The sequence below is a fragment of the Aeromonas sp. 602658 genome, from assembly GCF_049173005.1.
In the GTDB taxonomy this organism is placed as follows: domain Bacteria; phylum Pseudomonadota; class Gammaproteobacteria; order Enterobacterales; family Aeromonadaceae; genus Aeromonas; species Aeromonas veronii_A.
This window is the reverse complement of record NZ_JAAKRF010000009.1, coordinates 1-55,988: the sequence shown is the minus strand read 5'-3', so window position 1 is coordinate 55,988 and position 55,988 is coordinate 1. Positions and strand designations below refer to the sequence as shown.

Genomic DNA, 55,988 nt, shown 5'->3' with positions numbered 1-55,988 from the left:
GTTGTTGCAGATGCATCAGGCCGAGGCCGAGATGGCCGAGCTCAAGGGGCTGGAGCGGGGGGAAGTGCGGATCGGGATCCCCTATATGATGGGCTCCTACTATTTCCCCCCTCGTCTGATGGCCTTCAAGCATCGCTATCCCGGCCTCAAGATCCGGGTCGAAGAGGCCGGCACCCGTGAGCTGCTCAGCCGGATGGTGGATGGCTCCCTCGATCTGGCCATTCTCATTACCAGTGATCTCCCCCCCGCCATCGAGGGGGCACATCTGCTGAGTGAAGAGATGTTGATGGTGGTGGGGGACGATCACCCCTTGCGTGGCGCATCGGCCGTCACCCTCTCTCAGTTTTTCGCTCAGGAGCTGGCGCTGTTTCGCCGTGGTTTCTACCACCGGGAGCATATGGAGGCGCTGGCCCAGAGCCTGGGCGTCGAACCCGATATCGCCTTCGAGAGCAATCTTATCCCTCTGCTCAAGGCGGTGGTGCGGCAAGGCTTTGCGGTGACCACCTTCTTGCGGATGGTGCTGGAAGAGGAGCCGGATCTGAGTGGCGTGCCCTTCGACCCGCCTATCTATCTCGATCTCTGCGTGGCGTGGCGGCGTGGCGATCCGCTCTCCATGGCCAACCGTGCCTTGCGCGATTTTCTACTCAAGGATCGCCCGGCCTGATGGCGGCGGGCCATTGCTGAAAGTTTGTTACTATTAACGGTGGGTTCGCTTGAGGGCTACACCATGAAATTGCAGCAATTGCGCTATATCGTCGAGGTGGCCAACCACAGGCTGAATTTGTCGGCCACCGCCGAGAGCCTCTTTACCTCCCAGCCCGGGATCAGCAAACAGGTGCGGATGCTGGAGGATGAGCTGGGGATCCAGATCTTCGAGCGTAGCGGCAAACACCTGACCCAGATCACCCCCATCGGTCGGGATGTGATCAAAGTGGCCGCGGAGGTGCTGGACAAGGTGGCCACCATCAAGGTGATGGCCAGGCAGCATGTGCATCCGGAGCAGGGAACCCTCACCATTGCCGCTACTCATCTGCAAGCCCGTTATATTCTGCCCGCCATCCTCAAGGGATTCATGGCCCGCTTCCCCAAAGTTGCCGTAACTGTGATGCAAGGGAGTGCGGCGCAGTGCCGCGCAGCCGTGCATGATGGCGCTGCCGATCTGCTGCTGGCGGATGAACCGGAGGAGGGGAGCGATCTGCTCATGCTCCCCTCTTTTCAGTGGCAACGGGGCTTGGTGCTACCCAAGGAGCATCCGTTGGCCAGAGCACCATCGCTGACCCCGGCTGAGCTGGTGGAGTTTGCATTGGTGACCGATGGAAGGGCTCTCTCCACAGCTCATGGCACTGATTGCGCTCATGCCGAGAGCCGGATCTCCTGCTGTGCAAGCGACAGCGATGTGCTCAAGACCTATGTCAGACAAGGAATGGGCATCGGGGTGATGGCAACTTTTGCTTGGGAGCCCCAGCGCGATGGCGATCTGGTGCTCAAAACGGCGCCCTGGCTACCAGGCGGTGTAGCCGCTATCGGGTTGCGCAGAGGGGCATTTTTATGCGGCTATCTCTACGACCTGATTGAACGTCTCGCGCCGCAATTGACCCGGGAACTGGTCAACCAATGCTGCGCAGCCCGCACTGGCGAGGAGCTTGAAGCACTGCTTGCCAATCTGACCGTGTCAGTACGATAGCCTAGGTTGGTGTGTGACTGTGTCAAGAAAAACGCCTCCCAATGGGAGGCGTTTGACTATCTGACATTCGTCAATGCAGGCTCACTTCTTCAGCATGTGATCCAGCTTGTTGGCCTTGGTCGACAGATAGAACTCGTTGTGGGGATTACGCCCTTCCTGCAAAGGTACCCGTTCGGCCACCGGAATACCGAAGGATTCCATCGCTTTCATCTTGCGCGGGTTGTTGGTCATCAGTTTGAGAGACTTGACCTCAAGCTGCTTGAGCATGTCGGCGCAGATGGTGTAGTCGCGCATATCGGCGGCGAAACCAAGGGCCACGTTGGCCTCCACGGTATCGGCCCCCTGATCCTGCAGGTGATAGGCGCGGATCTTGTTGAGCAAGCCGATGCCACGGCCCTCTTGACGCACATACAGCAACACGCCACGACCGGCTTTGGCGATATTCTCCATGGCCGCCTGCAACTGGAAACCGCAGTCACAACGCAGGCTGAACAGGGCGTCGCCGGTCAGGCACTCTGAGTGGATCCGGCCCAGCACGGGCTCGTCACCGGTAATGTCGCCCATCACCAGTGCGGCGTGGTCTTTGCCTGTGCCGGTTTCCTGAAAACCTACCAGCGTGAAGGTGCCCCAAGGGGTTGGCAATTTGGATTTGGCCACGAGGGTAACGCTGCTCATAGGTTGCTCCTTACTACTAACGGCTCAAAAAAGGGGGCCAGTTTAGCGCGCCTTGTCAGGAACGACCATAAGAACAAGTCCCTGCATTGCTTAATGAAATCTCCAAATGAGATACAAGCACAGCTGTCCGTCGGGGTTTTGGCCCTTTGTGCGGATTGATGACTGCCAGGCTCACCACATTCGGGTATAATCGGCGCCCATTAACCCACCCCTTCGGGATGGGAGCAACACAGTGCAGGAGAGAAGTTATGCCTCAGATGGCCCCCGTAATGACAATTGATGGCCCCAGTGGTGCAGGTAAAGGCACCTTGTGTCAGCTGCTTGCTGAGAAGCTGGGTTGGCACTTGCTGGACTCGGGCGCCATCTATCGGGTGTTGTCCCTGGCCGCCCTGCATCACGATGTAGAGCTGGACAGTGAAGCCTCACTGGTACCGCTGGCCGCCAATCTGGATGTGCAATTTCAGGTTGAGGGCGATCTGGTCAAGGTGATCCTGGAAGGGGAAGATGTCTCCCGCACCATCCGCACCGAAGAAGTGGGTAATGCTGCCAGTAAAATCGCCGCCTTCCCTCGGGTGCGCGAAGCATTGTTGCGCCGTCAGCGTGCTTTTCGTCAGGCCCCGGGTCTGATTGCCGATGGTCGTGATATGGGCACAGTTGTTTTCCCCGAGGCCGAGGTGAAGATTTTCCTCGACGCCAGTGCCGAAGAACGGGCCCAGCGTCGCTATAAGCAGTTGCAAGATAAGGGCTTTGATGTTAACTTTGAGCGTCTTTTAACCGAGATTCGGGAACGTGACGATCGCGACAGAAATCGCGCTACTGCACCCCTGAAACCGGCAGAAGATGCTCTGGTGGTAGACTCTACCGCTATGACCATAGATGAAGTGCTGGCAACAGTACTCGCCTATGCAGAGCAACAACTTGGTGATGCCAGCGCAAGCTGACATCCGGTCGTCTGCACCAAGGATGGCGCAGATTATTTAAAACAGCCCCGCTTGTGCCGGATTGCAAGTGGATGTTTCATTTGTGACATAAACAATGATCGAATCTTTTGCTCAACTCTTTGAAGAGTCCCTGAACGCCGTTGAAACCCGTCAAGGTTCCATCGTCAAGGGTACTGTCGTTGCTATCGAGAACGGTTTCGTACTGGTTGACGCCGGTCTGAAATCCGAGTCCGCTATCCCGGCTGAAGAATTCAAGAACGCCATGGGCGAGCTGGAAATCAACGTCGGCGACACCGTTGACGTGGCTCTGGACTCTATCGAAGATGGTTTCGGCGAAACCAAGCTGTCCCGCGAAAAAGCCAAGCGCCACGAAGCCTGGCTGCAGCTTGAGAAGGCTTACGAAGAGCAAGCTACCGTTATCGGTATCATCAACGGCAAGGTCAAGGGTGGTTTCACCGTTGAACTGAACGGCATCCGTGCCTTCCTGCCGGGTTCTCTGGTTGACGTGCGTCCGATCCGTGACACCGCTCACCTGGAAAACAAAGAACTCGAGTTCAAAGTCATCAAGCTGGACCAGAAGCGCAACAACGTTGTTGTTTCCCGTCGTGCCGTGATCGAGACCGAGAACACCTCCGAGCGCGAAAGCCTGCTGGCTAACCTGCAAGAAGGTCAAGAAGTTAAGGGTATCGTCAAGAACCTGACCGACTACGGTGCATTCGTAGATCTGGGCGGTGTTGACGGCCTGCTGCACATCACCGACATGGCGTGGAAGCGCGTTAAGCATCCTTCCGAAATCGTCAACGTTGGCGACGAGATCGCTGTCAAGGTTCTGAAGTTCGACCGCGAGCGTACCCGCGTATCCCTGGGTCTGAAGCAGCTGGGCGAAGATCCTTGGGTTGCTATCGCCAAGCGTTACCCGGAGACCACCCGTCTGTCTGGCCGCGTGACCAACCTGACCGACTACGGCTGCTTCGTTGAAATCGAAGAAGGCGTTGAAGGCCTGGTACACGTATCCGAGATGGATTGGACCAACAAGAACATCCACCCGTCCAAAGTTGTTAACGTTGGCGACGTGGTTGACGTGATGGTTCTGGACATCGACGAAGAGCGTCGTCGTATCTCCCTGGGTCTGAAGCAGTGCAAATCCAACCCGTGGCAGCTGTTTGCCGAAACTCACGCCAAAGGCGACCGTGTTTCCGGCAAGATCAAGTCCATCACTGACTTCGGTATCTTCATCGGTCTGGATGGCGGCATCGACGGCCTGGTTCACCTGTCTGACATCTCCTGGAACAACCAGGGCGAAGAAGCCGTGCGTGAATTCAAGAAAGGCGACGAGATCGAAGCCGTTGTTCTGCAAGTGGATCCGGAGCGTGAGCGCATCTCCCTGGGTGTCAAGCAGATCGAAGAAGACCCGTTCAACAAGTACCTGGCTGACAACAAGAAAGGTGCTATCGTGAAGGGTAAGGTTACCGAGGTTGATGCCAAAGGTGCCGTTATCGAACTGGCTGATGGCGTAGAAGGCTACCTGCGTGCCTCCGACGCTGCTCGTGACCGTGTAGAAGACGCCACTCTGGTGCTGTCTGTTGGTGACGAAGTTGAAGCTAAATTCATGGGCGTTGATCGTAAGAACCGCACCGTAAGCCTGTCTGTCCGTGCCAAGGACGAGGCTGATGAGCGTGTTGCTATCGATAACCTGAACCAACAAGAAGAAGTTGTGTTCAGCAATGCTATGATGGAAGCGTTCAAAGCCGCCAAGGGTGAGTAATCCTTGATGCAAGAAAAGGGCGGCATTGCGCCGCCCTTTTTTATCCTGGCAAAATGAATATTGCATGTGATCGGGGAAGGAGATTTAACGTTATGACCAAATCAGATCTCATCGAACAACTGGCAGCCAGCCGCATGCATATGCCGGCCAAGGATGTCGAAGCCGCCATCAAGGAGATCCTTGAGCAGATGGCGTCGACCTTGCAAAACGGCGACCGGATTGAAATCCGCGGATTTGGCAGTTTTTCACTGCACTATCGTGCGCCCCGTGTGGGCCGCAACCCCAAGACTGGGGACAAGGTTGAACTGACCGGGAAATATGTCCCGCACTTCAAACCTGGTAAAGAGTTGCGCGAGCGCGTCAACATCATTGAATAATGCAGAAATGGGCATACCTCGGGTATGCCTTTTTTCTTTTTGGCACCGATTCCTGTGCCAATCATCTTGTTTCTTAAACTCTTTTCCCATTCACTCTAGAGTCTGCCTGCGATTTTAAGGATAATCAGCCTCTCATTAGATACTGACAGGGAGCTCTTATGAAGCGTATTTTGGCCCTCATTCCGCTGGTGTTGGTGTTTGTTCTGACCCTGGCGCTGGGCTCACAAAATGGCCAGCTGGTTCAGTTCAATTACCTGATCGCTCAGGGTGAGTTTTCGCTTGCCATGCTGTTGGGCTTCTTTTTCGCTGGCGGTTTTTTACTGGGCTGGCTGGTATTCGGCCTGCTGTTCCTGCGCCTGAAAATGCAAAACCGCACTCTCAACCGTACCATGCGTCGTCAATCCCGCGAGTTGGAGCTGGCCCGGTCACCGGGTAAGGAATAATGTTCCTCAATGCTTGAACTGCTTTTCCTGCTGTTGCCCATCGCCGCCGGTTATGGCTGGTACATGGGTCGCAGGAGTGTTCGCCAGGACACCCAAAAACAGAGTAACCAGTTTTCCCGCCAGTATGTGGCGGGCCTCAACTATTTGCTGTCCGATGAATCCGACAAGGCGGTGGATCTCTTTATCCAACTGCTTGAGGTGGACAGTGAAACCATCGAAACACACCTCTCCCTCGGCAACCTGTTTCGCCAGCGTGGGGAGGTAGATCGTGCCATCAAGATCCACCAGAACCTGGTAACCCGCCAACTGACCCGGGAGCAGCGCCAGCTTGCTCTGCAGGAGCTTGCGCGCGACTTTTTGGCTGCTGGTCTGCTGGACCGAGCGGAAGCGCTCTGGAATGAGCTGTGTGATGACAGCGACTATGAAGAGACGGCGCTGGCACAGCTGTTGATCATCCATCAGCAGTTGCGGGATTGGGATAAGGCCATCGATGTGGCGGTTCGTCTGCAAAAATTCCAGGGCAAGAAGCTGGCCGACCCCATCTCCCATTTCTATTGCGAGCAAGCCGAGATCGCGCTGCGTGAGGGCAATAAAGGGGAGGGGCTAGCCAAGCTCAAACGGGCGCTCAGTATCAATCCGGCATGTGCCCGAGCCAGTTTGCGCCTCGCTGAGCTCGCCATGGCAGAGGGGGAGTATGAGCAGGCCAGCAAGGAGCTGCTGCGGGTGTTCGAGCAGGATATCGACTTTGCCTCCGAGGCAATGCCCAAATTGCTCGAGTGCTATCAGCAGTTGGGCCGCACGCCTGCGTTGATCCCGCTGCTTGAGAAGGCAGTGGAAGATCACGCCGGTGTCAGCGTGACCCTGGCTCTTGCCAAGCTGGTTGAAGAGCGTGATGGCCTGAGCCAGGCCCGTTCGCTGGTGTTGCGTCAGCTGCGTCGTCATCCGTCGATGAAAGGTTTTTACCAGCTGGTGGGTTTTCAGCTGGCCAGTGCGGAAGAGGGGCCTGCCAAGGAGAGCCTCGAACTGCTGCAACAGCTGGTCGGCGAGCAGATAAAAATCAAGTCAACCCACAAGTGTCGGCAGTGCGGCTTTGCCACTCACTCGTTGTTCTGGCAGTGCCCGTCTTGTCGCCAGTGGGGTTCCATCAAGCCGATCCGCGGTCTGGACGGTGAATAACAAAGCAATAGGATGTGAGATGCAAGATCCCAAAGTACTGGTAGCGCTGGATTATCAGCACGAGGCAGATGCCTTAGCGTTCGTTGAACGTATCTCTCCGGCCCAGTGCCGTCTCAAGGTAGGCAAGGAGATGTTTACCCTGTTTGGCCCGCAGTTTGTACGTCAGCTGGTGGCCAAGGGATTCGATGTCTTTCTGGATCTGAAGTTTCACGATATTCCCAATACTGTTGCCAAAGCCGTGGCAGCCAGTGCCGAGCTCGGTGTCTGGATGGTTAACGTGCATGCCAGTGGTGGTGAGCGGATGATGCGTGCCGCCAAAGAGGCGCTGCTGCCTTATGGCGACAAGGCCCCCCTGCTTATCGGCGTGACCGTGCTGACCAGCATGGAGCAGTCCGACATGATCCCCCTCGGGTTGGATGTGAGCCCGGCCGAGCAGGTGATCCGGCTGGCTACCTTGACCAAAGCATCTGGGCTGGATGGGGTGGTCTGCTCCGCCAACGAGGCCCATGAGCTGAAAGCCTTGCTGGGCACCGATTTCAAGCTGGTGACCCCGGGGATTCGCCCGACCGGTTCTGAGGTGGGGGATCAGCGCCGGGTGATGACACCCAAAGCGGCGGTCGAGGCGGGTTCCGATTATCTGGTTATCGGTCGCCCCATTACGCAGGCTGCCGATCCGGCCGCCATGCTGGCCAGCATCAATGCCGAGCTGGCTGGTGCGTAACGGGCTCACTCAGTGATACGCGGTGCAGGCCGAGCAACAGGCCTGCACTGGCCCCGATAAGATGAGAGCCGATGTGTACCCTGGCATTGATCAGGGTGGATATCGGGCTCTCTCCTGCATTGTAGAAGTCCATCGCCAGCTTGAGCCCCATCCCTGCCAATAGTAGCCAGCCCGACGTGCGGCGTCCGTGGCGGATATCCTGCATTGCCCCCCAGACAAACAGACCATGCAGCGAGCCGGATAGCCCCATGTACCACTGGGTCTGCGGGCACCACCACCAGATCCCCAAGCCCACTGCCAACCAGAGCAGCAACATCAGCAGCGGCAGGCGAGCCCCACTCAGATAGTCGCGAAACAGGCTATAGAGGATGGCGAGGCCGCCCAGATTGAGCAGCAGGTGCCACAGATTGGTATGAGCCAGATTGCCTGTTATGATCCGCCACCCTTCGCCCCCGGCGATCAAGGGCCGATCGAAGGAGAGCTGAAGATTGGGAACGGTAAAGAAGAGTAGCAAGCTGGTGAGAGAGAGCGTGATAACCCAGAGCAATCCAGATTTGTCTGACAACATGAAACAGTCCAACGACAAGAAAAGTCGATACTGTACACGTTGCACCCGAGCCCTCAAAGCCTGCCTGTGCGATTATATTGTGCCGGTTGACAATCACACGCCCCTCTACATCTTGCAGCACCCCAACGAGGTGGCACATCCCAAGGGGACTGCGGCGCTGTTGGCAGCCTCTTTGCAACAGTGCGAGATCCATGTGGGGGAGGACTTTTCCCGCGATGAGTGGCTCAATGTGCTGCTGGCTGACCAATCCCGTCGTTATTATTTGCTTTGGCCGAATGAGGATGCCATTTCGCTGACCGATCTTCGCCAACAGTGGGAGAGTGAATCCTCTGGCTCCGCATCCATCGCCTTTATCTTGCTCGACGGCACCTGGCGCAAAGCCTATCGCATGTTGCAGAGCAACCCGGCACTGGCCCGCTTGCACCGCATCGGCATTGGTGCCATTGCCGGTCAATATGCCATTCGCAAGAAACCCTTTCCCGATGCCCTCTCTACCATAGAGGCGGGCTATCACCTCTTGTCCCGGTGGGAGGGGAGGCCGGAGCACTATGCGCCCTTGCTGACCCTGTTTAACCGGTTGAATACCCAGTGGCAGGACTTTGCCGAAGGCCGCCGCGCGTGACATTTGAAGGAGTTATCAATATGAAAAAAGCAGTCGTGGTTTTCAGTGGCGGTCAGGACAGCACCACCTGTCTGGTACAGGCATTGGCTCAGTATGATGAAGTGCACGCCATCACCTTCGACTATGGCCAGCGCCATCGGGAAGAGATCGACACCGCGCGTCGTCTGGGCAGTGCTCTGGGGATCGCCGCCCACAAGGTGATGGATATGACGCTGCTCAATGAGCTGGCGGTCTCTGCCCTGACTCGTGACGACATCCCGGTCAGCTGCGAGCTGCAGGATAATGGCCTGCCCAACACCTTCGTGCCGGGTCGCAATATCCTGTTCCTGACCCTGGCTTCCATCTATGCCTATCAGGTGGGCGCCGAAGCTGTGATCACCGGTGTCTGCGAGACCGACTTCTCCGGCTATCCCGATTGCCGTGACGAGTTCGTCAAGGCTCTCAATCAGGCGGTGTCGCTGGGGTTGGATCGCGGCATCCGTTTTGAAACTCCCTTGATGTGGCTCGACAAGGCCGAGACCTGGGCTCTGGCGGATCACTATGGTCACCTCGACACGGTGCGCCAGCAGACCCTGACCTGCTACAACGGCATTGCCGGTGACGGTTGCGGCACGTGTCCTGCGTGTGAACTGCGCAGTCGCGGCCTGAACAACTATCTGGCCGACAAGGCGGGCATCATGGCCAGACTGTTTGAGAAAACCGGGCTGGGCGAGAAAAGCGCAGAGTGAGCCTGCGTCTTGCCGTAGCTTGGGGTATAATCCGCGACTTTTGCAACAAGCCGTGATCGAGATGCACTACCCAATCAACGAGATTTTCCAGACCATCCAGGGGGAGGGCATCTTTACCGGCCTGCCCGCCATCTTTGTTCGCCTGCAGGGTTGCCCGGTGGGCTGCCCCTGGTGCGATACCCGTCATACCTGGGTTGTTGATCCGGCTCGCGAAGTGGGTAAGGAGGCGGTGCTGGATCGCTCCAACGAATCCGATTGCTGGAGCCAACTCAGCACCGCGCAGATTATTAAGAGCTTTACCGACCTGGGTTATCAGGCGCGCCATGTGGTGATCACCGGTGGCGAGCCCTGCCTCTACGATCTGCACGAACTCTCGTCAGCCCTGCTGGCGGCGGGTTATCAGGTGCAGATTGAAACCAGTGGCACCAGCGAGATCAAGACTCATGAGCAGACCTGGGTAACAGTCTCCCCCAAGATCGGTATGAAAGGGGGGCTGCCTGTGCTGGTCTCGGCGCTGGAACGGGCCAACGAGATCAAGCATCCGGTGGCCACCGAGCACCATATTGAAGAGCTGGATACGCTGCTCGCTACTGCTACCCTGCGCCCGGACGTGGTCATTGCCTTGCAGCCGATCAGCCAGAAACCAAGGGCCACCCAATTGGCGATGGATATCTGTATCGCGCGTAACTGGCGACTCTCAATCCAGACTCATAAATATCTGGATATTGATTAATATGGATTGGCTATCCGACGAGCAGGTGCTGCTGACCCTGACCAACAAGATGCCTTACGGTAAATATCAGGGGCGGCGTATCATCGATATTCCCGAGCCCTATCTGGTGTGGATGGCGCGCAGCGGTTTTCCTGCGGGTAAATTGGGTCAGACGCTGGCGTTGGCTTACGAAATCAAACTCAATGGACTCGAGTCCATGATTATTCCCATTATTAACAGGATGTCGGTATGAGAATATATACGAGGCAGGGCGACAAGGGCATGACCCGGCTGGCCGATGGTATCCAGTTGCCAAAGGATCATTTGCGGGTCGAGACCTACGGTTATATCGATGAGCTCAACTCCCATATTGGCTTGCTGATTTGTGACGTCCCATCGCAAGAAGTCAGCTTATTGGCTGATTTACAGCTGTTGCAACAGGAGTTGTTTGATCTGGGGGGGGAGTTGTCATTCTCCAGCGACGCCCAGAATGAATCAATTTGGCAAGTTAATGCCGCCTGGACCACTCGCCTTGAACAGCAGATAGATCGTTATAGTGAGCCATTGCCGCCGCTGCGCCAATTTATATTGCCCGGTGGTTCCCGTGCCGCGGCGCAAGCGCATGTGGTGCGTACTCTGGTGCGTCATTGCGAGCGCTTGCTGCTGACATTGAGCCGGGAAGAGCGGGTCAATCCCGAGGTGCTGCCCTATCTGAACCGGATGAGTGACTGGTTCTTTACCGTTGCCCGCTATCTCATCTGCGTGGCAGGGGATCGTGAAGTGCTGTGGGTCAAGGCAGCAGATCGCCCGCAATCAGCTATCTGATATTTCACGTTTAAGCAGCAATAAAAAACCTCGCCTTGGCGAGGTTTTTTATTAGCAACGAGATTGAGATCAAATAGCAAAGTCTTCCAGTGATTTGCCTGCTGCCACTGCGCTGGCAATAGCCGAAGGCATACGGCCCTGGCCAGTCCAGGTTTTCTCTACGCCATTATCCTGATAGCGATATTTGGCTGGCCGTGGTGCCCGCTTTGTTTTTTCGGTCTTGCCAGATGTTGTTGCAACGGCATTGACCAGCTCGGCCGGGTCAATACCGGCGGCTTTGAGCATTTCGCTATATTCGTTAATTTTCCGCAGATGCTCTTCACGGGCCTGACGCTCGGCAGCTTCATCCTGCTGACGTTCAGCAACGATAGTAGAGAGTTTTTCCAGTGCCTCTTCCAGTTGTTCCAGAGAAAGCTCGCGGCAGGTCGCACGCAGACTGCGGATATTAAGCAGTACCTTTAAAAATTCATTCATAGGAGTTACCACGTCGAGTCAGAGAAAAATATTATGTTCCAGATGATTCTTGCTTGGTGATTTAAATAAGTCAAGCCGGGTTAAATATTATATCCGTGGGGAACATCAATACAGATATTTAATATGGCCTGCAATAGGCTTGATGATTGGATGCCAATGAGGCCGTAGTAGGTGAAAATAGCGTCAAAGCTGGCGTTGTTGCATCATTTGACTACCATTTTCCGACCTTGATTTGTTTATTATGATTATTTAATCAAAAAACTTGCTATAAGCTGCCATCTCGATAAAATGTGCGGCGAATACCTTTAAGTAGAGGCGCGCTGCCTATGAGTATTTGTGCGGAGGGTGATGCCTGTGATGCACAAGGAAAGGAGTCAGCGCCGAAGTGGCCAGGCCATCATACCGGGCTGCTGGTTCTGCATCTAATAGGTGCAGGACTGCCATAGTCATCCACTATGGAGCGCTACCTGAAGGGGCTGAGGAGTATGACCTCCCCATAGGTTTTGTTTCTTTAGATCCTCTCGGTAGATCTCCACCTGTAATCTTTAGGTGCAAAGAGATCATGGACATTAGTCATTTCGCCGACTCCGGTTGGTCCGTTCTTCCCCCCCTGTTGGCTGTCGCGCTGGCGATCATGACCCGCCGCGTGCTGCTGTCCCTTGGTGTGGGCATCGTCACCGGCAGTTTGCTGCTCAATCAGTTTTCACCCCTCGAATCCCTGCATTACATGTTGAATACCGTGCTCAAGATCTTCTGGGTCGATGGCGCGCTCAATCGTGACAATGTCAACATGATCCTGTTTATGCTGCTGCTGGGTGGCCTCATCAGCCTGATGAGCGTCTCCGGGGCGACCCGTGCCTTTGCCGAGTGGGCCGAGCGTCGTGCCAAGACCCGCAAGGGCGCCAAAGCCCTGACTGGCATGATGGTGTTTGCCTTCTTTATCGATGACTTCTTCCACAGCCTGTCGGTGGGGGCAATCTGCCGTCCGGTGACCGACCGCTTCCAGATCTCCCGTGCCAAACTGGCCTATCTGCTGGACTCCACCGCGGCGCCGGTCTGCGTGCTGATGCCCATCTCCTCTTGGGGCGCCTATATCATCGCTCTGGTTGGCGGCATCATGGCGGCACACGGTCTAACTGAACAGAGCCCCATCGCGGCATTTGTCGAGATGATCCCGATGAACCTCTACGCCGTCTTCACCCTGATCATGGTGCTGGTGGTGATTGCATTCCAACTCGACATCGGCCCGATGCGTCAACACGAAGCGTGGGCGCTGGAAGGCAAGCTGTGGGATGAGTCCAAGGGCCGCCCCATCGGTCTGGATATGGAGAGCCCGGAAGAGAGCAACGGCGGCATGATCGACATGGTACTGCCGATCCTGACCCTGACCGCCGCCACCATCTATTTCATGATTGATTCCGGTGCTGCGGTGCTGAACGAGAAGGGGCTGCCGTTCAGCGTGCTCGGCTCGTTCGAAAATACCAACGTCGGCTCCTCGCTGGTTTACGGTGCCCTGTGCAGTCTGGTGGTCTCCATCGGTCTGGCCATGCGCCTGAAGCTGGGTGCCAAAAACTGGATCAAGGCCGCGCCGCAAGGTGTCATGGCCATGCTGCCAGCCATCAACATCCTGCTGTTTGCCTGGACCATAGGTGCCGTGGTGCGCGACGTGGAGACCGGCAAGTACCTGGCTTCGTTGGCTAACGGTAACCTGCCGATCGAAGTGCTACCTGCCGTGGTCTTTATCCTCTCCTGTGCCATGGCGTTTGCTACCGGTACCAGCTGGGGTACCTTCGGCATCATGCTGCCGCTGGCCGGTGACATGGCCGCCGCCAGCGACATCAGCCTGATGTTGCCGATGCTGGCGGCGGTACTGGCTGGCTCGGTGTTCGGGGATCACAGCTCACCCATCTCCAGCACCAGCATCCTCTCTGCCACCGGTGCCGGTTGCCATCACATCGATCACGTGATGACCCAGCTGCCCTATGCACTGGCCATCGCCTTCGGTGCGGCCATCGGTTACCTGGCAATGGGCTTGATGCACTCCAGCCTGGCCGGTTTCAGCGTCAGCGCCCTCTGGTTCGTGCTCTTTACCAGCTATCACCTGAAAAAGGCCAAAGCGCGGCCAGAGCTGGCCACCGCGTAACATTTATAGAGCAAGGGGCCCGCGGGCCCCTTGGTTTTGTCAGGGGCTTTGGTTAGCATGCGCCCCATAAATTCAGTTTCGGAACAGTATCATGGCTTCACTGCACTACAAATTTGCCACCATGAATTCAGGCAAATCCACCCAGCTCATTCAGGCGCACTTCAACTATCTGGAGCGGGGCATGCATCCTCTGGCGATGACGCCAGCCATCGATGACCGTTTCGGGGTCGGGGTGATCAGTGCCCGGGTTGGCCTTGAACTGAAGGTGGACGTGTTCAGCGACAGCTGCGATCTGTTTGAAATGGTGAAAGAGCGCCATGCGAAGAAACATATCGATGTTTTCATCGTGGACGAGGCCCAGTTCCTGACCCGTGAGCAGGTCTACCAGCTGGCCCGCATCGTCGATGAGCAGGATATTCCGGTGATGGCCTATGGCCTCAAGACCGATTTTCGCGGCGAGCTGTTCCCCGGTTCCTACCATCTGCTCTGTCTTGCCGACAAGTTTGAAGAGCTGAAGAGCATCTGCTGGTGTGGCAACAAGGCTCACATGAACTCCCGGGTCAATGAAGCGGGGCAGGTGATGCGTGATGGCGAACAGGTGGAGATCGGCGGCAACGATCGCTATGTGTCACTCTGTCGCAAACACTATCTGGAAGGTCGGGCCTACAAGTAATTCGGCTGCGATATCTGAATAGTCGAGAAGGGCGCCAATCTGGCGCCCTTTTTATTTTCCCCAACTTGTATCGCTGTGGTTCAGTCGATCTCGATATCCACCGGCGCAATGATGGGGTCGGCCACCGGCAGGCGTTGAAACAGCTGGCGAAAATGGTGCTGTACCCGGCCTATATCGACCAGTGACATGCCGGAGGCAAAACCGAACCAGACATAGAGGCCGGTGAGATCGCGAAACATCGGCGGCAAATAGCGGGGGGCGGCAATCAGCCCCTCCAGATAGTGCTGATAGAGCACCGGAATGTCATCCAGTGTCACCTTGCCGACAAACAGCATCGGCAGGATCTCGGGCACCCCTTCCAGCACGGCGCTGCGGATAAAGTTGACCGTCTCCACATAGCCACGCACGTAGGAGAGATCCTTGGTAAAGCAGGCGCCGCCGTCCACCATGCCGCCACGAAAGACCCGCTGGGTGATCTTGTAGGCGTCGTGCTCGCTGGTGCCCTGCTGCACGAAGTGCTGAAACACCTCGATAAAATCGGCGCCGCGCTCGGCCATGTCGATGGCCATCACCCGATCGGAGATGCGCTTGGCCCGATCCGGAAAGGAGCTGAAGGTGAGGGTCTCTATCAGGACGGCCAGCCCCTCCTGACAGGCGGTGATCCGCGGTGAACCGGCGCTCAGCCAGGTGGCATAGGGCTGCTGGCGACCGTTGAGGGTGGTGCCGACATGGACCCACCCCTCGTGCACCTCCAGTACCTGCAAGTCCAGCTCGGAGAAACGGGCGTGGGAGTTGAGCTTGATGTAGTCACCACCGGCCGCTGCGTCGGAGACGATGCCATCGCTCAGCTTCACCTGCACTGTGCCGTCACTGAAGTAGCTCGACAGCTTGCCCTGCAGTTTGGCGACTGCCGCTTCTCCTTCGAACTCCTTGGGGTAGGGGCGCACTAGATGGCGCGCACCGGGCAGGGAGAAGATATCGCACAGGCGGGCGCCTAGCTCCTTGAGGGTCTTGCGATCCCCGCGCAGGTGATCGCTGGCAGAGCCATAAAGCAGCTGGCTGTAACGCTGAAAATCGGGTTGGCCGCGTTGGCGCAGCATCTCGATCACCACCATGTACTGATCGACCGTCTCTTGCAGGATCCGGCCAAGATCGTCCTGTGGCCCCAGTTTTCTGCGGATCCGGTCCCGCAGCTCCCTGAGCTCCAGATACTTGTTGCGCGGATCGAAGCCGAGGGGGAGGGCATCATAGAAGTGCCTGTCGATAGCGGGCAGCTCCCTGCCACCGCTTGCCAGAAAGCGATCCTGCAGATGGCGTGGCCATTTGATGGCATCCAGAATGCGGATGGGTTTTTGCAGGGTGAGTAGCTCATCCGAGAGTGATTTCAGATGAAGGCGATACTTTTCTTGGATAGTCATGGGGCCCCCTGTGGGGCAAGCGTCATCGTGGATTTGGCTGAGTATATGCATAGCGCTTGCCAAAAAGAAGCGAGGCGCAGGGTTATCGGGTTGGCGTGCTTTTTGTTGATAGCAAATTGGTTTAGACTGCGCCCCTTGATCCCAATCTTGTCGTGGAAATGATGAATATCCCCAGCTCCGAAATGATAATGCGTTGGTTGCAACAGGCTCGTATCGAGCATTATGTCTGCGACCAGTGTCACGGTATCCACATTGTCTCTTTGCAGTCGGTCGATGGTATTCAGGAGAGCCGGATCTTCGTGGAAGAGGAAGGCCTGCTGTTCTCCTCCGAGCTGGAAGTGCGCCCCTCCGCAATGCTGCCGCTGGTTGCCGAACTGGGCCGACTCAATATGCAGTACCCCTCCCTCAAGGTGTTCCTCGATATCATCGATGACAACCTGCCGCGGCTGGTTGTCGGCCACACCGTCTTTACCAAGGCCGGACTCAGCGTCGAGCAGTTCCTGCTGTTCGTGCAAAGTACCATCGCTGCCACCCACGAACTGGTTGCCGAATGCGAACGTTCCGGTTTCCTCAACCTGCCGGAAATCCAGGTCGCACCGGAATCTGTGCATTAAGTGTTCGAACGGTTCGCCAGGTGAAAAAAGCCGTTGACGCGGGCGGGGCTTTCCCCTAAATTACGCCCCGTTCCAGCGCAACAGCGCAGCGAACACCGTGTTGGCTGAACACGTTAAACCACAGACAAAAATTTGGTGAGGTGTCCGAGTGGCTGAAGGAGCACGCCTGGAAAGTGTGTATACGGCAACGTATCGAGGGTTCGAATCCCTCCCTCACCGCCAAATTGCAAAGCCCTGATGGAAACATCAGGGCTTTCGTTTTATGGCGCAATCCCCAGCGTGGTTGCTGGCATAGGAATGCGAATCTTCGTTCTTGATGGCGCATCAGGCTGAACCGCTTGGGCAATCGCAGTGAAATGCCTCGGTGACTTTGACGCCACGGCCAAGCCATTGGTCGATCCTTTTAAAGTTTCCACCCGATTCAGTACAAGGGCCTCTCGCAAGAGAGGCCCTTTTCATTGTTCGCTGATTTGCCCTGCTCGGTACTTAAAAGGCATTCCGTGATGATACCGGTTAATGCTCCACAGACTACGGATCCGGGGACAGGTTCAGATGCGTGGTGATGGCCTGATAGAGCTGGGGGTAGTTATCGTCAAAATGGTGTCCTCCCGACAGGGTGACGGTGGTGACGTTGGGCTGGTTGAGACGGGGGCAGAGGTGGTCGTCGTCATCGTCATCGGCACCTTGCAGGCAGAGCATCGGTAGATCGCGGATGGTCTTCACCTGCGGTTCGGTCGGGTAGCTACGTGTCTTGTGGGTCAGCATATCGCTGACGTGGATCTCGAAATCCGAGCTGGTGGAGGGGGAGAGCATCACGGCCCCGACCAGTTCCTGACGATAGTGCTCCGGCAACCGGTTGATGACGAAGGGGACAATCTCGGCACCAAACGAGAAGCCGACCAGCAGCCAGTGAGGGCGCTGCCAACGAGTCTGGTAATCATCGAGGATCCGCTCCAGATCGGCGGTCACCTGCTCCGGGGTTTTCTTCTTCCAGTAGTAGGTGAGGGAGCTCCAGCCCACGACCGGCATGCCGTGCAGCTGAAACTGGGCGCTCAACCCCTTGTCGAGGGCTGCCCAGCCACCATCGCCGCTGAGAAAGATCACCATGGGGGCCTCGGATGGCTGCTTGACCGGCAGCTCAATCAGGCTCAGGTCATCCTTGACCGGGGCGGCGTGCGCCGCAAAAGACGAAACGGGCAGTACGAGACTGAGTAACAGCAAAATCAAGGCTCTCATTGGCCATGCTCCTATTTCTTGATCAGCCCCAGCGGGCCGCGGCTAATCAGGGTGATCAGGTGAGTCAGGGTTCTGGGCAGTACCAGCTTGCTGCTGCAGAGCAGGTAGCGGGGTTCCCAGCGGGGCGAAAATTTCTCCTTGTAGCGTCTGAGCCCCTGAAAGTTGTAAAAACGGCTGCCACGCACAAACAGGGTATTGCCAAGTCGGGCCCAGTAGCTGTTGAGCGGGTGATCGTTGAAGCCGGACATGGGAGCCATCCCCAGATTGAAGCTGGCGTACCCTTGCGCCTTGCCCCACAGCAGCAGCTCGACAAAGAGAAAATCCATGATGGGGGCGGTGCCGGTATCCAGGCTGTAACGCATCAGATCGATGGAGAGCATCTCCTTGTTATCGCTCACCCAGAGGTTGGCAAAGCCGACAATCTGCCCCTCGTGCCAGACCAGTGCAGCCGGGCTTAAGGTCAGGTAGTCAGGCTCGAAGCGGCCGACCGAGAAGCCCTTCTCCTTGCCCATCTTGCTCTGCAGCCAGGTATCGGAGACGGTCTGCAATCTGGGCAGCAGGGGAGCCACGGCGCTCGCCTCGACCACCTCGAAGGTCAACCCTTCCCGTTTGCCCTTGGCGTGGCTCTGGCGCAGGTTGCGCAGCCGGCTGCCCGCCAGATCGAAGGTAGCCAGATCGACCATCGCCTCTTCACCGAGCTTGAAGGGGATCAGCCCCAGCTCCAGATAGAGTGGCAGATAGCGGGCCGAGACCTGATAAAAGACCGGATTGGCGTCGTGCTCATCGCACCGCTCGCGAAATTGCCAGAGCAGCTCTTCGATCTGCTCGGGGCGACCGACCGGATCCCCCATCACAATCCAGCTGTTGCCCTCGATGCCATACATCAGGAAGGCGTCGCCGGCGGAGTGGAACAGCAGGGACTTGTCCTGCAACTGGGCCAGATAGCCGTGGATCCCCCCTTCGCGTACCACCAGCTCGTGGGCGTGCGCCAGCGTCTCTTTGTCCGGCTTTTCACCGACTACGCGCAGCGGCGCAAGCAGCTGGGCAACCCCGGCCACGGCCAGCACGGCCACCACGCTCCCCATGGCGCGCAGGCCGCGGGCAGCCCCGCCGTGGGGCGAGAAGTGGAACCAGAGGGCGTGGTCATACTCCACCTGACGGTAGGAGAAGAGCAGCAGCCACAGGGCTCCCAGCAGCACGGCGCCGACCGAAATGAGCCAGCCCGAGGTGTACTGGGGATAGAGCAGCGACCCCTTGCGATAGAAGAGGGCGCGGCAGGGGGTCATGATGAGCAGGAAGCTGCCGAGCAGCAGGGCTGACTCCCAGTCCCCCCCTTTGAGCAGGGAGAAGGCGATCCCCAGTGCCAGCAGCAGCTGGGTGATGCGAAACGCGGCGTCGTGACGGCGGTAGAGGCTGCGCGCCAGCAGGATCAGGAGGATACCGCTCACGCTGCCGAGCACGTGGGAGAGCTCCAGCAGATGGAGCGGCAACACCTGCAGCCACACTTCAATGTGGCTGCGCATGGTCGGGATCATGCCCGAGCAGAGCAGCAGGCTGCCGGCGGCAAAGGTGCCCATGCTGATAAGGGCAGGCAGAAATTCGCGCACCGCGCTCATCAGCCCCTGTAGCCGCTGCCAGCGCGCTTTTTGTTGCAGCATCTCCTGACTCGCAAAGAGCAGCAGGGCGCAGAGAAAAGGCAGCAGGTAATAGATGAAGCGATAGAGCAGCAGCGAGGCGAGCAGCTTGTCGGCTGGCAGGTAGTGAGCCAGCAGCAGGCTCATGCTCGCTTCGAACACGCCGATCCCACCCGGCACGTGGGCCAGTACCCCGAGGAAGCTGGCCAGCACGAAGGCACTGAGCAGCACAGGGTAGGGGACGCTATCTGCAGGCAACAGCACAAACAGCACGGCGGCGGCGGCCATCCAGTCGGCCAGCGCGACCAGCAGTTGCAACAGACGTATCCGAAAGCCCGGGAGGGTCAGGGTGTGTTTCCGCCAGGAGAGACGGTGTGTAGGCCAGCAGAGGTAGCTGGCCACCAACAGCAGAGCCATGCCGCCCGCCAGCCTGAGCAGGGTATCTGCCCATTGCGGCCAGTCAGGCAGCAACTGTGATACATCGCAGGTCAGTAGGGCGCCACCTCCCCACGCCAGCAGGCCGAGGAAAAAGGTGATGGAGCAGAACAGCACCACGCGGGCCACTTCCCCGGTGGCGAGCCCCAATGCTGAGTAGAGGCGATAGCGTACCGAGGTGCCGGTCAGCAGGGAAAATCCCAGGGTGTTGGAGAAGGTGTAGGCGATAAAGGAGGTGATGCTGACCTGTTGCCAGGGAAGGCGCTTGCCCAGCGCATGGAGCGCCAGCATGTCATAGCTGCAGAGGCAACCATAACTGAGCAGGGTCAGCAGCAGGGCGCCCGCCAGTCGCGGCAGGGGTTGGGACCAGATGGCCACACGAATATCGTGCCAGTGCCATGCCTGAGTCAGGTGATACAGCACGGTCAGTGCGGTGCCGAGCAGCAGCAAGCTGCACAAGGGGCCTAGCCATTTAAGCAGATGACGCCACATGCCATGTTCCTGTGGTCATTGACCGTTTCCCGCAAAAGGGGAGCCGGGTCGTGGATCCGGTTTGGACGAGGGAGGCGCTCGTCAGGAAATTTCGGGAAGAGATGGAAAGGGAGGCGTCAGCCTCCCTCTGTGATATCCAGTGACCGGTTGGATCACTTGGTTTTCGGCGCGACTTTGACGGCAGGGGTCTTGGCGTGGGTGGCTTTATGGTGTTTTTTCACCACCTTGGTCTGGGTAGCCTGCGGTGTGGCTGTCTTGGTCGGGGTGGCCGCCATGGTGAAACCGGAAGTGAGGGCGAAGACGGCTGCCAGGGTCAGGGGAATGATCTTTTTCATGTTCAATTTCCTTATTCGGGTTGATGTTATGGAGCGTTCTCCATGACAGTCATCCTATGACGGTTGCGACGGCCCTTCAGTGAGCGGTTGGTGACGGTTTGTATCCAAATGTACAGGCAGGGTGAGGCAGAAGCGGGCGCCGTGGTCACTGGCCAGCAACGCCACATCCCCCCCGTGATGACGGGCAATGCTGCGCACGATGGCCAGCCCCAACCCGGTGCCGCCGGTGCGACGATCCCGGCTCTGGTCAAGGCGCACGAACGGTTCGAAGATCTGGGGCGCCAGCGCCGGATCGATCCCCGGTCCATCGTCGCTCACCTCCAGCAGATAGTTCTCCTGCAGCCGCGAGATGGAGAGGGTAACCTCGCTCTCGGCGTAGCGCAGAGCATTGCCGATGAGGTTCTCCACCGCGCGGGTCAGCAGACGCTGATCGCCGCACCAGGGCATGTGGCGTGGCGGCAGATCGAGGGTGAGCCTCTTTTCGGGTGCCAGCGCTTGCCAGTCGCCGAGATGCGCTTGTGCCCAGTGGCTGAGTTCAAGCTCGTCCTGCTGCAGCGGCAGTTCGGGTCTATCCAGCTTGGCGTAGGTGAGCATCTCTTCGATCAGAGCGTCCAGCGCTCCCAGATCTCGCTCCAGCGCCTGCTGCTCTTCTGCGGCAGGGGTAGGATCGAGCATGGCAAGCCGATAGCGCAACCGGATCAGCGGGGTGCGCAACTCGTGGGCGATGGCATCGGTCAGTTGCTTGCGGCTGGCAATCATGGCCTGCAATTGGGTCGCCATTTGATCGAAGGTGCGTCCCACACGGGCCAGACTGCTGCCCGGTGGCAGATTGGTTCGGCAGGAGAGATCCCCATCGCCGACGCGACGTGCGGTCTGCTCCAACTGCTGCAAGCCGCGCCAGTGGGGACGCAACCAGAGCAGAATGGGCAGGCCGAGAGAGAGGCCGATCACTAGCAACAGCCCCACATCGACCCAGTGCAGCTCGTGCAGGTAGGAGAGGTAGGGTACAGGGCCGACAATCAGCACCCGATCGGTATCGGGGATGCGCTGCAGGAAGGTGTCATCCTCCTCGACGATGACAATGTTTCCAGCGGCCAGAAAGGCCTGATCCTCGCTGGCCAGGGGCTGGCGCACCAGCTCGCCGATCTTGAGGGGGAGGGTAAACTGACTGCTCTGCTCGGCCAGCCGATCGGGCCAGCGCTCTGGCGGGGTTCTTGCCAACTCGCCGGTCAACAGGCCAAGAGAGCCCTGCATCATGCGTTCGAGATAGCGATCTCCCGCCCGTTCGGCGGTCACCTGATAGACCACACCCACCAGCAGGATGGCCAGGGTGAAGCAGCCGATCAGCAACAGATAGAATTGGATAAAGAGACGGCGCATGGCGGTGCTCCCGAAAGAGGGTTATTCCCAGGCGTGGGGGACGAAGAGGTAGCCTTTCTGGCGCACTGTCTTGATCCGGGTCGGGTTGTCGGGGTTATCACCCAGTTTGCGGCGCAGGCGGGAGATGGCCACATCCATGCTGCGATCCTGACCGTCGTACTCCCGGCCGCGCAAGCTGCGAAAGAGGGCTTCCCGACTCAAGATTTGGCCCGCGTGGCAGGCGAGCTCCCACAGCAGATCAAAGTCAGCGGTCGAGAGAGCAATGCTCTCGCCATCGAGGCGCACATCCCGCCCCGGGCCATCCACCCGCAGCCGACCAAATTGCAGCTGCTGGGGAACGCTGCTGGTGGCTGCCGGTTGGGTTGATGCTTGTTGGTGCTGGCGAAACTGCACCCTCAGTCTGGCCAGTAGCACGGGTGGCGGGGTGGTTTTAAGGATGTAGTCGTTGGCACCCAGCTCCAGACTCAGGATCTGGTTCATGTCGCTGTCCAGCGAGGTGAGCATTACGATGGGGCCGTCGAAGCGCGGCCGCAGATCCCGACAGAGGGACATGCCATCTTGCCCCGGCAACATGATATCGAGCAGCACCAGATCGGGCTGCTCGGCTTCTACCCGGGCCAGTGCCATGTCCCCTCTGGGCTCGAGGATCACGTCCATATCGTGGCGACCGAGCCAACTGCTGATGAGCTGGCCAATCTCGGGATCATCTTCGACAAAAAGAATGCGTTGCATAGAAAAGCTCCAACGGGAAGCAGGAGAGAAGAAGAGCGATCAGCATATCAATGGCGCTTGGGAAATACAGAAAAAGAACCGGGCAGGCTGATGTGCGGGGGAGTGTGGCTGTGTCATCGATGGGGAGGCGCACATCATGGCAAATGGGCAGAGCCGCGTTTATCGATCTGGAGGATGATGGCCGTGTAGACAAGGCAAGGCGCTGTCGGGCGTAAAAACAAAAAAACCGGCCCAGGCCGGTTTTTTGTGGAGCAGACTAGAAGGTCACTGCTCCAAGTCGATGGACATCACCTTGCGGCGATTATCGACAGAATAATGGGGTGGCTGATGGGGCTCGAACCCACGACAACCGGAATCACAATCCGGGACTCTACCAACTGAGCTACAGCCACCACTGAAATTTTCATCAACGCTCGCCAATCCAGAAGGATTGGGGAACATCAATGGCGCGCCCTGCAGGATTCGAACCTGCGACCCACGGCTTAGAAGGCCGTTGCTCTATCCAACTGAGCTAAGGGCGCTTTATATCAACCCGTTTTGAGGACGAGTCGATGAACATGGTCGGTGATAAAGGATTCGAACCTTTGACCCTCTGGTCCCAAACCAGATGCGCTACCGGACTGCGCTAATCACCGAAAACCCCTGACCAGCATATCGACACGAGTCGTACTGGGCAACGGGCGGGCATCATAGCCAAGCGCAAGGGCTAGCGTCAACGACTTTTTCCTCCAGTAAATTCAAGTGCCTACTTATTGCCCGCTACAGGTCTGGCGTGCGTCTGCCGCTAACATCCCGGCTAAAAAAATGCGACAATGCGCGGCAGTTGAACACATGGTGAGTGGAGAACGATGTCTGCCAAAATCATAGATGGAAAACAGGTTGCGCAAACGATTCGCAGCCAGGTCGCGGCGCAAGTCCAACAGCGGTTGGCGGCAGGGAAACGGGCTCCAGGGCTGGCAGTCATTCTGGTGGGGGCGGATCCCGCCTCTCAGGTCTATGTCGGCAGCAAACGTCGGGCGTGCGAGGAGGTGGGTTTTCTCTCCCGCTCCTATGATCTGAGTGCAACCGCCAGTCAGGAAGAGTTGCTGGCGCTGATTGACCAGCTGAATGCGGATAGCCACGTAGATGGCATTCTGGTTCAGTTGCCCTTGCCGGATCACTTTGATACCACTCAGGTGCTGGAGCGGATCCAGCCTGACAAGGATGTAGATGGATTCCACCCGTATAACGTCGGCCGTCTGGCCCAACGTATTCCGGCGCTGCGCCCCTGCACTCCGAAAGGGATCATGACGCTGATCGAGACCACCGGCGTGAAGACGCACGGTCTGCATGCGGTCGTGGTGGGAGCGTCCAACATAGTGGGGCGTCCCATGACCCTCGAATTGTTGCTGGCGGGCTGCACAACCACGACCTGTCACCGTTTTACGCGGGATCTGGAAGAGCAGGTTCGCCGTGCCGATCTGCTGGTTGTTGCTGTCGGCAAGCCCAACTTCATTCCTGGCGAGTGGATCAAACCGGGGGCACTGGTAATCGATGTGGGCATCAATCGCTTGGCTGATGGCTCGTTGGTCGGGGATGTGGAGTTTGAGACGGCGCGCAGCCATGCCGCCTTCATTACCCCGGTACCCGGTGGCGTCGGCCCGATGACGGTCGCCAGCCTGATGGAAAATACCCTGATCGCCTGTAGTGAATATCACGACTGATCATGGCTGGTGATAACCCTGTGATCCCGTGAGGAGGCAGGATTCGCCAGAAATCTGACAATAAAAAACCGGTTGCTCAGAGAGGAACCGGTTTTTTATTTATCCAACGGGCGTTATTTACATATTTTGTGCTTCGTTTGGCACAATCACAGAGGCGTGATTTCCTTTCGGCCCCTGTTGCAGTTCAAAATTGACAGCCTGACCCGCTTTCAGGGTCTTGTAGCCCTCCATTTGAATCGTGGAGTAGTGAGCGAAGATATCCTCACCGCCCCCTTCCGGACAGATAAACCCAAATCCTTTTGCGTTGTTAAACCACTTAACTGTGCCGGTTGCCATACTTCTACATCCTTTTATTGATTACCCAGAAGTCGTTGAGTAACCTGCGCCAGCCCTTTATAACTAGGGACATGGGCCCATAGCAGACGGGCACAGATTAGCAAGTAACCAATCTAGTCTAACTTTTGAGCGAGTCAAGAAGTTGTTAACAGCTGATGTGATCTGGTTAACAAGTCTATTGACAACCTTGTGTTAGACGGTAGTAATCTAGAGGTACCAAAGCGCGATTATGAGCAAGCAGAAAGAACTCTTTGCTAATGAAGAGATTGCAGAAGCAGAGAAAACAAAGCTGCAGCCGCCACCCATGTATAAAGTTGTGTTGAACAACGATGACTACACACCCATGGAGTTTGTGGTGGAGGTGCTGCAAAAGTTCTTTGGTATGGATTTGGACAAGGCGACTCAGGTCATGCTGAGTGTGCATTATAGTGGTAAGGGTGTCTGCGGCATGTTTACCGCAGAGATCGCCGAAACCAAGGTTGTCCAGGTCAACACCTATGCACGTAACAACGAACATCCACTGCTCTGTACTATGGAAAAGGCTTGAATCTGATGACTTGATGGCGAGTGTGACACCACATTGTAGCTGTACTAGGGGAGGTGCCTATGTTGAATAAAGATCTAGAAAAGACGCTGAACGAGGCTTTCAAACTGGCCCGTGACGAGCGCCACGAATTCATGACCGTCGAGCACCTGTTGTTAGCCCTTCTGGATAACAGTTCAGCCCATGAGGCGCTGAGCTCTTGTGGTGCCGATGTTGAGCAGATGCGCAAGGAGATCCGCGCATTCATCACGCAAACTACTCCGCTCATACCGCGCGATGATGAAGATCGTGAAACCCAGCCGACACTGGGCTTCCAGCGCGTGTTGCAGCGTGCCGTCTTCCATGTGCAATCCTCCGGCAATACCGAAGTCAGCGGCGCCAACGTGCTAGTCGCTATCTTCAGTGAGCAGGAGTCACAAGCTGCCTATTTCCTGAAAAAAGCCGAGATCAGCCGTCTCGACGTCGTCAATTTCCTCTCCCACGGGGTGCGCAAGGACAGCAAGCCTGATCTCGGCAGCAATAACAATCCCGAGTCTGATGATGATGTCTCGGCCGCACAGATCGAGAGCTTTGCCACCAACCTGAACCAGCTGGTGCTGGAAGGGCGCATCGATCCGCTGATTGGCCGTGATCAGGAGCTCAATCGTACCATTCAGGTGCTCTGCCGTCGTCGCAAGAACAACCCGCTGCTGGTGGGTGAAGCGGGTGTGGGCAAAACCGCTATTGCCGAAGGTTTGGCTTATCGCATCGTCAAGGGGGATGTCCCCGAGGTGATTGCGGGCAGTACCATCTATTCGCTGGATATGGGTTCTCTGCTGGCGGGCACCAAGTACCGTGGTGATTTCGAGAAGCGCCTCAAGGTACTGCTCAAGCAGATTGAGCGTCAGGAAGGGGCCATCCTCTTTATCGACGAGATCCATACCATCATTGGTGCCGGTGCTGCTTCCGGTGGTCAGCTGGATGCGGCCAACCTGATCAAGCCACTGCTCTCAAATGGTTTGCTCCGCTGTGTGGGCTCCACCACTTATCAGGAGTACGCCCAGATCTTCGAGAAAGACCGTGCGCTGGCCCGTCGCTTCCAGAAGATCGATATTGTCGAGCCTACTATCGATGACACCACGCGCATCCTGATGGGGCTCAAGAGTCGCTATGAAGCTCACCACGGCGTGCGCTATACCGCCAAGGCGATCCGTGCAGCTGCCGAGCTCTCTGCCAAGTACATCAATGATCGTCACTTGCCCGACAAGGCGATCGACGTGATCGACGAAGCGGGTGCCGGTCAGCGGTTGCTGCCGGCGAGCAAGCGCAAGAAAGTGATCAATGTGCAGGAAATTGAGTCCATCGTAGCCAAGATCGCCCGCATTCCGGAGAAATCAGTTTCTTCCTCGGATAAAGAGGTGCTGAAGAACTTGGAGCGCAATCTGAAGATGGTGGTCTTTGGTCAGGATAAAGCCATCGAGGTACTGACCGATGCGATTCGCCTCTCTCGTTCAGGACTTGGCAACGAGCGTCGCCCGGTTGGTTGCTTCCTGTTTGCCGGTCCTACCGGTGTTGGTAAAACAGAGGTGACCCAGCAGTTGGGCAAGGCATTGGGTGTCGAGATGCTGCGCTTTGATATGTCCGAGTACATGGAACGTCACACCGTCTCACGTCTGATTGGCGCGCCTCCCGGCTATGTTGGTTTTGAGCAGGGTGGGTTGCTGACTGATGCGGTGATCAAGCATCCTCATTCCGTTGTGTTGCTTGACGAAATTGAGAAGGCGCATCCGGATGTGTTTAACCTGCTGTTACAGGTGATGGACAACGGCACCTTGACCGATAACAACGGGCGCAAGGCGGATTTCCGTAACGTGATTTTGGTCATGACTACCAACGCCGGTGTGCAGGAGACCCAGCGCAAATCGATTGGCTTCCAGCAACAGGATTTGAGCCACGATGCCATGGCGGTGATCAACAAGACCTTCAGTCCGGAGTTTCGTAACCGGCTTGATCACACCATCTGGTTCAACCATCTCGATATGACGGTGATCCATCAGGTGGTCGACAAGTTCATTGTCGAATTGCAGGTTCAACTGGATGCGAAGGGAGTTTCTCTCGAGGTGTCCGAGCGTGCCCGCCACTGGTTGGCAGAGAAGGGATATGACAGAGCCATGGGCGCCAGACCGATGGGGCGGGTGATCCAGGAGCACCTCAAGAAACCCCTGGCCAACGAGATCCTGTTCGGTTCACTGGTTGACGGGGGAATTGTGAAGGTTGAGTTGGTAAATGACAGCCTCAGCTTTGATTTTCAGGTCAATGTTGAAGCTGTTTCCCACTAAGCGTCAGTGATCAGAAAACGACAAAAAACCCCAACCGAAAGGTTGGGGTTTTTTGCTGAATTCCTGGCTTAGCGAGAGCGGAAAACAATACGTCCCTTGGAGAGATCGTAGGGAGTCAGTGCTACCGTTACTTTGTCTCCAGTCAGGATACGAATGTAGTTTTTGCGCATCTTGCCTGAAATATGAGCGATAACCACGTGACCATTCTCCAGTTCCACACGGAACATGGTATTGGGCAGGGTTTCGAGAATAGTGCCCTGCATCTCAATACTGTCTTCTTTAGCCATTGAATCCTCTTGATAAGCCACAACAAAAAACCGCTGGATCATGCCGGATTTAAGGCTATGTGTAAAGTTTACTCGGGCTTGGTGTCGATATTTTTCCATTCCCCCTGAATTAACAGCTCGTGAGGGAGGTAATTGCGTTTGTAATTCATCTTGCGACACGCCTCTACCAGATAGCCAAGATAGAGCCAGCTTCGCCCGGTTCTCCTGGCCAGATCGAGCTGGCAGAGGATGGCAAAGGTGCCCAGGGAGCGATCGGCATAATCCGGATCGAAGAAGGTGTACATGGCACTCAAGGAGTGGGGCAGCAGGTCTGTGGTGGCGACACCGATCAGGTGGCCATCTTTGCGCATCTCCAGGTAGAGCGGCGGCATCCAGTCACAATGGAGAAACCCGCGATACTGGCTGCGGTTGGGGGGATACATGCTGCCATCGTGATGGCGTTCGCGGATATAGCGTTCGTAGAGCAGGTAATACTCGGGCTTGTCATCGTAGCTCAGGACGATCTCGATATCCCTGTTGAGCTGGCGGATCCGCTTCTGGCCGCGGCTGGGACGAAAGCGTTCGCTGTGAATACGAAGGGACTGGCAGGCATGGCACGCCGGGCAGTGGGGGCGATAGATGTCGTTGCCACTGCGGCGAAAACCGGCAGTCAACAATCGCTCGTAACCGTTGGCGTTGAGCAGATTGTGATCCATGAGCACCAGCAACTGCTCCTGTTCATGATCCAGATAACTGCAGGGATGCTTGGGAGTCAGCCCTACTTTGAGGATCACTTCTTCAGTCATAAGCTGATCTCCCCCTCTTGCCAGCAGGAAGCCAACAGTGGTTGATGGCCAAGGCGCGCCAGCTCTGCCAGAAAACGGGCCCTTGGCCACTCCTCGATACCCAGGGTCGCCAGAAACGGGTTCTGCATCTGGCAATCGATGAGGGCGCCGTGATGGCGGGCGAAGTGGCGACAGAGTGCCACCATGGCAAGTTTGGCGCCGTTATCAATCCGGCTGAACATGGATTCACCGCAAAACAGTCGGCCGATAGAGAGGCCATACAGTCCCGCTTGCAGCTCTCCCTCCTGCCAGATCTCGATAGAGTGGGCATGACCCAGCCGGTGCAACTGCTGGTAGGCCTCGATCATGGGTTGGCTGATCCAGGTGCCATCGGCAGTGCGACGAGGGGCGGCGCAGGCGGTAATGACTTCATTAAAGGCGCGATTGACGGAAATATCGAATGGGGTACGGCGGATAATCTTCTGCAGTGTCCGTCCCACATGGAGTTGGTCTGGGCGGATCACTCCGCGGGGGTCCGGTGACCACCACAGGGTCGGCTGGTGGGGTTCATTCCACGGGAAGATCCCCTTGTGGTAAGCTGCCAGCAATCTGGCAGGGGAGAGATCTCCGCCGATCGCCAGCAAGCCGTTGGGCTCTTCCAGCGCATGGCTGGGGTCGGGAAACCAGCAAAGCTCATCATCCAGTTGGGTAAGATAGCGAGACATAAGGCAACGAGGTTCATAGATGAAGGCCATTATCCTGATAGTATCCAGCTTGCTCTGCTTTGTCACGGCGCCCGCCGGGGCGGAGGTCTACCAGCGCAATACCGCGCGGCCGGTCAATCTGGTGGTGTTTGGTCAGGTCGAAACGGTGCGCAATATTACCCAGCGCCAGATCCTGGAGTCAGAGCACTCTGGCTGGAAGACGCTGGGGGGGGCTGTGTTGGGCGGCCTGCTGGGGAACCAGTTTGGTGGCGGTCATGGCCGTGAAATCGCCACTGCCGTCGGTGCGCTCGCGGGGGCTGCGGCTGCGCAGCAATACCAGTCCGGGGGAACCGTGGTGGAAAACAAGTTGGTGGAGCTGCTGATCCGCAACGAGCAAAATGCCCTTATCAACGTGATCCAGGATTATGATCCCGCCATGGTCTTTGCCAATGGGGACAAGGTGCGCATTCTCTACTTCGATGATGGGGTGCGGGTCGACAAGACTTACTGACTTTCGATAGTCATGGTGATGGGGAGACTGTGGCAGGAATGGAACCCGCAGACTCTCCTGCCGGAAAGTCTGTCGGGCGGTAATACACGGGACTGATGCCCTGAGGATTCAGATAGTTATCTCTTGAGAGACTATCTTGTCGCGACCGGTGTTCTTTGCTTGATAGAGCAGCCGATCCGCTACGCTCAGCGCCTCGTCCATGGATATCCGCCCGACGCTGATCACGCCGTAACTGGCGCGAACAAAGAGCGGGGTTTCCGGTGACAAAGGTTGCTGGCGCAGCTGCTGACGCAGCCCTTCAAGACGCTTGATCAACACGGGGACGGTACAGTGAGGCACCATCATGGCAAACTCCTCTCCGCCAAAGCGGGCGATCATGGCATCGGGGAAGAACTGGGTCAGTAGCCGGGTCAGATGGCAGAGCAGTTGATCGCCGATGGCATGGCCCCAGTGATCGTTGACCTGCTTGAAGTGATCCACATCGAGCACACAGAGTGCAAGAGGCGTCTGTTGGCGCTGATGCTCTTCAAACCATTTTTGCCCTTCGTTGAACCAGTAGCGCCGGTTGTAGAGACCGGTCAGGTAATCACGATTGGCTGACTCCTGAATGCTGTTGAACTGCTCGAGCGCTTCCAGATTGTGGCTGACCCGACACTGCAGCTCTTCCGGCTCGAACGGCTGGTTGAGAAAGTCGTTGGCGCCTTGCTTGAGGTAGCGAGCAGAGAGACCGCGCTTGTCCGAGACCGAGATCCCGATAATCGCGAGCTGCTGCTTGCTGTAACGCTCTCTCAGCATCCGCACCAGACTGATGCCATCGATATCCGGCATATAGTAGTCGACCAGTGCCAGCCGGATGTCCGGGTGTTGCTCCAGCATCGCCATCGCTTCACGGGCATGACTGGCCTCATGCACCTGCAACAACTGCTTGCGCAACTGGGCCATGGTGCGGTGACGGGAGGTGCGTGAGTCGTCGACTACCAGCACTTCGATCGACTGGTTGAGATAGAGGCGGTGCACCAGACTAACGGCATATTGCAGCGAGTGGCGGGAATCCTTCATCACATAGTCCAACACGCCGGTTTCCAGCCAGGCGGCACGTTTATCCTCGCTGATGTCGGCAGTGAGGATCACCACCGGCAAACCTCGAGCCAGCAGCTCGTTGACCGCTTCGCCACGGGGCGCATCCGGCAAGGTTAAGTCCACCAGCGCGACCACATACTCCTCGCCCCGACAGTGACGGGCGCCTTCGAGGGTATCGAAGGCGTCAATCTCGAGGCCTGTCTGCTGGGCAATGGCCTGAGTCAGCATACGGCGGATGGTCAGGCTATCTTCGACAATCAATATCTTCTGTTTCATTAGACTCCTTTAAATAAAAAAGGCATACCGACTGGTATGCCTTATATCACAACTGCGCTTGTTTATTGCGCGTCGAGGTAGCGTTCGGCATCGAGGGCTGCCATGCAGCCGGTACCGGCAGAGGTGATCGCCTGACGGTAGTTGTGATCGGCCACATCGCCAGCAGCGAAGACTCCTTCAATGCTGGTCTGGGTGGCAAAACCGTCGAGGCCGCCACGTACCTTCAGATAGCCGTTTTGCATCTCAAGCTGGCCATCGAAGATCTGGGTGTTGGGCTGGTGACCGATGGCGATGAAGACGCCCATCAGTGGCAGGTCGGTGGTGGTGTCGTTCTGGGTGTTGCGCAGGCGCACACCGGTGACCCCCATCTGATCACCCAGCACTTCGTCCAGGGTCTGGTGGGTGTGCAGCACGATGTTGCCGCTCGCAACCTTGTCGTGCAGACGCTTGATCAGGATCTTCTCGGCACGGAATTCGTCGCGGCGGTGGATCAGGTGCACCTTCTTGGCGATGTTGGCCAGATACAAGGCTTCTTCAACTGCGGTGTTGCCACCGCCGATCACCGCCACTTCCTGATTGCGGTAGAAGAAACCGTCACAGGTGGCACAGGCAGAGACGCCGCGCCCTTTGAAGGCCTCTTCGGAGGGCAGGCCCAGATACTTGGCGGAGGCGCCGGTCGCAATGATCAGGGCATCGCAGGTGTATTCGCCGTTGTCCCCTTTGAGGCGGAACGGGCGCTGAGTCAGTTCGACACTGTTGATGTGATCAAACAGGATGCGGGTATCGAACTTCTCCGCATGCTCTTTCATGCGTTCCATCAGGGCCGGGCCGGTCAGGCCTTCCGGATCACCTGGCCAGTTCTCTACCTCTGTGGTGGTGGTCAGCTGACCCCCTTGCTGCATGCCGGTGATGAGCAGGGGATTGAGGTTGGCACGGGCGGCGTAGACGGCGGCAGTGTAACCGGCCGGGCCTGACCCCAGGATCAGCAATTTGCTGTGAGTGACTTGGCTCATGATGTGATTTCCGAGACGTGATGAGTTTGCGCGATTGTAGGTAATTCGTGATCCGGGGTCAAAGGCCAGTGAGTTGATTGTTTCAATCGGCTTCCTGCATCACTGCGCAGTCCGGTCGGGCATGAAAAAGAGATAAAAAAACCGCCCATCGCGGGCGGATTTTCACTTATCGTTGACTGGCTCAGGCCAGCGCAGATCAGTTCAGCAGGGTCAGGGGATCCGTGTAGGCAAGGCCATGAGCCACGGCGACTTCTTTGCAGGTGAGCTTGCCCTCCATCACGTTGAGGCCATGACGCAGGTGCACGTCTGACGACAGGGCGTCGCGGTAACCTTGTTGAGCCAGCTTGATGATAAAGGGGAGGGTAGCGTTGTTGAGTGCCACGGTCGAGGTACGGGCTACCGCACCCGGCATGTTGGCGACGCAGTAGTGCACCACCTCATCGACGATAAAGGTGGGATCCTCGTGAGTAGTGGGGCGAGAGGTCGCCACACAGCCACCCTGATCGATCGCCACATCGACGATGGCCGAACCCGGCTTCATGCGTGCAATGTGGTCACGGCTGACAAGTTTTGGCGCAGTAGCGCCCGGTACCAGCACGCCGCCGATGACCAGATCAGCCGCCAGCAGATGGCGCTCCAGCGTCTCGCTGTTGGAGTAGACCACCTTGGCGGCCCCCTGGAATTCGTTATCGAGACGACGCAGGGTATCGACGTTGTTGTCGAGGATGGTCACATCCGCGCGCATGCCGATTGCCATACGGGCAGCATTGGAGCCAACTACACCGCCGCCGATGATCACCACCTTGGCCGGTTCGACACCTGGCACCCCGCCGAGCAGCATGCCGCTACCGCCGCGAGACTTCTCCAGCGCCTGGGCGCCAGCCTGAATGGACATGCGACCTGCGACTTCCGACATGGGGGCCAGCAGAGGCAGACCACCACGGCCGTCGGTGACAGTCTCATAGGCGATGCAGATAGCGCCGCTCTTCAGCAGGGCTTCGGTCTGGGGCAAGTCTGGCGCCAGATGCAGATAGGTGAACAGGGTTTGACCCGGACGCAGCATGGCACATTCAACAGGCTGAGGTTCCTTGACCTTGATGATCATCTCGGCTTTGGCGAAAACCTCTGCTGCAGAGGCCAAAATTTCAGCGCCGGCAGCGGTATAATCTGCATCGCTAAAGCCAATGCCGTTTCCGGCACCGCTTTGGACGAAAACAGTATGGTTTCGTGCTGTCAGTTCACGTACACTGGCCGGAACCATGCCTACGCGATACTCATGGTTTTTTATCTCTTTAGGTACACCGATAATCATGCTATCCCTCGTCTATCGATTGGTGGTTTATGTTGCCAAAATGTTAACCAACATTTGCGCCTAGTATATTCAGGTATTGACAGGATTTGTGACCATAATTATAAAATGAATGGTGATTCTTACCAAAAAATAGCCAAAGGATGGAATTAAATGATGGAAGCTAAGAGTCGGCTAAAGGATTTGGACAGGATTGACCGCAACATTCTCAATGAACTGCAAAAGGATGGCAGGATCTCGAATGTTGAGTTGTCCAAACGAGTTGGCCTGAGTCCCACACCGTGTCTGGAACGGGTTCGTCGCCTCGAGCGACAAGGGTATATCGAAGGATATGCTGCGATTCTGAACCCTCATTATCTGGATGCGTCGCTGCTGGTTTTTGTAGAGATAACCCTCAACCGCGGTGCTCCCGATGTGTTTGAACAGTTCAACAAGGCTGTTCAGGTGCTTGAAGAGATCCAGGAGTGCCATCTGGTCTCGGGTGATTTTGACTATCTGCTCAAGACCCGGGTAAGCGATATGTCCGCTTATCGTCGCTTGCTGGGGGAGACCCTGCTGCGTCTTCCCGGGGTGAATGACACCCGCACCTACGTGGTGATGGAAGAGGTCAAGCAGAGCAGCCGTCTGGTGATCAGTACCCGATAACGCAGATTATGCCGTGGTATCTTTTCCATACGAGACACCATGACAGTCAGAAACGAGCGGCCAGTCCGCTCGTTTCTTCTTGTAAAGAAGAGTGCAAATTTGATCCCGCCTCATCAGACACAGGCTGACAATCGATGGGCTTTTCGGGGATACTGGGCCCCCTTATTTTCCTGCATTACATGTTTTCAGAAAGGAGCCGGAGTTTGGCCGATAAAAAGCTGTTTACTCCTTTATCAGGTACACAACGGATCTTCGAAGCCGTCTTGATCGCCATCACCCTGATGGCTGCTTATCTTCTGCTCGCCCTGTTGTCCTATCATCCCGCCGATCCCGGCTGGTCACAGACCTCCTGGCAAGGGGAGGTCAAGAACCTCGCCGGCAGCGCAGGCGCCTGGCTTGCCGACATCACCATGTTTACCTTTGGTGCCTTCTCCTATCTGGTGCCCCCGCTGGTGGTACTGCTGGGCTGGAGCCTCTTCTGGCGGCCGAGCCGCCTGCTCGATGTGGATTACCTCACTCTGGGGGTACGGATCATCGGTTTTATCCTGACCGTGCTCGGCATGTCGGCCATTGCCAGCATGAACTTCAACGATCTGCAAAACTTCTCTGCCGGTGGTCTGGTGGGAGATGTGATCGCCTCCGCCGTGGTACCGCTGTTTGGCGGCGTCGGGGCCAACCTGATGCTGCTCTGCTTCGTGGCAACCGGCATCACCCTGTTTACCGGCTGGTCCTGGCTCACCATCGTCGAGCAGATCGGCGCGGCCTGTACCGGTTCGGTCAGCGCTGTTTACCACTTCCCGACCAACCTTGGTCGCTGGTTGACCGGTGGCTGGCGTCAACCCCGCAACGAGGGGCCGGATCCCTTGCTGGAAGGCGGGGTAGGGGCCATCGCGTTTGATGACGAGGATGAAGACGATCCTCACAATAACTGGGGGCGCCGCGCCAAAGGCAAAAACCAGAAAGGCTCCAAGGAGGAGTGGTTGCCTGAACTGGACGACGACACCTTCGAGTTTGATCCCAAGTTTGATGATGAGGACGACGAGCCGGCTCCTGTGGTGAAGGCCAAGCGGACTGCACCTGCCAGCACTCGTCGCCAGAGCGCCCTTGCCGTCGCCGATGATGAGGACGACGAAGATCTGGACCTGCCGTGGGCCGAGGGCGAGGATGCACCGGTTGCCCCTGTCGTTGCCATGCCGACCAAGCCCAAGCGCCGCGTGCAAGCCAACCTGCCGCCGCTGCCGAGTCTCGAGCTGCTGGATCGTCCGCCTGCCAAGACCCAGATGATGAGCAAGGACGAGCTGGATCGAATGGGCCGTCTGGTGGAGGCCAAGCTTGCCGATTACAACGTGCAGGCCAAGGTGGTCGGTGTCTATCCGGGCCCGGTCATTACCCGTTTTGAACTGGATCTGGCGCCTGGCATGAAGGCGAGCAAGATCACCAACCTGTCCCGCGATCTGGCCCGCTCTCTGTCGGCCAGCAGCGTCCGGGTGGTGGAAGTGATCCCGGGTAAAACCTATGTCGGTATCGAGCTGCCAAACCGGGTGCGTCAGACCGTCTACCTGCGCGAGACCCTCGACTGCGATGCTTTCCGCGATAGCCGCAACCCGCTCACCATGGGCCTGGGTCAGGACATCGCAGGGGAGCCGGTGGTGGTGAACCTGGCCAAGATGCCTCACCTGCTGGTGGCCGGTACCACGGGTTCCGGTAAGTCGGTAGGGGTCAACACCATGATCATCTCCATGCTCTACAAATCTTCGCCGGACGATCTGCGCTTTATCATGATCGACCCCAAGATGCTGGAATTGTCGGTCTACGAAGGGATCCCGCACCTGCTGACCGAGGTGGTGACTGACATGAAGGACGCCGCCAACGCGCTGCGCTGGTGCGTGGGCGAGATGGAGCGTCGCTACAAGCTGATGTCGGCGGTCGGGGTGCGCAACCTCAAGGGCTACAACGACAAGGTGCTGGCTGCCATCGAGGAGGGTGACCCTCTGCTGGATCCGCTGTGGCGTCCGGGCGACTCCATGGATCAGACGCCGCCGGAGCTGGAGAAGCTGCCCCACATCGTGGTGGTGGTGGACGAGTTTGCCGACATGATGATGATCGTCGGCAAGAAGGTGGAAGAGCTGATCGCCCGTATCGCCCAGAAGGCACGGGCCGCCGGTATTCACCTCATTCTGGCGACCCAGCGTCCGTCGGTGGATGTCATTACCGGTCTTATCAAGGCCAATATCCCGACTCGCATCTCGTTTCAGGTGTCGAGCAAGATCGACTCCCGTACCATCATTGATCAGGGCGGCGCCGAATCCCTGCTCGGCATGGGCGACATGCTCTACATGCCGGCCGGTACTTCCAACCCGACCCGGGTGCACGGCGCCTTTGTCGATGACCACGAGGTACACAAGGTGGTTGCGGACTGGAAACTGCGCGGTGAACCGAACTACATCGACGAGATCCTCTCCGGCGAATCTGGCGGTGAAGGTGGCAGCGGCGAATATGGCGGTAGTGACGATGAAGAGCTCGACCCCCTGTTTGACGAAGCAGTTGCCTTCGTGGTGGAGTCCCGCCGTGGTTCGACCTCCAGCGTCCAGCGCAAGTTCAAGATTGGTTACAACCGGGCTGCTCGTCTTATCGAGCAAATGGAGAATCAGGGCATCGTCAGCGCCCCGGGGGGCAACGGTCAGCGCGATGTGCTGGCTCCGCCGCCGGTGCGCGACTAAGAGTCATCCTTTTACTGTTATCCTGGCCATGCCCCTCACGGGCATGGCCTTTTATCGAGATGGTCGTTATGAAAAGCATGATGAAAAAACAGCTGTTGATCGGATCCATGCTGCTGGTTGCCAGCAGCCAGGTGTGGGCCGACGCGGCCAGCGATCTCAAGCAGAAGCTGGCCAGTGTCAGCCTCTTCTCCGCCAAGTTCTCCCAGACTGTCTACGACAGCAAGGGCAAGGAGCTGCAGCGCGCCAGCGGCGATCTGGTGGTGCAGCGGCCAAACCGTTTCAACTGGCACACCACCTCGCCTGACGAGAGTCTGATCGTGGCTGATGGCAAGGATGTCTGGGTGTATGATCCCTTCGTCGAGCAGGTCACCGCCCTTAAAATGAAGGATGCGGTGCTCAATACCCCCTTCGTGCTTATCACCGGCAATGACGAAAAACTGTGGAAGCAGTACGACGTGACTCAGCAGGGTGATGTCTACACAGTCACCAGCCGTGATCCGAGCGAGCTTATCGCCTCCTTCCGTGTCACCTTCGATCGCGACAACAACATCAGCCGCTTCGATGTGAAAGAGGCGCAGGGGCAGTGGACCGAATTTACCCTCAATAACTTCAACCGCAAGCCGGTGCTCAAGGGTAACGAATTTGTCTTCAAGATCCCGAAGGGGGTCGAGCTGGATGATCAGCGCTGATGAGCAATCTGTCGCTGGATTTTTCGTCGGACTTTCGTCCGCTGGCGGCCCGGATGCGGCCGCAAAACCTCGACCAGTATATCGGTCAGCAACATATCCTGGGGGCTGACAAGCCCCTGCGCAAAGCCATTCTGGCGGGTCACTGCCACTCGATGATCCTGTGGGGGCCGCCCGGTACCGGCAAGACCACGCTGGCGGAGTTGATGGCTCACAACTGCCAGGCGGAAGTGGAGCGACTCTCTGCGGTCACCTCCGGTATCAAGGAGATCCGCGCCGCCATCGACAAGGCGAAGGAGAACAGCTGGCGCGGAGTGCGCACCATCCTGTTTGTGGATGAGGTGCACCGCTTCAACAAGAGTCAGCAGGATGTGTTCCTGCCTCACATCGAGGATGGCACCATCACCTTTATCGGTGCCACCACCGAAAACCCCTCGTTCGAACTCAACAACGCACTGCTCTCACGAGCCCGGGTCTATCTGCTCAAGCGACTGGAGGAGAGCGATATTCTCGCCATGCTCGATCAGGCGATGACCGATCCCCGTGGTCTCAATGATCCGGCACTCACCTTCGCCCCCGGCGTCAAAGAGGCGCTGGCCAAGGCGGTGGATGGGGACGGGCGTAAATCCCTCAACTATCTGGAGCTGTTGGCCGACATGGCCGAAACCGACAGCACAGGGGCGCGGGTGATCGACAGTGCCCTGCTCGCCGCCGTGGTGGGGGAGCACGTGGCCCGCTTCGACAAGGGGGGCGATCACTTCTACGACCTCATCTCGGCGGTGCACAAATCCATTCGCGGCTCGGCGCCGGATGCGGCGCTCTATTGGTACGCCCGTATGGTGAGCGCCGGTTGCGATCCCCTCTATATTGCCCGCCGCTTGCTGGCGATTGCCTCGGAAGATGTGGGCAATGCCGATCCGCGCGCCATGCAGGTCGCCCTGTCGGCCTGGGATTGCTTCCATCGGATCGGTCCGGCGGAAGGGGAGCGGGCCATCGCCCAGGCGATCGTCTATCTCGCCTGTGCGCCCAAGAGCAATGCGGTCTACACCGCCTGGAAGGCTGCGCTCAATGATGCCAAAAACCTGCCTGACTTCGAGGTGCCGGTGCACCTGCGCAATGCGCCGACCCGGCTGATGAGCGATCTGGGCTATGGCGCCGAGTATCGTTACGCCCACGACGAACCGGGTGCTTATGCCGCAGGCGAGGAGTATTTCCCGCCCGAGCTTGCCGGCAAGCAGTACTATCAGCCGACCGATCGTGGCCTTGAAAAGCAGATCGGCCAGAAGCTCGATTATCTGCACGAGCTGGATCGACAGAGCCCGCAAAAACGGGGCCGATAGTCCCCCCATTTGGGCCAGCAGAATGAAAATTGGTCAGACACCGGAATAATTGGGGTGTTTGACCCCACAAGTTGGCAAAAACGACCCAAATAGTCCCTGTTCGGGCAGGGGGGCGGTCTGCTACACTGCCCCTCTGACCCCGTTGGTTTCGGCCTGATACCATCTTCTTGATTTCGAAGGCCTGACTCTCAAAACGACGGGGGCGCCAACCGATGTTAACTTCCGGATCTGTTTTCCCGCCCGTCATGATGACTCAGGCCCAGATCCCTTTTACAAAAAGTAGGTAACCCATGCTGGATCCCAAATATCTGCGCAGCGACATCGACGAAGCTGCCGCTCGTCTGGCGACACGTGGCTACGCTCTTGACGTAGCGGCTGTCAATGCTCTGGAAGAGAAGCGCAAGGATCTGCAGTCCCGTACTCAGGAGCTGCAGGCCGAGCGCAACGCCCGCTCCAAATCCATCGGTGAAGCTGCCCGTCGTGGTGAAGATGTTGCCCCGCTCAAGGCCGAAGTGACCAAGATCAACGACGAGCTGGAAACCAGAAAGGTCGAGCTGGATGCCCTGCTGGCCCAGCTGAAAGCCATTGCCGACGCCATCCCCAACCTGCCGAGCGAGACCACGCCGGTGGGCCGTGACGAGAATGACAACGTGGAAGTGCGCCGCTGGGGGACCCCGCGCGAGTTCAGCTTCCCGGTACGCGATCACATCGATCTGGGCGAAGCGGCCAAGGGCGTTGACTTCAAGAATGGCGTCAAACTCTCCGGTACCCGTTTTGTGGTGATGAAGGGTCAGATTGCCCGTCTGCACCGTGCCCTGGCTCAGTTCATGCTGGATCTGCACACCCAGCAGCACGGTTACACCGAGTGCTACGTGCCCTATCTGGTGAACCCGGACAGCCTCTATGGCACCGGTCAGTTGCCGAAATTTGCCCAGGACCTGTTCAATACCGGTATCGAAGGTGAAGGGGAAGAAGAGGGCAAGCTGCGCAAGTTCTCCCTGATCCCGACCTCCGAAGTGCCGCTCACCAACATGGCCCGTGACGAGATCTTTGACGCCCAAGAGCTGCCAATCAAGATGACCGCCCACAGCCCCTGCTTCCGCTCCGAAGCCGGTTCCTACGGTCGTGATACCCGTGGCCTCATCCGTATGCACCAGTTCGACAAGGTTGAAATGGTACAGCTGGTTCACCCGGAGAAATCCTGGGATGCGCTGGAAGAGATGGTGGGTCACGCCGAGAAGGTGCTGCAACTGCTGGAGCTGCCGTATCGCGTGATGGCGCTCTCTACCGGTGACATGGGCTTCTGCGCTTCCAAGACCTACGATCTGGAAGTGTGGCTGCCGGCCCAGAACACCTATCGCGAGATCTCCTCTGTCTCCAACTGCACCGACTTCCAAGCGCGCCGCATGCAGGCTCGCGTGCGCATCGATGGCAAGCCGCAACTGCTGCACACCCTGAACGGCTCCGGTCTGGCAGTGGGTCGTACCCTGGTTGCCGTGATGGAGAACTACCAGCAGGAAGATGGCCGCATCGCCATCCCGGCTGCGCTGCAATCCTACATGGGTGGCCTGACCCACATCGGGTAAGTTCACGCCGCAGACCACAACGCCATGGCATTGCCATGGCGTTGTGCATTCTGGCGCCGATCAACCGTTTTAGTGCTGAAAAAATGCGGCTTTTCGGCGTCGCTTTGAACAGTTAACACATTTTTATCAAGCAATGCGCAATCGTTTTTGTTAGACTGCGCCGCAATTTCGCAGGACATCTTTTTCTATGGTCTGGATTGATTACGCCATCATCGGCATCGTCGGTTTCTCTGCTCTCATCAGCCTGGTACGCGGCTTCGTCAAGGAGGCCATGTCTCTTGTCACCTGGTTCGTCGCCTTCTTTATTGCCAGCCATTTCTATCCCGATCTCGCCGTCTATTTCACCTCCTTCTCCGACGCGCTGGTTCGTAACGGTCTGGCCATCGCGGCGCTGTTTGTGGCGACTTTGATCCTCGGCAGCGTGGTCAACTATGTGGTGGGCCTGTTGGTGGACAAGACGGGTCTCTCCGGTACCGATCGGGTGCTGGGGGTCTGCTTCGGTGCAATTCGCGGGGTGCTGATCGTCAGTGCCCTGCTTTTTTTTATGGATACCTTCACCAGCCTCTCCCAGAGCGACTGGTGGGTGGCGTCCAAGCTGGTGCCGGAGTTCAAGCCGGTGATCCAGTGGTTTTTCGGGTTCATGTTGAACTCATCCAGTTTTCTTAAACAGGTATAGTGACTTCGAGGTAGCAAAGACATGTGTGGTATTGTCGGTATAGTTGGCACCACCCCCGTCAATCAGGCCCTCTACGACGCCTTGACGGTGTTGCAGCACAGGGGACAGGATGCCGCCGGGATCGTGACCATTGATAGTGGAAACTTCCGGCAACGCAAGGCCAATGGCCTGGTGAAGGACGTGTTTGAAGTGCGCCACATGCAGCGTTTGCAAGGGAACATCGGCATAGGTCATGTCAGATATCCCACCGCAGGCAGCTCAAGTGCCGCTGAAGCCCAACCTTTTTATGTGAACTCGCCCTACGGCATGGTGCTGGCCCATAACGGCAACCTCACCAACGCCAAGGAGCTTAAGGAGCAGCAGTTCAAGGTCGCCCGCCGTCACATCAACACCACCTCCGACTCGGAAGTGTTGCTGAACGTGCTGGCCCACGAGCTGGATCGTTGTGACAAGATGGCCCTGCGCCCCGAAGATATCTTCGCCGCGGTGCGCAGAACCCATCAGCAGATCCGCGGCGCTTATGCGGTGGTCTCGCTGGTGATTGGTCATGGTCTCATCGGTTTTCGCGATCCCAACGGCATTCGCCCGCTGATCCTCGGTCGTCGTCAGGACGAGCAGGGCCAGGTGGAGTACATGCTCGCCTCCGAGAGCGTGGCACTCGACGCCATCGGTTTCGAGACGGTGCGGGATATTGCGCCGGGTGAAGCCATCTACATCACCGAGCAGGGCCAGCTCTTCTCCGAGCAGTGTGCGGAGAACCCGCAGATGAGCTCCTGCATCTTCGAGTACGTCTACTTCGCTCGTCCCGATTCGTGCATCGACAAGGTCTCGGTCTACGCCGCCCGCCTCAACATGGGTCGCAAGCTGGGTCAGAAGATTGCCCGCGAGTGGGAAGATCTCGATGTCGATGTGGTTATCCCCATCCCCGAGACCTCCTGTGATGTGGCGCTGGAGATCGCCCATACCCTGGATCTGCCGTACCGTCAGGGCTTCGTGAAGAACCGCTACATCGGCCGTACCTTCATCATGCCGGGCCAGACCCAGCGCAAGAAGTCGGTGCGTCGTAAGCTCAACGCCATCAGCTCTGAATTCAAGGGCAAGAAGGTGTTGCTGGTGGATGATTCCATCGTGCGTGGTACCACGTCCGAGCAGATCATCCAGATGGCCCGTGAAGCGGGGGCAGCCAAGGTCTACTTCGCCTCGGCGGCGCCGGAAATTCGTTTCCCCAACGTTTATGGCATCGATATGCCCACCGCCAACGAGCTGATCGCCCACGGCCGTGAAGTAGAAGAGGTGTGCAAGCTGATTGGCGCTGACGGTCTGATTTTCCAGGATCTGGAAGATCTGGAAGCCGCCGTACGGGAGATCAACCCGGATCTGCGTCACTTCGAGACCTCGGTGTTCAATGGCCATTATGTCACCTCCGACGTGGACCAGTCCTATCTGGATCACCTCAACGCCCTGCGCAACGATGACACCAAAGCGGTGCGTGAATGGCAGGAAGGTACCAGCAATCTGGAAATTTTTAACGAAGGCAGTTAAACGTTTGCGGTTTTGCCGGATGGGATAGCGAAATGGGGGCCAGTGGCCCCCATTGTCGTTTCTATCTCGCACCGCCAGAAGGGGTAGGGGGTATCTGTTTGAAAAACATCCGTTTATCTTGCCGGATATGGGCATGGCCAGCGGGATCCGCTAGCATAGGCGACAACATATATGACCGATACGCTTTTAAGAGACGAGAGTTTAGATGGATGATCTGCTAGCCCCAGTGCGCCAGTTTTTGCAGTGCGAGACCCCGGATGAGTGGGTGGAGATGGCTCGGGATCCGGCCCGTTTACCGACCCTGCTTATCGATCACGCCAACTGCGAGACCAAGGCCGCACTCACTGCCCACAGTCTGGTGCGCCGCTACTGCCTGCCCAAGGGCAAGCGCCATCTGCTGCCCAAGCTGGAGTTCTATCGCGAGCTGGATGCCATTCCGGAGAAGGCCGAGATCTTGGGCAAACGTAGCATGGGGGAGTCTGATCGCACCGTCTTTGCCGAGCTGGAACGCAATCCGCTGCTGTTTCCCATGGTGAGACTCATTCAGGAGGAGCTGCACCACTTCGAGCAGGTGCTGGAGATCATGCAGGCCCGCGGCATCGGATACGGGCCGGTGACGGCCTCCCGCTATGCCCGCCAATTGATGCAGCATGTACGCACCCATGAGCCGGCCACCATAGTCGACAAGATGATCATCGGCGCCTATATCGAGGCCCGCTCCTGCGAGCGGTTTGCCAAGCTGGCGCCCCATCTGGACGAAGAGCTGAGCCGCTTCTACGTCTCTTTGCTGCGCTCCGAAGCGCGTCACTATCAGGATTACCTGAGCTTGGCCGAACAGTATGCGGGGGAGGATATCAGCGAGCGGGTTGCCTTCTTTGGCAAGCTGGAAGCAGAGCTAATCTGCTCGCCGGATCCCCAGTTCCGGTTTCATAGCGGCCTGCCTGTCACATCTGACAGTTGTTGACGCACAGGGGGCAAACTACTATTGCCCTGTTCCTACTACGAGCGACAAGTAGTTACTTTTGAGCGCAATTCCCGGCCCTGAGCCGGGATCTTTTTTTCTGTCGTACCTCCTTCCTGCTTTTGGCGCTCTATGCTGAATCCCTGGCTATTTTTGCGTCTTCCCCTTGCGATGAAATCCTGTTCGATCAGCCGGTTATTGTGGTGATAAAGTGCTCATTCAAGTGGCTCACCCTTGTAGAAACGGGCGAAACCGTGTACTTTTTTGCCTTCGCAAGATTTGAATAACCAATCAATAGGAGCGTGTATGCGCATTGTTCTGTTGGGGGCTCCGGGCGCCGGCAAAGGTACCCAGGCTCAGTTCATCATGGAAAAACACGGTATTCCCCAGATCTCCACCGGCGACATGCTGCGTGCGGCGATCAAAGCGGGCACCGAGCTCGGTCTGAAAGCCAAAGCTGTGATGGACGCAGGTCAGCTGGTCTCTGACGACATCATCATCGGTCTGGTCAAGGAGCGCATCGCTCAGCCGGACTGCGCCAAAGGCTTCCTGTTGGACGGTTTCCCGCGCACCATTCCCCAGGCGCAAGCCATGAAGGACGCCGGTGTCGTGGTTGATTTCGTGCTGGAGTTCGATGTGCCGGACGAAGAGATCGTCAAGCGCATGAGCGGCCGTCGCGTTCACTCCGGCTCCGGCCGTACCTACCACGTGGTGTTCAACCCGCCGAAAGTGGAAGGCAAGGATGACGTGACCGGTGAAGATCTGGTGATCCGCGCCGACGACGAAGAGACCACAGTACGCAAGCGTCTGGATGTATATCATCAGCAGACCGCGCCGTTGATCGGTTTCTACGGCAAAGAGGCGGAAGCGGGCCACACCCGTTACGTCAAGATCGACGGCACCCAGCCGGTTGATCTGGTCAGCAAGCAGCTTGCCACCATTCTGGGCTGATCTTTGCTGCCGGCACTGTTTCCCGTGCCATCAGATAAATAAAGAGAAGGGCCCTGTCGGGCCCTTTTTGCATAATGACAGATAGACAGGAAGCCAACGTGACCACGAAAACCGGAATATTGCTGGTCAATCTGGGTACCCCAGCCGCACCGACCACCGCTGCCGTCAAAGCGTTCCTCAGCCAGTTCCTGCACGATCCCCGTGTGGTGGATCTGCCCCGTTACCTCTGGTGCCCGCTGCTCCATTTCATCATCTTGCCGACGCGCTCGCCCAAAGTGGCCAAGCTCTATCAGCAGGTGTGGACCGAGCAGGGCTCGCCGCTGATGGTGATAAGCAAGCAGCAGCGTGCTGCGCTGGAGCAGGAGCTCAAGCGGGAGGGGGTTGAGGTGCCGGTGGAGCTGGCGATGACCTATGGTTCCCCGTCAGTGAATGATGGCTGGCAGGCGCTCAAGGCCAAAGGGGTCAACCGGGTGATCCTGTTGCCGCTCTATCCGCAATATTCGGTCAGTACCACCGCCTCGGTCTTCGATGCCTGGGGCAAGGCGATGAAGAGAGAACGCAATCTGCCGGTGGTACGGCTCATTCGTGATTATCACGCCCACCCCGAATACATTCAGGCGCTGGCCATGAGCGTGCGCCGTCACTGGGAGCAGCACGGTCAGGGTGATCACCTGCTGATGTCGTTCCACGGTATTCCCGAGCGCTACGAGAACGAAGGGGACCCCTATGGTCACCAGTGTCGCCACACCGCCACTCTGCTGGCCGAGGCGCTCGGGCTGGATGCCGGGCAGTGGACGGCAAGCTTCCAGTCCCGCTTTGGCAAGGAGGAGTGGCTCAAGCCCTACACCGACGTGACCATCGCCGGTATGCCTGCAGCGGGCATCAAGCGGCTTGATGTAATTTGTCCTGCCTTTGCCGCCGACTGCCTCGAAACCCTCGAGGAAATTCAGGTACAGAATCGGGAGGTCTTCATGGAGGCCGGTGGCGAGCGGTTTGAATATATTCCGGCCCTCAACAGTGATCAGGCCCACATCAGGATGATGGTCTCGCTCATTTGCCGCGAATTGGCATGAGTGACCGGCAGTCAGTCAAACAAGGAGTCGAGTCATGATACATATCACGCTGATCTACGCAGGCCTGCTGGGGCTGCTGTTTCTGGGGCTCTCCTTCTGGGTGGTCAAACGCCGCGCCCAGTTCGGGGTGATGATAGGGCAGGGGGAGGCCCCCGAGCTGCTGGCGGCGATCCGGGCCCACGGCAATTTTGCCGAGTATGTGCCGTTGACCCTGCTGTTGATGGCGCTGTGCGAGCTCTCCGGTGCCGGTGCGCTCTGGCTGCATGCCGGTGGCGCCATGCTGCTGGTCGGCCGCATCCTGCATGCCATCGGCATCCAGATCCCCAAAGCCCCCAATGTGCCCCGTTTTCTGGGTACCTTGCTGTTCTGGCTCGCCCTCGGCCTCTTTTCGGTACTGGCCCTTTTGCAGGGCATGGCGGCCGCCTGAAAACAGGCGCTTTTTATGCTAGGGAACCACCTCGGACGGGGTGGTTTTTTTATGGTGAAAAGGCAAACGTTTTTCCTTGCAAGCCTTGTCTATACTGACTCCATTATTTAAACAGGGCGACTTTTCGGGGCGGCGGATTGTGTTAAAATCCCGCCCCTCTTTCCCCCAGAGCACAGAACATTGCCATGAAATTTCCCGGTCAGCGCAAGTCCAAACACTACTTCCCTGTCGACAGACGCGATCCCCTGGTTCCGCAAAATCCCCTGTTAACCGAGCTGGGCAAAGCCTACGTGGTCGGGATTGATCAGACCCTGGTTGATATTGAAGCCCATGTGGATGAAGACTTTCTGACCCGTTATGGTCTGAGCAAGGGGCACTCCGTCGTCATCAACGACGACGTGGCCGAACGGATTTATGACGAGCTCAAGGCCAACAACATGGTAGTGAGCGAGTTTGCCGGTGGCACCATCGGCAACACGGTACACAACTACTCGGTACTGGCCGATTCCCACTCCATCCTGCTGGGTGTGATGAGTCAGGATATTCGCATCGGCTGCTACGCCTACCGTTATCTGTGCAACACCTCTTCCCGCGTCAATCTGGACTATCTGCAGCCGGTTGATGGCCCCATCGGTCGTTGCTTCACCTTCATCACCGAGTGCGGCGAGCGCAGCTTCGGCATCAACGCCGGCAAGATGAACCAGCTGGATGTGCAGCACATTCCGGAGGATGTGATCAAAGGTGCGTCTGCACTGGTGATCACCGCCTATCTGGTACGCGGTGATGATGGTGATCCGATGAAAGAGGCGGCCATGACCGCGGTGCGTTATGCCCGCGAGGCCGGTATTCCCGTGGTGCTGACCCTGGGTACCCGTTTCGTCATCGACGAAAACCCCCAGTGGTGGCGCGACTTCATTGCCGAAAACGTGACTGTGCTGGCGATGAACGAAGACGAAGGTGAAGCCCTGACCGGTATCGCAGATCCGCTCGGTGCGGCTGACAAGGCGCTCGACTGGGCCGACATGGTGCTCTGTACTGCTGGCCCCATCGGCCTCTACATGGCGAGCTACACCGATGAGGACTACAAGCGCGAGACCACTCATACCCTGCTGCCCGGCGTTATCCCCGAGTTCAACATGTATGAGTTCAGCCGCCCGATGGCCCGTGCCAAGTGCCGTAAACCGGCCCGCATCTACTCCCACATCTCCCCGTACATGGGTGGCCCGGAGAAGATCAAGAACACCAATGGGGCAGGGGATGGCGCCCTTTCCGCCGTGCTGCACGACATGGTGGCCAACTCCTATCACCGGATGAATGTGCCCAACTCCGCCAAGCACATCTCCGAGTTCCTGACCTATTCCTCACTGGCCCAGGTGTGCAAATACGCCAACCGCGTCAGCTACGAGGTGTTGGCCCAGAGCAGCCCCCGTCTCTCCCGCGGTTTGCCGGAGAAAGAGGACAGCCTGGAAGAGGTTTACTGGGAGCGTTGATCTCCTGAATCTGCAAGACGCCTCCATCGGGAGGCGTTTTTGCAGGCAAATGGGAGTTATCCCGGCTTTTTTCCCGGAATAACCCCAATATGCTTGAGTCCATGTCACTTTTGCGACACCATTTGGCCATCGTATTGTCGCCCGACAATGCCGCAGCACCCGAAAGAAAGAGAGAACCCCATGAGCATGCTTAACGACAACCTTGACGCCAATTTCCAACTGTTTATCGAACAAGTCCGCGAGTCGGGTCAGGTGTGGGGTCTGCGCTATGGGGAAGACTGGGTCGTCTGTCGCTCCGCCGAATTTGAAGATGCCGACGTGATGCCGCTCTGGTCTGCCGAAGAGGACGCTCGTCTGCACTGTGTTGACGAGTGGGCCGATTACGAGCCGGAAGTGATCGATCTGGAAGAGTTTCTCGATATCTGGATCAACGATCTGGATGAAGATGATGTACTGGTTGGCCCGAACTGGAACGCCGATCTGGAAGGTCAGGAGCTCGAACCCATCGAGCTGGCCAAGGCACTGGTTGAACTGGACGCCTGAAAGCGCCTCCATTGATGGCATGAACGCACAGGCCATCGGGACAAAGACCGGCATCCGCGAAGGTGCCGGTCTTTTTTATGGTCGAATGGCCCGATTGATGAGTTAAAAGCCGATTTGCCTTTGCACCTGTCAGGGGGATGGTCCATCATCAACCTTTTGCCAAGGGAGGAGCGCCATGTTTGTATTCGACGTAACGGGAGCTGCGGGTGAGAAGGCCAGCATTCGGGTGCAGGCGCTGGATTGGGCGCAAGCCGGACCAGTGACCTTCCAGTGCGATGATGATCAGCTGGCGGTCGTGCTCCTGAGCGGTTGTCGTTGCGATGCGGTGGGCTTTTTCAACCTGTTGGCGGGGTGCAAACCGCTCTATATCGAGCAGTGGCTCAGCTATCTGCAGGAGAGTGGTCGCATTGGCAAGTGGAGCCACCAGACCGAGAGTCCCGCCGATGGGGACTATCTGGCCAGAGCCGGTCTGGAGCACGATGAGCTCAATACCCTGCTTGGCCAGGTCTATCAGGTGGCGGGGTTCAATCGCCTGCAAATCAACCGTTACCTCAAAAATCGCCACAACCCCACCACGCTGGCGACCCGTTACGATCAGAAAGAGCTGGAGCGCTATCGCCAGCTCAATGACATCATTCTGACCCTGTTGAAGCTGAAGCATCCTCAGTAAAGAGCCCCAGCTGGCTGATATCCGGTCGCAGCGGTTGCGGCCGGGCGATCAGATAGCCCTGCAAGCCATCCACATACATCCCCTGCAGCAGCTGTTTCTGGCCAAGCTGTTCTACCCCCTCAGCAATCACCTGACATCCCATCCGATGTGATACATCGACGATCATCCGCACAAACTGCTGGTTGGTCTGATCCTGCTCCAGCCCGGTAATAAGGGCAGGATCCAGCTTGATGTAGTCGGGCTTGAGCTCGCGAAACAGGGTAAAGGAGCCGATCCCCTTGCCGAAATTGGCGATCGCCGAGCGGCTGCCGTTGCGGCGCAGCAGTTCAAATACCCGCTTGGCACCGGTCAGATTGCGTTCCAGATGCTCTTCATCCAGCTCGAACACCAGATTGGCGCTGGTATTGGGATCTTTGAGCAACTGGCGGTCAAGCCAGATCAGGAAGGCGCTGTTTTGCAGCAGGTTGGGGGAGAGATTGACTCCCCAGCGACTCTGATTGGCACCAAAAGCCCGGTATTGACGCATTATATGAACAATCACCAGTTGCTCCAGCCGCATCACCATATCGAGCCGCTGGGCCATGGCAAACAGGGTGTCGGTGGGCAGGGCGGTACCATCGCTGCCGCTGAAACGGGTGTAGATTTCGTTGTAGGCCAGCATGCTGCGGTGCAGGGGCTGGATTGGCTGATAGGTGAAGCTGAGTCGCTCCTGTGCCAGCACTTCAGTCAGCACCTCGCGCCAGTGATGCTGTCCCTGCAGATCGGAGACGTTGTCATCCTGCTGGATGGCCCAGCCATTGATGGTTTCGGTCTGGGCGCGTGCCAGCGCCAAATCCGCCCTGGCCAGCACGGCTTCGATTTTCTGGCCGCTGCTGAGCTTGGTCAACCCCGAGTAACCTGTGCTCTCCAGCTCGTGTTGAGCCTGATAGTGATCGAAAGCCACTTTCAAATCCTGTCCCAGCAGATGGGGGGGAATATTGGCCACCGGTTGCACCAGCACGGCGAAATCAGCCCCCGAAATGCGATAGACCTGATTGCCCGGGAAGCGGCTCACCACCCGCTTGATAAGGGCCGCCATGTCCTTGATGTAGGCATCACCAGACTGGAAGCCGCGCTGGGCGTTGATCTTGCCAAGCTCGGTGGCGCGGATCAGCACCAGACTTGCGGTCTGGGTGTCCTGATCCCGCTGCAGCAACTCGGTCATGTCGCGGCGAAAGGCGTGGCGGTTGAGTAGTTGAGTCAGCTCGTCGGTGGTGGCCAGATTGCTCAGTTCGGTCAGCTGACGATGGGCACTCTGTTCGGCACTCTCGAACTGTTCCAGCAGCTGTTGCAGCACTTCCCGGGAGGCGGGCTCATCAAGCTTTGAGGGATCCCGGCTCCTGATGGCCTTGACCCAGGTGAGCTCCTGATGCTGGACCATGCCGTCCAGGGTGCGCATGGCCAGCATTAACAACAGGATCATGCCGAGCAGTGTGGTGGCCAGAATAACTGTCAGAGTGAGCGGTGTGCTCTGAAGGGCCAACCAAACTGCTTGCAGGAGCAGCAGGGGTATGGTCACTATGGTGGCGATCATGAAGAGGGGGCGTCCAAGCTTGTGAACCATCTTTTTATCCTTGAAGTGGCTGCTTTATGAGGGAATTTTAACCAAGCTTGCGGTGCAAAGCATGCTATTCCTCGCAACTCGGTGAAAAGGGTCAATTGAAATCGGTTAAATGTGAGTGAAACCACTTTCACAGGTACCGGAACAGGCGAAGATGAGTTGAAAACAGATCAAACAAGGCAGAGGTAAATCATGTTGTTAGAGCCAGAAAATAGTGCCAAAGCACGACAATTGTTGAACCAGAGTATGGCACTGGTGCTGGCAGGTGGACGTGGCAGTCGCCTAAAGCAGTTGACTGACAACCGAGCCAAGCCTGCCGTCCATTTCGGTGGCAAATTCCGGATCATCGACTTTGTGCTCTCCAACTGTATCAACTCGGGGATCCGCCGGGTTGGTGTAGTCACCCAATACAAATCTCACAGCCTGCTGCGTCACCTGCAATCGGGCTGGTCCTTCCTGCGTTACCAGATGAACGAATTCATCGACCTGCTCCCTGCCCAGCAACGGGTGGACGAGGTGCACTGGTATCGCGGTACCGCCGATGCCATCTATCAGAACGTCGATATCATCCGTGACTATGGCCCCAAATACCTGGTGGTGCTGGCAGGGGATCACATCTACAAGATGGATTACGCCGCCATGCTGCTTGACCATGTGCGCCTCGGTGCCAAGGTGACGGTAGCCTGCATCGAAGTGCCGCGGGCAGAGGCATCCGCCTTCGGGATCATGGATATCGACGAGCAGCGCAAGATCCGCGCCTTCGTCGAAAAACCGGCCAATCCGCCTGCCATGCCGGGTTGCGAGGATCGCTCGCTGGCCTCCATGGGGATCTATATCTTCGAGGCGGAGTACCTCTACCAATTGCTGGAGGAGGATATTCACAATCAGGACTCCAAACACGACTTCGGAATGGATGTGATCCCCCGCATTGTGGAGGAGGGGATGGCCTTTGCGCACCCCTTCAACATGTCCTGTGTCGGGGCACGCGAGGGGCAAAAGCCCTACTGGCGTGACGTGGGTACGCTGGACTCCTTCTGGGAAGCGAACATGGATCTCGCCTCCGTGCTGCCCGAGCTCGATATCTACGATCAGAACTGGCCTATCTGGACCAGCCAGACCCTGACGCCTCCGGCCAAGTTTGTGCAGGACAGAAATGGCCAGCACGGCATGACCATCAACTCCATGTTTGCGGGCGGGACCATTGTCAGCGGGTCGTTCGTGCTCAACTCGGTGCTCTTTACCAATGTGCGGGTGCACTCTTTCTGTACCCTGGATCAGGCCATCATCTTCCCCGGGGTCGAGATTGGCGCCGGTTGCCGTCTGCGCCGGGTGGTGGTGGACAAGGGATGTGTGCTGCCAGATGGGTTGGTGGTGGGTGAAAACGCCGATGAGGATAGCCGCCGCTTCTACCGCTCCGAACAGGGAATTGTGCTGGTGACCAAAGAGATGCTGGACAAGCTGGTTTGAGGAAAGCCCTTGAAATTGTGTCAGACGCTGTAATGCAAAGGGAGCCAATTTGGCTCCCTTTTTCATGCTGGTGAATGGCGAAGATTATTCGCTAACCACTGCTTTGGCGGCCATCACCATGGCGGTGCCGTGCTTGCCACCGGCGGCGGTCACTTGCGGTACACCATCTTCGTCGGTGTCGCTGCCGGCACCTTCGATGATGTTCTCGCCGGAGTCACCGATCCACTCGGCCATCTGCATGCCACCGTTGACGGTGCCACGGAACCAGCTGACGTATTGACCGGTCAGCTTGGCCAGCTCCAACTCGGGCGCCTTCTCGGCCCCTTCGTTGCGCAGGTTCAGCATGGCGGAGCGTAGGGAGCCGGAGATGGCAGCCTGGGTCCAGGGAGTGTATTCACCCTGTTTACCCGCCAGCCAAGTGCCCGCCTTGGCATTGAAGTAGGCCTTGTCGGTGGCGATAAACAGCTCGCGGGCGGCGGTGCGGTACTTGGCATCGGAGGTAGCGAGGAAGGCGGCAGTCAGACCACGGATGGCGGCGAACTGCGCATCGATGGAGTGGCCGGCATCGAGCTTGCCACCTAGCGTGATGCCGTCATGCACCAGACCATTTTTACCCTTGAGGTTGGCAAGGATGAAATCGGCCTGTTTGCGGATCAAGTCGAGCGCCTCTTGACCCTGCTTGGTCTTGAGGTTCAGCTCGCCATTGTCACCGGCGGCGTAACCGACCGGCAGCGCGTCCTGAGCGCGCTGGAAGATCTGCAGGGCGACCAGTGCGTAAGCGGCGTCAAAGGTGGTGACGTGCTTGCCCTGTTTGCCTGCCTGCCAGCTGTCGACCAGGGTGCCAGCCTTGGTATCAAAGTGCAGGGCTGCCAGGTTCTTGAAGGTGAGGTTGGAGAGATTTATCGCCAGCGAGAAGGCATCGCTGCCTGTGACCGCTTTGCCCAGGTCATTGGCCTTGTTGGCAGCCGGTGCGGCGGCAAACGGCGCGCCGTCAAACACGGCGTGGAAGGCCGGGTTCTGGTTGGTGTTGGCGCTGCGCTGATCGCTGAAGGCATAGAACTCGGAGAGCGGCCACAGCATCATCCAGGCATCGCGCAGCTGGGCGGAGCCATCCACCACCTCCAGCTTGCCGATGGCCCCGGCATCGTTGTTGCTGGTTTCGGTCACTTTCACCTGATGGGGGAAGTAAATCACGCCCTTGGCCGGATCGTACTGCGGGGTGATCCTGGCGCCCAGTTGCTTGCCATCGAAGCCAAGCTGGTTCTGCATGATGGCCAGCTTGTCGATGGACTGCTCGGTCAGCATCATGCCATTGAAGCCATCGGCGGCAGAGACGCCCAGCTTGTGCTTGCCATCCTGATCCATGGTGGCGGAGGCGGCTTCTACCTCTTCATCGGTCTCGGCCACGTGCATGCCGCCGAGGAAGTCTTGCGACCACATCACCTCTTTGAGCAGGATGCCGCCCACGGCTGCGGGTACCAGCAGGTTGTCACTGCCGCTCCAGCGCAGGGTGCTGTAGTCACGGAAGTAGGCGGGCACCTGGGTCTTGACGGTCTTCTCGGTCCCTTTGGCGGTCTTGATGGTGATCTGATCGCCATTGACCGGAGTGGCGTTGACGGCCTGGGCAAACTCTGGATTGGCGGAGGCGTAGGGCAGGGAGAGGGGATACATGCCTTGCGGCACTTCATCGGCCGGGAAGCCGACCGCATCGGCCATGGCCAGCACCCGTTGCCCCAGAGAGGCCATGGTGCCACCACGGGCCAGGTTTTGCGGCCCGTTCACCAGATGTGGGCCCATGCCGGATTGGTAGTTGAGGGCGTACATCGCCTCTTCGGAGTATTCGTAGGATTCGATGCCGGCAGCGAAGTCGAACGGAGTTGGTTCATCGGCACGGTTGGCATCCAGCACATCCAGATCCAGCCCCAGTGCTTCGGCTAGCGGCTCGCCAGAGAGCTCGAATTCGGTATAGGCCAGCATGTTGGCGGCGGTATTGAATGTCTTGTCTTCGACCTTGACGGCAGCGTGTGCGGCGCCGCTGATCAGTGCGCAGGCGATCGCCTGAACCAGTACGGTTTTTCTCATGTCCCTTCTCACCATTGGTTGGTTTTATTATTGACGCTTCTCATGACGAATCTAAATGAGAATGGTCTGCATTATGCTGTGTTGGAGGGGACTTGAGAAGTAAAAAACCGCCCCATTCGGCTGCACGTTAAACCGGATGTGCGTTGTCGAAGAGGGCGGTTATCTGTTTATTGCGATGAAAGTGCCAGTGCGGCGGTGATCAGAGCAGCTTGAACGGGATGACCAGACGGCCCGGCTCTACCTTGAGGGCTTCAACCTTGTCCTTGATCCTGGCTTCGTTCTTGCGGCTGCTGTCGAGGCGGTAGACCGGGGTCTGCGACAGGAACAGGGAGAGCGACTGATTGAAGGTGGGCAGCAGTGGGGTGAGGGCGGCCCCGATATCGGCCGGCTCGGTCTTGACCGAGATCAGTTCAAGGTCGCGCAGATAGATGGCGCCCTGATCGGCCACATAGTCGGGGCGGGCACTCAGGGCAAAGCGGATCTTCATCTGCTGGCTGCCAAGGGGGCTGCTCACCTGCAGGTCGCCAGCGGCATCCAGCTCGATGCGATCCGCTTGTTTGCGGCCGATACGGCTCTGCATCTCATCCAGACGGATCTTGCTCGACATGATGCCGGGGATCCCCAGCTGTTTTTCAAAAGAGACCTGATCTTTGAGGTACTGGTTGATTTCGGCCTCGCTGACATTGTACTGGGTCAGGGAGCAGGCCCCCAGCAGCAGGGCGAGGGGGAGTAACAACAACTGTTTCAACATGATGGATTCCGCTTGGGCAACTATGATGGCGCTATCTTACGCGATAACGGGCGTGGAATGAGAGCCTCATACCGTGGGAAATCACGGAGTTGCTGCATTCCCGATTGTTTTTTGGCAACCGCCGGGTTCATCATCGACGAGTGAGCGGAATAGGGCTGAGCTGTTGGCTGCGGGCGTAGGTCTACGCCTTAAGCAGAGAGAAGAGCACAGAGAGCGAGAAGAGCAAAGAGAGCGAGAAGAGCAAAGAGAACGAGGAGAGCGTAATGGTTCGGATGGGCAAGGTTGGCTGCAGGGCGCTGCTGTGGCTTGGCTGCATGATGGGACTCTGGAGCCCATCGCTGTGGGCCGAGGTGAAAGTGATCCCGGTATTCGAGGCGCAGGCCGCGGTGCAGACCCTCAAGGAGATCTATCCCCAGCTTGGGGTGAGTGCCATGGGTAATCAGTTGGTGCTGAGCGGGACGCCAGCCCAGCTGCAGGAGGCCGACGCCACGCTGGCGCAGATCAACCAGCCACCGCAAAGCCTGCTTATCGAGTGGCGGGTCGATGGTGCCGCCAGCGGTCAGCAACTGGGAGGCTCAATCAGTCGCGACGAGGTCAAGCGGCAGTGGTTGCTCGATGGCAACTCCCAGCAGTACCAGCGCAGCCAAAACGACAGCTGGCAGGTACGCGGGCTTTCGGGCCGTCCCGTGCTGCTGCAGATGGGCTCCTATCAGCCGGTGACTTTCTACCAATGGAACGGGGGCGCCGTGGTGGGGATGATGCCGTTGGTGAACGGCCTCTATGCCACGGCCACCTTGATTGGCGATCGGGTGCAGATTGCGCTGAGCAGCGAACAGGCGAGGCTGGATCAGGGCACCATCAATCGTGGGCAGAGTGCCACCGAGGTGAGCGGGGCCCCAGGCCAGTGGCTGACGGTGGGGGAGCTCTCGACCAGCTCGGCAGATCAGGGGAGTAGCCTCGGCACCCAGCTACAGGGCGGACGAGGCAGCCAGAGCGAGCGCCAGACCCTGCAGATCCGGGTCACCCGCCAATAAGCAATGTAGTGGTCTAATCATCCCGGACACCATTTTAGGTGGTACAGTCGCCACCATGACCTGAGGTGTTCAATGACAAGATTACGTCGCTCATTT

At 57.7% G+C, this 55,988-nt stretch carries 56 protein-coding genes, 4 tRNA genes and 1 riboswitch (1 of these 61 running past the window's edge); of the genes, 37 read left to right on the top strand and 23 right to left on the bottom strand.

Annotation, left to right across the window (positions count from 1 at the left end):
- Together G5253_RS09400 and G5253_RS09395 are read left to right on the top strand one after the other, a co-directional pair.
- Positions 1–664 carry the 3' portion of a LysR family transcriptional regulator gene (locus G5253_RS09400; protein WP_266135531.1) on the top strand. 212 nt of this gene lie to the left of the window's left edge, so only the last 664 of its 876 coding nucleotides appear in the window; its start codon lies off the left edge, out of view; the stop codon is at positions 662–664.
- Between the two features lie 63 nt (positions 665–727).
- On the top strand, positions 728–1,684 hold the full coding sequence (locus G5253_RS09395; RefSeq protein ID WP_266135530.1) for a LysR substrate-binding domain-containing protein: 957 nt from the start codon (positions 728–730) through the stop codon (positions 1,682–1,684).
- An 81-nt stretch (positions 1,685–1,765) separates the two neighbouring features.
- On the opposite strand, the gene ribA is transcribed toward G5253_RS09395, so the two are convergent.
- A complete protein-coding gene (ribA, locus tag G5253_RS09390) occupies positions 1,766–2,359 on the bottom strand; it encodes a GTP cyclohydrolase II (protein ID WP_005351157.1) in 594 nt (197 codons plus the stop codon).
- Positions 2,360–2,607: 248 nt separating this feature from the next.
- On the opposite strand from ribA, the gene cmk reads away from it, so the two are divergent.
- The 6 genes from cmk to pyrF all read left to right on the top strand — a co-directional run bounded on the left by cmk (position 2,608) and on the right by pyrF (position 7,782).
- The gene (gene cmk / locus G5253_RS09385; protein WP_019444698.1) at positions 2,608–3,300 is read left to right on the top strand and encodes a (d)CMP kinase; all 693 of its coding nucleotides are present in this window, start codon (positions 2,608–2,610) and stop codon (positions 3,298–3,300) included.
- A 94-nt stretch (positions 3,301–3,394) separates the two neighbouring features.
- Positions 3,395–5,065, top strand: coding sequence for a 30S ribosomal protein S1 (gene rpsA / locus G5253_RS09380; protein WP_005337148.1), 1,671 nt, complete (start codon positions 3,395–3,397; stop codon positions 5,063–5,065).
- A gap of 92 nt (positions 5,066–5,157) precedes the next feature.
- The gene (ihfB, locus tag G5253_RS09375) at positions 5,158–5,442 is read left to right on the top strand and encodes an integration host factor subunit beta (RefSeq protein WP_005299934.1); all 285 of its coding nucleotides are present in this window, start codon (positions 5,158–5,160) and stop codon (positions 5,440–5,442) included.
- A gap of 158 nt (positions 5,443–5,600) precedes the next feature.
- Positions 5,601–5,885 (top strand): LapA family protein, encoded by a 285-nt coding sequence (locus G5253_RS09370; protein WP_005337143.1) that lies wholly within the window; start codon positions 5,601–5,603, stop codon positions 5,883–5,885.
- 9 nt (positions 5,886–5,894) lie between these two features.
- A complete protein-coding gene (gene lapB / locus G5253_RS09365; RefSeq protein ID WP_005346478.1) occupies positions 5,895–7,061 on the top strand; it encodes a lipopolysaccharide assembly protein LapB in 1,167 nt (388 codons plus the stop codon).
- A gap of 19 nt (positions 7,062–7,080) precedes the next feature.
- Positions 7,081–7,782: an orotidine-5'-phosphate decarboxylase gene (gene pyrF, locus G5253_RS09360; RefSeq protein ID WP_266135529.1), complete on the top strand. Its 702-nt coding sequence runs from the start codon at positions 7,081–7,083 to the stop codon at positions 7,780–7,782.
- Here the strand turns inward: pyrF and rrtA are convergent.
- On the bottom strand, positions 7,757–8,350 hold the full coding sequence (gene rrtA / locus G5253_RS09355; protein WP_266135528.1) for a rhombosortase: 594 nt from the start codon (positions 8,348–8,350) through the stop codon (positions 7,757–7,759). The two genes, pyrF and rrtA, sit on opposite strands and share 26 nt — an antisense overlap.
- On the opposite strand from rrtA, the gene G5253_RS09350 reads away from it, so the two are divergent.
- From G5253_RS09350 to G5253_RS09330, 5 genes are all read left to right on the top strand, one after another.
- On the top strand, positions 8,349–8,972 hold the full coding sequence (locus tag G5253_RS09350) for a tRNA-uridine aminocarboxypropyltransferase (RefSeq protein ID WP_266135527.1): 624 nt from the start codon (positions 8,349–8,351) through the stop codon (positions 8,970–8,972). The genes rrtA and G5253_RS09350 overlap by 2 nt on opposite strands.
- A 20-nt stretch (positions 8,973–8,992) precedes the next feature.
- A complete protein-coding gene (queC, locus tag G5253_RS09345; RefSeq protein ID WP_266135526.1) occupies positions 8,993–9,700 on the top strand; it encodes a 7-cyano-7-deazaguanine synthase QueC in 708 nt (235 codons plus the stop codon).
- 61 nt (positions 9,701–9,761) lie between these two features.
- Positions 9,762–10,433 (top strand): 7-carboxy-7-deazaguanine synthase QueE, encoded by a 672-nt coding sequence (gene queE, locus G5253_RS09340; RefSeq protein WP_266135525.1) that lies wholly within the window; start codon positions 9,762–9,764, stop codon positions 10,431–10,433.
- 1 nt (position 10,434) lies between these two features.
- Positions 10,435–10,665 carry a DUF3820 family protein gene (locus G5253_RS09335; protein ID WP_005337126.1) on the top strand — a complete coding sequence of 77 codons (231 nt, stop codon included), beginning with the start codon at positions 10,435–10,437 and terminating at the stop codon, positions 10,663–10,665.
- A complete protein-coding gene (locus G5253_RS09330) occupies positions 10,662–11,237 on the top strand; it encodes a cob(I)yrinic acid a,c-diamide adenosyltransferase (RefSeq protein ID WP_266135524.1) in 576 nt (191 codons plus the stop codon). The genes G5253_RS09335 and G5253_RS09330 overlap by 4 nt, the downstream gene beginning before the upstream one ends.
- A gap of 69 nt (positions 11,238–11,306) precedes the next feature.
- On the opposite strand, the gene G5253_RS09325 is transcribed toward G5253_RS09330, so the two are convergent.
- Entirely contained in the window at positions 11,307–11,711 is a 405-nt protein-coding gene (locus G5253_RS09325) for an H-NS family nucleoid-associated regulatory protein (protein WP_043823568.1), read from the bottom strand.
- A 302-nt stretch (positions 11,712–12,013) separates the two neighbouring features.
- Positions 12,014–12,185: riboswitch (Lysine riboswitch) on the top strand.
- An 88-nt stretch (positions 12,186–12,273) separates the two neighbouring features.
- Between G5253_RS09325 and G5253_RS09320 the strand changes: the two genes are divergently transcribed.
- Together G5253_RS09320 and G5253_RS09315 are read left to right on the top strand one after the other, a co-directional pair.
- On the top strand, positions 12,274–13,854 hold the full coding sequence (locus G5253_RS09320) for a Na+/H+ antiporter NhaC family protein (RefSeq protein ID WP_216962258.1): 1,581 nt from the start codon (positions 12,274–12,276) through the stop codon (positions 13,852–13,854).
- Positions 13,855–13,945: 91 nt separating this feature from the next.
- Entirely contained in the window at positions 13,946–14,527 is a 582-nt protein-coding gene (locus tag G5253_RS09315; protein WP_005337121.1) for a thymidine kinase, read from the top strand.
- Between the two features lie 80 nt (positions 14,528–14,607).
- Here the strand turns inward: G5253_RS09315 and G5253_RS09310 are convergent, their stop codons facing one another.
- A complete protein-coding gene (locus tag G5253_RS09310) occupies positions 14,608–15,945 on the bottom strand; it encodes a flavohemoglobin expression-modulating QEGLA motif protein (RefSeq protein ID WP_266135523.1) in 1,338 nt (445 codons plus the stop codon).
- Positions 15,946–16,103: 158 nt separating this feature from the next.
- On the opposite strand from G5253_RS09310, the gene G5253_RS09305 reads away from it, so the two are divergent.
- Together G5253_RS09305 and G5253_RS09300 are read left to right on the top strand one after the other, a co-directional pair.
- Complete coding sequence (locus tag G5253_RS09305) at positions 16,104–16,559, top strand: YbjN domain-containing protein (protein ID WP_005337119.1); 456 nt, start codon at positions 16,104–16,106, stop codon at positions 16,557–16,559.
- A gap of 134 nt (positions 16,560–16,693) precedes the next feature.
- Positions 16,694–16,781, top strand: a tRNA-Ser gene (locus G5253_RS09300).
- Positions 16,782–17,087: 306 nt separating this feature from the next.
- Here the strand turns inward: G5253_RS09300 and G5253_RS09295 are convergent.
- From G5253_RS09295 to G5253_RS09260, 8 genes are all read right to left on the bottom strand, one after another.
- Positions 17,088–17,795 (bottom strand): AcvB/VirJ family lysyl-phosphatidylglycerol hydrolase, encoded by a 708-nt coding sequence (locus G5253_RS09295; protein ID WP_266135733.1) that lies wholly within the window; start codon positions 17,793–17,795, stop codon positions 17,088–17,090.
- 11 nt (positions 17,796–17,806) lie between these two features.
- On the bottom strand, positions 17,807–20,356 hold the full coding sequence (mprF, locus tag G5253_RS09290; RefSeq protein WP_266135734.1) for a bifunctional lysylphosphatidylglycerol flippase/synthetase MprF: 2,550 nt from the start codon (positions 20,354–20,356) through the stop codon (positions 17,807–17,809).
- 152 nt (positions 20,357–20,508) lie between these two features.
- Positions 20,509–20,691 carry a hypothetical protein gene (locus G5253_RS09285; protein ID WP_005337116.1) on the bottom strand — a complete coding sequence of 61 codons (183 nt, stop codon included), beginning with the start codon at positions 20,689–20,691 and terminating at the stop codon, positions 20,509–20,511.
- Positions 20,692–20,745: 54 nt separating this feature from the next.
- Complete coding sequence (gene rstB / locus G5253_RS09280; protein WP_266135735.1) at positions 20,746–22,071, bottom strand: two-component system sensor histidine kinase RstB; 1,326 nt, start codon at positions 22,069–22,071, stop codon at positions 20,746–20,748.
- 21 nt (positions 22,072–22,092) lie between these two features.
- Positions 22,093–22,803: a two-component system response regulator RstA gene (rstA, locus tag G5253_RS09275; RefSeq protein ID WP_021230547.1), complete on the bottom strand. Its 711-nt coding sequence runs from the start codon at positions 22,801–22,803 to the stop codon at positions 22,093–22,095.
- 316 nt (positions 22,804–23,119) lie between these two features.
- Positions 23,120–23,195, bottom strand: a tRNA-His gene (locus G5253_RS09270).
- A gap of 52 nt (positions 23,196–23,247) precedes the next feature.
- Positions 23,248–23,324 (bottom strand) — tRNA-Arg (locus tag G5253_RS09265).
- A gap of 37 nt (positions 23,325–23,361) precedes the next feature.
- Positions 23,362–23,438, bottom strand: a tRNA-Pro gene (locus tag G5253_RS09260).
- 213 nt (positions 23,439–23,651) lie between these two features.
- On the opposite strand from G5253_RS09260, the gene folD reads away from it, so the two are divergent.
- Complete coding sequence (gene folD / locus G5253_RS09255; protein WP_064338144.1) at positions 23,652–24,506, top strand: bifunctional methylenetetrahydrofolate dehydrogenase/methenyltetrahydrofolate cyclohydrolase FolD; 855 nt, start codon at positions 23,652–23,654, stop codon at positions 24,504–24,506.
- Between the two features lie 117 nt (positions 24,507–24,623).
- On the opposite strand, the gene cspD is transcribed toward folD, so the two are convergent.
- A complete protein-coding gene (cspD, locus tag G5253_RS09250) occupies positions 24,624–24,842 on the bottom strand; it encodes a cold shock-like protein CspD (RefSeq protein WP_005300025.1) in 219 nt (72 codons plus the stop codon).
- Positions 24,843–25,071: 229 nt separating this feature from the next.
- Between cspD and clpS the strand changes: the two genes are divergently transcribed.
- Both clpS and clpA read left to right on the top strand, forming a co-directional pair.
- A complete protein-coding gene (gene clpS / locus G5253_RS09245; RefSeq protein WP_005337111.1) occupies positions 25,072–25,389 on the top strand; it encodes an ATP-dependent Clp protease adapter ClpS in 318 nt (105 codons plus the stop codon).
- A gap of 59 nt (positions 25,390–25,448) precedes the next feature.
- Positions 25,449–27,704 (top strand): ATP-dependent Clp protease ATP-binding subunit ClpA, encoded by a 2,256-nt coding sequence (gene clpA / locus G5253_RS09240; protein WP_005337110.1) that lies wholly within the window; start codon positions 25,449–25,451, stop codon positions 27,702–27,704.
- Between the two features lie 68 nt (positions 27,705–27,772).
- Here the strand turns inward: clpA and infA are convergent, their stop codons facing one another.
- The 3 genes from infA to aat form a co-directional block, all read right to left on the bottom strand.
- Positions 27,773–27,991, bottom strand: coding sequence for a translation initiation factor IF-1 (gene infA / locus G5253_RS09235; protein WP_005300033.1), 219 nt, complete (start codon positions 27,989–27,991; stop codon positions 27,773–27,775).
- A 68-nt stretch (positions 27,992–28,059) separates the two neighbouring features.
- Entirely contained in the window at positions 28,060–28,776 is a 717-nt protein-coding gene (locus tag G5253_RS09230; RefSeq protein ID WP_227342588.1) for an arginyltransferase, read from the bottom strand.
- Entirely contained in the window at positions 28,773–29,480 is a 708-nt protein-coding gene (aat, locus tag G5253_RS09225) for a leucyl/phenylalanyl-tRNA--protein transferase (protein WP_042080501.1), read from the bottom strand. Before aat ends, G5253_RS09230 begins: the two co-directional genes overlap by 4 nt.
- 19 nt (positions 29,481–29,499) lie before the next feature.
- On the opposite strand from aat, the gene G5253_RS09220 reads away from it, so the two are divergent.
- Complete coding sequence (locus G5253_RS09220) at positions 29,500–29,970, top strand: glycine zipper 2TM domain-containing protein (RefSeq protein WP_266135737.1); 471 nt, start codon at positions 29,500–29,502, stop codon at positions 29,968–29,970.
- Between the two features lie 108 nt (positions 29,971–30,078).
- Here G5253_RS09220 and G5253_RS09215 read toward each other — a convergent pair whose 3' ends face one another.
- The 3 genes from G5253_RS09215 to ald all read right to left on the bottom strand — a co-directional run bounded on the left by G5253_RS09215 (position 30,079) and on the right by ald (position 33,651).
- Positions 30,079–31,326: a diguanylate cyclase gene (locus tag G5253_RS09215; protein WP_019445529.1), complete on the bottom strand. Its 1,248-nt coding sequence runs from the start codon at positions 31,324–31,326 to the stop codon at positions 30,079–30,081.
- 62 nt (positions 31,327–31,388) lie between these two features.
- Positions 31,389–32,339: a thioredoxin-disulfide reductase gene (gene trxB, locus G5253_RS09210; RefSeq protein WP_266135738.1), complete on the bottom strand. Its 951-nt coding sequence runs from the start codon at positions 32,337–32,339 to the stop codon at positions 31,389–31,391.
- Positions 32,340–32,535: 196 nt separating this feature from the next.
- Positions 32,536–33,651, bottom strand: coding sequence for an alanine dehydrogenase (ald, locus tag G5253_RS09205; protein WP_266134787.1), 1,116 nt, complete (start codon positions 33,649–33,651; stop codon positions 32,536–32,538).
- A 150-nt stretch (positions 33,652–33,801) separates the two neighbouring features.
- On the opposite strand from ald, the gene lrp reads away from it, so the two are divergent.
- From lrp to serS, 5 genes are all read left to right on the top strand, one after another.
- On the top strand, positions 33,802–34,293 hold the full coding sequence (lrp, locus tag G5253_RS09200; protein ID WP_005300047.1) for a leucine-responsive transcriptional regulator Lrp: 492 nt from the start codon (positions 33,802–33,804) through the stop codon (positions 34,291–34,293).
- A 203-nt stretch (positions 34,294–34,496) separates the two neighbouring features.
- Entirely contained in the window at positions 34,497–37,013 is a 2,517-nt protein-coding gene (locus tag G5253_RS09195; RefSeq protein WP_266134788.1) for a DNA translocase FtsK, read from the top strand.
- Positions 37,014–37,093: 80 nt separating this feature from the next.
- Positions 37,094–37,702, top strand: coding sequence for an outer membrane lipoprotein chaperone LolA (gene lolA / locus G5253_RS09190; RefSeq protein ID WP_266134871.1), 609 nt, complete (start codon positions 37,094–37,096; stop codon positions 37,700–37,702).
- A complete protein-coding gene (locus G5253_RS09185; RefSeq protein WP_266134789.1) occupies positions 37,702–39,039 on the top strand; it encodes a replication-associated recombination protein A in 1,338 nt (445 codons plus the stop codon). Before lolA ends, G5253_RS09185 begins: the two co-directional genes overlap by 1 nt.
- 290 nt (positions 39,040–39,329) lie before the next feature.
- Positions 39,330–40,625, top strand: coding sequence for a serine--tRNA ligase (gene serS, locus G5253_RS09180; protein WP_266134790.1), 1,296 nt, complete (start codon positions 39,330–39,332; stop codon positions 40,623–40,625).
- A gap of 2 nt (positions 40,626–40,627) precedes the next feature.
- Here the strand turns inward: serS and G5253_RS09175 are convergent, their stop codons facing one another.
- The gene (locus tag G5253_RS09175) at positions 40,628–40,804 is read right to left on the bottom strand and encodes a hypothetical protein (protein ID WP_155395816.1); all 177 of its coding nucleotides are present in this window, start codon (positions 40,802–40,804) and stop codon (positions 40,628–40,630) included.
- An 8-nt stretch (positions 40,805–40,812) separates the two neighbouring features.
- Here G5253_RS09175 and G5253_RS09170 point away from each other — a divergent pair, with 8 nt between their 5' ends.
- The 9 genes from G5253_RS09170 (at position 40,813) to G5253_RS09130 (ending at position 48,958) form a co-directional block, all read left to right on the top strand.
- On the top strand, positions 40,813–41,301 hold the full coding sequence (locus tag G5253_RS09170) for a CvpA family protein (RefSeq protein ID WP_005337086.1): 489 nt from the start codon (positions 40,813–40,815) through the stop codon (positions 41,299–41,301).
- A gap of 21 nt (positions 41,302–41,322) precedes the next feature.
- Positions 41,323–42,843 (top strand): amidophosphoribosyltransferase, encoded by a 1,521-nt coding sequence (purF, locus tag G5253_RS09165; protein WP_005351229.1) that lies wholly within the window; start codon positions 41,323–41,325, stop codon positions 42,841–42,843.
- 205 nt (positions 42,844–43,048) lie between these two features.
- Entirely contained in the window at positions 43,049–43,807 is a 759-nt protein-coding gene (gene miaE, locus G5253_RS09160; protein WP_266134791.1) for a tRNA isopentenyl-2-thiomethyl-A-37 hydroxylase MiaE, read from the top strand.
- A gap of 303 nt (positions 43,808–44,110) precedes the next feature.
- Positions 44,111–44,755 (top strand): adenylate kinase, encoded by a 645-nt coding sequence (gene adk / locus G5253_RS09155; protein ID WP_005337083.1) that lies wholly within the window; start codon positions 44,111–44,113, stop codon positions 44,753–44,755.
- Between the two features lie 98 nt (positions 44,756–44,853).
- The gene (gene hemH / locus G5253_RS09150; protein WP_266134792.1) at positions 44,854–45,828 is read left to right on the top strand and encodes a ferrochelatase; all 975 of its coding nucleotides are present in this window, start codon (positions 44,854–44,856) and stop codon (positions 45,826–45,828) included.
- A gap of 34 nt (positions 45,829–45,862) precedes the next feature.
- Positions 45,863–46,255 (top strand): MAPEG family protein, encoded by a 393-nt coding sequence (locus G5253_RS09145; protein ID WP_139463897.1) that lies wholly within the window; start codon positions 45,863–45,865, stop codon positions 46,253–46,255.
- Positions 46,256–46,440: 185 nt separating this feature from the next.
- Complete coding sequence (locus G5253_RS09140; protein ID WP_005337079.1) at positions 46,441–47,745, top strand: inosine/guanosine kinase; 1,305 nt, start codon at positions 46,441–46,443, stop codon at positions 47,743–47,745.
- 180 nt (positions 47,746–47,925) lie between these two features.
- Positions 47,926–48,288: a DUF2750 domain-containing protein gene (locus G5253_RS09135; RefSeq protein ID WP_005337077.1), complete on the top strand. Its 363-nt coding sequence runs from the start codon at positions 47,926–47,928 to the stop codon at positions 48,286–48,288.
- Positions 48,289–48,463: 175 nt separating this feature from the next.
- Positions 48,464–48,958 (top strand): hypothetical protein, encoded by a 495-nt coding sequence (locus G5253_RS09130; RefSeq protein WP_042055706.1) that lies wholly within the window; start codon positions 48,464–48,466, stop codon positions 48,956–48,958.
- On the opposite strand, the gene G5253_RS09125 is transcribed toward G5253_RS09130, so the two are convergent.
- A complete protein-coding gene (locus G5253_RS09125; RefSeq protein WP_266134793.1) occupies positions 48,921–50,561 on the bottom strand; it encodes an EAL domain-containing protein in 1,641 nt (546 codons plus the stop codon). The two genes, G5253_RS09130 and G5253_RS09125, sit on opposite strands and share 38 nt — an antisense overlap.
- A 189-nt stretch (positions 50,562–50,750) precedes the next feature.
- Between G5253_RS09125 and glgC the strand changes: the two genes are divergently transcribed.
- Positions 50,751–52,025 carry a glucose-1-phosphate adenylyltransferase gene (gene glgC / locus G5253_RS09120; protein WP_266134794.1) on the top strand — a complete coding sequence of 425 codons (1,275 nt, stop codon included), beginning with the start codon at positions 50,751–50,753 and terminating at the stop codon, positions 52,023–52,025.
- 84 nt (positions 52,026–52,109) lie between these two features.
- Here the strand turns inward: glgC and G5253_RS09115 are convergent, their stop codons facing one another.
- Both G5253_RS09115 and G5253_RS09110 read right to left on the bottom strand, forming a co-directional pair.
- On the bottom strand, positions 52,110–54,107 hold the full coding sequence (locus G5253_RS09115; protein WP_266134795.1) for a hypothetical protein: 1,998 nt from the start codon (positions 54,105–54,107) through the stop codon (positions 52,110–52,112).
- Between the two features lie 199 nt (positions 54,108–54,306).
- Positions 54,307–54,858 carry a lipoprotein gene (locus tag G5253_RS09110; protein ID WP_216953405.1) on the bottom strand — a complete coding sequence of 184 codons (552 nt, stop codon included), beginning with the start codon at positions 54,856–54,858 and terminating at the stop codon, positions 54,307–54,309.
- Positions 54,859–55,172: 314 nt separating this feature from the next.
- On the opposite strand from G5253_RS09110, the gene G5253_RS09105 reads away from it, so the two are divergent.
- Positions 55,173–55,892 (top strand): hypothetical protein, encoded by a 720-nt coding sequence (locus G5253_RS09105; protein WP_410170582.1) that lies wholly within the window; start codon positions 55,173–55,175, stop codon positions 55,890–55,892.
- Positions 55,893–55,988 lie beyond the last annotated feature (96 nt).

Coding starts and splice junctions, on each gene's coding strand:
- purF (WP_005351229.1), top strand. CDS start 41,323: ATGTGTGGTATTGTCGGTATAGTTGGCACCACCCCCGTCAATCAGGCC.
- pyrF (WP_266135529.1), top strand. CDS start 7,081: ATGCAAGATCCCAAAGTACTGGTAGCGCTGGATTATCAGCACGAGGCA.
- G5253_RS09175 (WP_155395816.1), bottom strand. CDS start 40,804: ATGTCCTGCGAAATTGCGGCGCAGTCTAACAAAAACGATTGCGCATTG.
- G5253_RS09135 (WP_005337077.1), top strand. CDS start 47,926: ATGAGCATGCTTAACGACAACCTTGACGCCAATTTCCAACTGTTTATC.
- cmk (WP_019444698.1), top strand. CDS start 2,608: ATGCCTCAGATGGCCCCCGTAATGACAATTGATGGCCCCAGTGGTGCA.
- folD (WP_064338144.1), top strand. CDS start 23,652: ATGTCTGCCAAAATCATAGATGGAAAACAGGTTGCGCAAACGATTCGC.
- lapB (WP_005346478.1), top strand. CDS start 5,895: ATGCTTGAACTGCTTTTCCTGCTGTTGCCCATCGCCGCCGGTTATGGC.
- G5253_RS09370 (WP_005337143.1), top strand. CDS start 5,601: ATGAAGCGTATTTTGGCCCTCATTCCGCTGGTGTTGGTGTTTGTTCTG.
- clpS (WP_005337111.1), top strand. CDS start 25,072: ATGAGCAAGCAGAAAGAACTCTTTGCTAATGAAGAGATTGCAGAAGCA.
- ribA (WP_005351157.1), bottom strand. CDS start 2,359: ATGAGCAGCGTTACCCTCGTGGCCAAATCCAAATTGCCAACCCCTTGG.
- cspD (WP_005300025.1), bottom strand. CDS start 24,842: ATGGCAACCGGCACAGTTAAGTGGTTTAACAACGCAAAAGGATTTGGG.
- G5253_RS09350 (WP_266135527.1), top strand. CDS start 8,349: ATGAAACAGTCCAACGACAAGAAAAGTCGATACTGTACACGTTGCACC.
- G5253_RS09285 (WP_005337116.1), bottom strand. CDS start 20,691: ATGAAAAAGATCATTCCCCTGACCCTGGCAGCCGTCTTCGCCCTCACT.
- rstA (WP_021230547.1), bottom strand. CDS start 22,803: ATGCAACGCATTCTTTTTGTCGAAGATGATCCCGAGATTGGCCAGCTC.
- lrp (WP_005300047.1), top strand. CDS start 33,802: ATGATGGAAGCTAAGAGTCGGCTAAAGGATTTGGACAGGATTGACCGC.
- miaE (WP_266134791.1), top strand. CDS start 43,049: ATGGATGATCTGCTAGCCCCAGTGCGCCAGTTTTTGCAGTGCGAGACC.
- G5253_RS09125 (WP_266134793.1), bottom strand. CDS start 50,561: ATGGTTCACAAGCTTGGACGCCCCCTCTTCATGATCGCCACCATAGTG.
- G5253_RS09110 (WP_216953405.1), bottom strand. CDS start 54,858: ATGTTGAAACAGTTGTTGTTACTCCCCCTCGCCCTGCTGCTGGGGGCC.
- G5253_RS09105 (WP_410170582.1), top strand. CDS start 55,173: ATGATGGGACTCTGGAGCCCATCGCTGTGGGCCGAGGTGAAAGTGATC.
- G5253_RS09295 (WP_266135733.1), bottom strand. CDS start 17,795: ATGAGAGCCTTGATTTTGCTGTTACTCAGTCTCGTACTGCCCGTTTCG.
- queE (WP_266135525.1), top strand. CDS start 9,762: ATGCACTACCCAATCAACGAGATTTTCCAGACCATCCAGGGGGAGGGC.
- G5253_RS09325 (WP_043823568.1), bottom strand. CDS start 11,711: ATGAATGAATTTTTAAAGGTACTGCTTAATATCCGCAGTCTGCGTGCG.
- G5253_RS09230 (WP_227342588.1), bottom strand. CDS start 28,776: ATGACTGAAGAAGTGATCCTCAAAGTAGGGCTGACTCCCAAGCATCCC.
- glgC (WP_266134794.1), top strand. CDS start 50,751: ATGTTGTTAGAGCCAGAAAATAGTGCCAAAGCACGACAATTGTTGAAC.
- adk (WP_005337083.1), top strand. CDS start 44,111: ATGCGCATTGTTCTGTTGGGGGCTCCGGGCGCCGGCAAAGGTACCCAG.
- G5253_RS09305 (WP_005337119.1), top strand. CDS start 16,104: ATGATGAATATCCCCAGCTCCGAAATGATAATGCGTTGGTTGCAACAG.
- serS (WP_266134790.1), top strand. CDS start 39,330: ATGCTGGATCCCAAATATCTGCGCAGCGACATCGACGAAGCTGCCGCT.
- G5253_RS09185 (WP_266134789.1), top strand. CDS start 37,702: ATGAGCAATCTGTCGCTGGATTTTTCGTCGGACTTTCGTCCGCTGGCG.
- G5253_RS09395 (WP_266135530.1), top strand. CDS start 728: ATGAAATTGCAGCAATTGCGCTATATCGTCGAGGTGGCCAACCACAGG.
- ald (WP_266134787.1), bottom strand. CDS start 33,651: ATGATTATCGGTGTACCTAAAGAGATAAAAAACCATGAGTATCGCGTA.
- G5253_RS09320 (WP_216962258.1), top strand. CDS start 12,274: ATGGACATTAGTCATTTCGCCGACTCCGGTTGGTCCGTTCTTCCCCCC.
- G5253_RS09140 (WP_005337079.1), top strand. CDS start 46,441: ATGAAATTTCCCGGTCAGCGCAAGTCCAAACACTACTTCCCTGTCGAC.
- G5253_RS09115 (WP_266134795.1), bottom strand. CDS start 54,107: ATGAGAAAAACCGTACTGGTTCAGGCGATCGCCTGCGCACTGATCAGC.
- G5253_RS09335 (WP_005337126.1), top strand. CDS start 10,435: ATGGATTGGCTATCCGACGAGCAGGTGCTGCTGACCCTGACCAACAAG.
- trxB (WP_266135738.1), bottom strand. CDS start 32,339: ATGAGCCAAGTCACTCACAGCAAATTGCTGATCCTGGGGTCAGGCCCG.
- queC (WP_266135526.1), top strand. CDS start 8,993: ATGAAAAAAGCAGTCGTGGTTTTCAGTGGCGGTCAGGACAGCACCACC.
- aat (WP_042080501.1), bottom strand. CDS start 29,480: ATGTCTCGCTATCTTACCCAACTGGATGATGAGCTTTGCTGGTTTCCC.
- G5253_RS09170 (WP_005337086.1), top strand. CDS start 40,813: ATGGTCTGGATTGATTACGCCATCATCGGCATCGTCGGTTTCTCTGCT.
- G5253_RS09130 (WP_042055706.1), top strand. CDS start 48,464: ATGTTTGTATTCGACGTAACGGGAGCTGCGGGTGAGAAGGCCAGCATT.
- rstB (WP_266135735.1), bottom strand. CDS start 22,071: ATGCGCCGTCTCTTTATCCAATTCTATCTGTTGCTGATCGGCTGCTTC.
- ihfB (WP_005299934.1), top strand. CDS start 5,158: ATGACCAAATCAGATCTCATCGAACAACTGGCAGCCAGCCGCATGCAT.
- infA (WP_005300033.1), bottom strand. CDS start 27,991: ATGGCTAAAGAAGACAGTATTGAGATGCAGGGCACTATTCTCGAAACC.
- mprF (WP_266135734.1), bottom strand. CDS start 20,356: ATGTGGCGTCATCTGCTTAAATGGCTAGGCCCCTTGTGCAGCTTGCTG.
- G5253_RS09310 (WP_266135523.1), bottom strand. CDS start 15,945: ATGACTATCCAAGAAAAGTATCGCCTTCATCTGAAATCACTCTCGGAT.
- G5253_RS09330 (WP_266135524.1), top strand. CDS start 10,662: ATGAGAATATATACGAGGCAGGGCGACAAGGGCATGACCCGGCTGGCC.
- rrtA (WP_266135528.1), bottom strand. CDS start 8,350: ATGTTGTCAGACAAATCTGGATTGCTCTGGGTTATCACGCTCTCTCTC.
- rpsA (WP_005337148.1), top strand. CDS start 3,395: ATGATCGAATCTTTTGCTCAACTCTTTGAAGAGTCCCTGAACGCCGTT.
- lolA (WP_266134871.1), top strand. CDS start 37,094: ATGAAAAAACAGCTGTTGATCGGATCCATGCTGCTGGTTGCCAGCAGC.
- G5253_RS09220 (WP_266135737.1), top strand. CDS start 29,500: ATGAAGGCCATTATCCTGATAGTATCCAGCTTGCTCTGCTTTGTCACG.
- G5253_RS09215 (WP_019445529.1), bottom strand. CDS start 31,326: ATGAAACAGAAGATATTGATTGTCGAAGATAGCCTGACCATCCGCCGT.
- clpA (WP_005337110.1), top strand. CDS start 25,449: ATGTTGAATAAAGATCTAGAAAAGACGCTGAACGAGGCTTTCAAACTG.
- G5253_RS09145 (WP_139463897.1), top strand. CDS start 45,863: ATGATACATATCACGCTGATCTACGCAGGCCTGCTGGGGCTGCTGTTT.
- G5253_RS09315 (WP_005337121.1), top strand. CDS start 13,946: ATGGCTTCACTGCACTACAAATTTGCCACCATGAATTCAGGCAAATCC.